42 protein-coding genes and 3 pseudogenes (2 of these 45 cut by a window edge) are annotated in these 57,671 nt (G+C 71.4%); 19 read left to right on the top strand and 26 right to left on the bottom strand.

Annotation, left to right across the window (positions count from 1 at the left end):
• The 3 genes from V1J52_RS12115 to V1J52_RS12105 form a co-directional block, all read left to right on the top strand.
• On the top strand, positions 1-1,321 hold the 3' portion of the coding sequence (locus tag V1J52_RS12115; RefSeq protein ID WP_330139723.1) for an anthranilate synthase family protein. It extends 572 nt beyond the left edge of the window; only the last 1,321 of its 1,893 coding nucleotides appear in the window; its start codon lies off the left edge, out of view; the stop codon is at positions 1,319-1,321.
• A 108-nt stretch (positions 1,322-1,429) separates the two neighbouring features.
• Positions 1,430-2,143, top strand: coding sequence for a phosphopantetheine-binding protein (locus V1J52_RS12110; protein ID WP_330139722.1), 714 nt, complete (start codon positions 1,430-1,432; stop codon positions 2,141-2,143).
• A gap of 13 nt (positions 2,144-2,156) precedes the next feature.
• Entirely contained in the window at positions 2,157-3,119 is a 963-nt protein-coding gene (locus V1J52_RS12105; RefSeq protein ID WP_330139721.1) for a 4'-phosphopantetheinyl transferase family protein, read from the top strand.
• A gap of 40 nt (positions 3,120-3,159) precedes the next feature.
• Here V1J52_RS12105 and V1J52_RS12100 read toward each other — a convergent pair whose 3' ends face one another.
• Entirely contained in the window at positions 3,160-3,780 is a 621-nt protein-coding gene (locus V1J52_RS12100; protein ID WP_330139720.1) for a ScbR family autoregulator-binding transcription factor, read from the bottom strand.
• Positions 3,781-3,935: 155 nt separating this feature from the next.
• Between V1J52_RS12100 and V1J52_RS12095 the strand changes: the two genes are divergently transcribed.
• Positions 3,936-4,934: a ScbA/BarX family gamma-butyrolactone biosynthesis protein gene (locus V1J52_RS12095; protein ID WP_330139719.1), complete on the top strand. Its 999-nt coding sequence runs from the start codon at positions 3,936-3,938 to the stop codon at positions 4,932-4,934.
• Positions 4,935-5,030: 96 nt separating this feature from the next.
• Here V1J52_RS12095 and V1J52_RS12090 read toward each other — a convergent pair whose 3' ends face one another.
• Both V1J52_RS12090 and V1J52_RS12085 read right to left on the bottom strand, forming a co-directional pair.
• Positions 5,031-5,804, bottom strand: coding sequence for an SDR family NAD(P)-dependent oxidoreductase (locus tag V1J52_RS12090; protein ID WP_330139718.1), 774 nt, complete (start codon positions 5,802-5,804; stop codon positions 5,031-5,033).
• A 304-nt stretch (positions 5,805-6,108) separates the two neighbouring features.
• Positions 6,109-6,744 carry a TetR family transcriptional regulator gene (locus tag V1J52_RS12085; RefSeq protein WP_330139717.1) on the bottom strand — a complete coding sequence of 212 codons (636 nt, stop codon included), beginning with the start codon at positions 6,742-6,744 and terminating at the stop codon, positions 6,109-6,111.
• Between the two features lie 187 nt (positions 6,745-6,931).
• On the opposite strand from V1J52_RS12085, the pseudogene V1J52_RS12080 reads away from it, so the two are divergent.
• From V1J52_RS12080 to V1J52_RS12055, 6 genes and pseudogenes are all read left to right on the top strand, one after another.
• A pseudogene (locus V1J52_RS12080) lies at positions 6,932-8,080 on the top strand (IS701 family transposase); the annotation flags it as partial.
• A 145-nt stretch (positions 8,081-8,225) separates the two neighbouring features.
• The gene (locus V1J52_RS12075) at positions 8,226-9,437 is read left to right on the top strand and encodes an IS701 family transposase (protein WP_330139715.1); all 1,212 of its coding nucleotides are present in this window, start codon (positions 8,226-8,228) and stop codon (positions 9,435-9,437) included.
• Between the two features lie 336 nt (positions 9,438-9,773).
• Entirely contained in the window at positions 9,774-11,891 is a 2,118-nt protein-coding gene (gene tkt, locus V1J52_RS12070) for a transketolase (RefSeq protein ID WP_330139714.1), read from the top strand.
• Entirely contained in the window at positions 11,888-13,171 is a 1,284-nt protein-coding gene (aroA, locus tag V1J52_RS12065; RefSeq protein WP_330139713.1) for a 3-phosphoshikimate 1-carboxyvinyltransferase, read from the top strand. Before tkt ends, aroA begins: the two co-directional genes overlap by 4 nt.
• Positions 13,172-13,208: 37 nt before the next feature.
• A complete protein-coding gene (gene aroC / locus V1J52_RS12060; RefSeq protein ID WP_330139712.1) occupies positions 13,209-14,393 on the top strand; it encodes a chorismate synthase in 1,185 nt (394 codons plus the stop codon).
• On the top strand, positions 14,390-14,917 hold the full coding sequence (locus tag V1J52_RS12055) for a shikimate kinase (protein WP_330139711.1): 528 nt from the start codon (positions 14,390-14,392) through the stop codon (positions 14,915-14,917). Before aroC ends, V1J52_RS12055 begins: the two co-directional genes overlap by 4 nt.
• Before the next feature lie 52 nt (positions 14,918-14,969).
• Here V1J52_RS12055 and V1J52_RS12050 read toward each other — a convergent pair whose 3' ends face one another.
• The gene (locus tag V1J52_RS12050) at positions 14,970-15,863 is read right to left on the bottom strand and encodes an NAD(P)H-binding protein (RefSeq protein ID WP_330139710.1); all 894 of its coding nucleotides are present in this window, start codon (positions 15,861-15,863) and stop codon (positions 14,970-14,972) included.
• A 151-nt stretch (positions 15,864-16,014) separates the two neighbouring features.
• Between V1J52_RS12050 and V1J52_RS12045 the strand changes: the two genes are divergently transcribed.
• Complete coding sequence (locus V1J52_RS12045; protein ID WP_330139709.1) at positions 16,015-17,514, top strand: MFS transporter; 1,500 nt, start codon at positions 16,015-16,017, stop codon at positions 17,512-17,514.
• A gap of 121 nt (positions 17,515-17,635) precedes the next feature.
• On the opposite strand, the gene V1J52_RS12040 is transcribed toward V1J52_RS12045, so the two are convergent.
• Positions 17,636-18,520: a helix-turn-helix transcriptional regulator gene (locus V1J52_RS12040; protein WP_330139708.1), complete on the bottom strand. Its 885-nt coding sequence runs from the start codon at positions 18,518-18,520 to the stop codon at positions 17,636-17,638.
• Between the two features lie 103 nt (positions 18,521-18,623).
• Here V1J52_RS12040 and V1J52_RS12035 point away from each other — a divergent pair, with 103 nt between their 5' ends.
• Positions 18,624-20,150, top strand: coding sequence for an MFS transporter (locus V1J52_RS12035; protein ID WP_330139707.1), 1,527 nt, complete (start codon positions 18,624-18,626; stop codon positions 20,148-20,150).
• Positions 20,151-20,401: 251 nt separating this feature from the next.
• Here V1J52_RS12035 and V1J52_RS12030 read toward each other — a convergent pair whose 3' ends face one another.
• From V1J52_RS12030 to V1J52_RS26145, 14 genes and pseudogenes are all read right to left on the bottom strand, one after another.
• Complete coding sequence (locus V1J52_RS12030) at positions 20,402-20,680, bottom strand: hypothetical protein (RefSeq protein WP_443075802.1); 279 nt, start codon at positions 20,678-20,680, stop codon at positions 20,402-20,404.
• A 219-nt stretch (positions 20,681-20,899) separates the two neighbouring features.
• A pseudogene (locus V1J52_RS12025) lies at positions 20,900-21,283 on the bottom strand (two-component sensor histidine kinase); the annotation flags it as partial.
• A 430-nt stretch (positions 21,284-21,713) separates the two neighbouring features.
• Complete coding sequence (locus V1J52_RS12020) at positions 21,714-22,577, bottom strand: alpha/beta hydrolase fold domain-containing protein (RefSeq protein ID WP_330139706.1); 864 nt, start codon at positions 22,575-22,577, stop codon at positions 21,714-21,716.
• 65 nt (positions 22,578-22,642) lie between these two features.
• Positions 22,643-24,184, bottom strand: a complete 1,542-nt coding sequence (locus V1J52_RS12015; protein WP_330139705.1) for a GMC family oxidoreductase — start codon at positions 24,182-24,184, stop codon at positions 22,643-22,645.
• Positions 24,185-24,314: 130 nt separating this feature from the next.
• Positions 24,315-25,865, bottom strand: a complete 1,551-nt coding sequence (locus V1J52_RS12010; protein ID WP_330139704.1) for an ABC1 kinase family protein — start codon at positions 25,863-25,865, stop codon at positions 24,315-24,317.
• A 366-nt stretch (positions 25,866-26,231) separates the two neighbouring features.
• Positions 26,232-27,659 (bottom strand): wax ester/triacylglycerol synthase domain-containing protein, encoded by a 1,428-nt coding sequence (locus tag V1J52_RS12005; RefSeq protein ID WP_330139703.1) that lies wholly within the window; start codon positions 27,657-27,659, stop codon positions 26,232-26,234.
• A gap of 4 nt (positions 27,660-27,663) precedes the next feature.
• The gene (locus V1J52_RS12000) at positions 27,664-27,975 is read right to left on the bottom strand and encodes a hypothetical protein (protein WP_330139702.1); all 312 of its coding nucleotides are present in this window, start codon (positions 27,973-27,975) and stop codon (positions 27,664-27,666) included.
• 5 nt (positions 27,976-27,980) lie between these two features.
• Positions 27,981-30,482, bottom strand: coding sequence for a KR domain-containing protein (locus V1J52_RS11995; protein WP_330139701.1), 2,502 nt, complete (start codon positions 30,480-30,482; stop codon positions 27,981-27,983).
• Positions 30,482-32,185: a beta-ketoacyl synthase N-terminal-like domain-containing protein gene (locus tag V1J52_RS11990; protein ID WP_330139700.1), complete on the bottom strand. Its 1,704-nt coding sequence runs from the start codon at positions 32,183-32,185 to the stop codon at positions 30,482-30,484. The genes V1J52_RS11995 and V1J52_RS11990 overlap by 1 nt, the downstream gene beginning before the upstream one ends.
• Positions 32,160-32,912, bottom strand: a complete 753-nt coding sequence (locus V1J52_RS11985; protein ID WP_330139699.1) for a beta-ketoacyl synthase N-terminal-like domain-containing protein — start codon at positions 32,910-32,912, stop codon at positions 32,160-32,162. The genes V1J52_RS11990 and V1J52_RS11985 overlap by 26 nt, the downstream gene beginning before the upstream one ends.
• The gene (locus V1J52_RS11980) at positions 32,909-33,157 is read right to left on the bottom strand and encodes an acyl carrier protein (RefSeq protein ID WP_330139698.1); all 249 of its coding nucleotides are present in this window, start codon (positions 33,155-33,157) and stop codon (positions 32,909-32,911) included. The genes V1J52_RS11985 and V1J52_RS11980 overlap by 4 nt, the downstream gene beginning before the upstream one ends.
• Positions 33,133-34,131: an ACP S-malonyltransferase gene (locus V1J52_RS11975; RefSeq protein WP_330139697.1), complete on the bottom strand. Its 999-nt coding sequence runs from the start codon at positions 34,129-34,131 to the stop codon at positions 33,133-33,135. The genes V1J52_RS11980 and V1J52_RS11975 overlap by 25 nt, the downstream gene beginning before the upstream one ends.
• Positions 34,128-35,240 carry an NAD(P)-dependent alcohol dehydrogenase gene (locus V1J52_RS11970; protein ID WP_330139696.1) on the bottom strand — a complete coding sequence of 371 codons (1,113 nt, stop codon included), beginning with the start codon at positions 35,238-35,240 and terminating at the stop codon, positions 34,128-34,130. Before V1J52_RS11970 ends, V1J52_RS11975 begins: the two co-directional genes overlap by 4 nt.
• A 514-nt stretch (positions 35,241-35,754) precedes the next feature.
• Positions 35,755-36,079: pseudogene (locus tag V1J52_RS26145) on the bottom strand (IS5/IS1182 family transposase); the annotation flags it as partial.
• Between the two features lie 1,704 nt (positions 36,080-37,783).
• On the opposite strand from V1J52_RS26145, the gene V1J52_RS11955 reads away from it, so the two are divergent.
• From V1J52_RS11955 to V1J52_RS11930, 6 genes are all read left to right on the top strand, one after another.
• Complete coding sequence (locus V1J52_RS11955; RefSeq protein ID WP_330139695.1) at positions 37,784-39,052, top strand: NAD(P)-binding protein; 1,269 nt, start codon at positions 37,784-37,786, stop codon at positions 39,050-39,052.
• A gap of 3 nt (positions 39,053-39,055) precedes the next feature.
• Positions 39,056-39,853: a HisA/HisF-related TIM barrel protein gene (locus V1J52_RS11950; protein ID WP_330139694.1), complete on the top strand. Its 798-nt coding sequence runs from the start codon at positions 39,056-39,058 to the stop codon at positions 39,851-39,853.
• 4 nt (positions 39,854-39,857) lie between these two features.
• Positions 39,858-40,868 carry a zinc-dependent alcohol dehydrogenase family protein gene (locus V1J52_RS11945; RefSeq protein ID WP_330139693.1) on the top strand — a complete coding sequence of 337 codons (1,011 nt, stop codon included), beginning with the start codon at positions 39,858-39,860 and terminating at the stop codon, positions 40,866-40,868.
• A 51-nt stretch (positions 40,869-40,919) separates the two neighbouring features.
• On the top strand, positions 40,920-44,045 hold the full coding sequence (locus V1J52_RS11940; protein ID WP_330139692.1) for an amino acid adenylation domain-containing protein: 3,126 nt from the start codon (positions 40,920-40,922) through the stop codon (positions 44,043-44,045).
• Positions 44,046-44,107: 62 nt separating this feature from the next.
• Positions 44,108-44,776, top strand: a complete 669-nt coding sequence (locus tag V1J52_RS11935) for a hypothetical protein (protein WP_330139691.1) — start codon at positions 44,108-44,110, stop codon at positions 44,774-44,776.
• 65 nt (positions 44,777-44,841) lie between these two features.
• Complete coding sequence (locus V1J52_RS11930; RefSeq protein ID WP_330139690.1) at positions 44,842-45,762, top strand: SAM-dependent methyltransferase; 921 nt, start codon at positions 44,842-44,844, stop codon at positions 45,760-45,762.
• A gap of 1,085 nt (positions 45,763-46,847) precedes the next feature.
• Here the strand turns inward: V1J52_RS11930 and V1J52_RS11925 are convergent.
• From V1J52_RS11925 to V1J52_RS11895, 7 genes are read right to left on the bottom strand one after another with little or no spacing between them, the layout of a single operon-like run.
• Positions 46,848-47,642, bottom strand: coding sequence for a 4'-phosphopantetheinyl transferase family protein (locus tag V1J52_RS11925; protein WP_330139689.1), 795 nt, complete (start codon positions 47,640-47,642; stop codon positions 46,848-46,850).
• A gap of 1 nt (position 47,643) precedes the next feature.
• Positions 47,644-49,254: an amino acid adenylation domain-containing protein gene (locus V1J52_RS11920; protein WP_330139688.1), complete on the bottom strand. Its 1,611-nt coding sequence runs from the start codon at positions 49,252-49,254 to the stop codon at positions 47,644-47,646.
• A gap of 12 nt (positions 49,255-49,266) precedes the next feature.
• The gene (locus V1J52_RS11915; protein ID WP_330139687.1) at positions 49,267-50,895 is read right to left on the bottom strand and encodes an aminotransferase class I/II-fold pyridoxal phosphate-dependent enzyme; all 1,629 of its coding nucleotides are present in this window, start codon (positions 50,893-50,895) and stop codon (positions 49,267-49,269) included.
• Positions 50,892-51,152: an acyl carrier protein gene (locus V1J52_RS11910; protein ID WP_330139686.1), complete on the bottom strand. Its 261-nt coding sequence runs from the start codon at positions 51,150-51,152 to the stop codon at positions 50,892-50,894. The genes V1J52_RS11915 and V1J52_RS11910 overlap by 4 nt, the downstream gene beginning before the upstream one ends.
• Entirely contained in the window at positions 51,149-51,511 is a 363-nt protein-coding gene (locus V1J52_RS11905; protein ID WP_330139685.1) for a RedY/HapK family protein, read from the bottom strand. Before V1J52_RS11905 ends, V1J52_RS11910 begins: the two co-directional genes overlap by 4 nt.
• 14 nt (positions 51,512-51,525) lie before the next feature.
• The gene (gene redW, locus V1J52_RS11900) at positions 51,526-52,686 is read right to left on the bottom strand and encodes an L-prolyl-[peptidyl-carrier protein] dehydrogenase (protein ID WP_330139684.1); all 1,161 of its coding nucleotides are present in this window, start codon (positions 52,684-52,686) and stop codon (positions 51,526-51,528) included.
• A complete protein-coding gene (locus V1J52_RS11895) occupies positions 52,686-55,535 on the bottom strand; it encodes a beta-ketoacyl [acyl carrier protein] synthase domain-containing protein (RefSeq protein WP_330139683.1) in 2,850 nt (949 codons plus the stop codon). Before V1J52_RS11895 ends, redW begins: the two co-directional genes overlap by 1 nt.
• Before the next feature lie 884 nt (positions 55,536-56,419).
• Between V1J52_RS11895 and V1J52_RS11890 the strand changes: the two genes are divergently transcribed.
• Positions 56,420-57,671 carry the 5' portion of a TolB-like translocation protein gene (locus V1J52_RS11890; RefSeq protein ID WP_330139682.1) on the top strand. 770 nt of this gene lie beyond the right edge of the window, so the window shows 1,252 of its 2,022 coding nt (coding positions 1-1,252); its start codon is at positions 56,420-56,422; the stop codon falls past the right edge of the window.

The raw sequence follows: 57,671 nt of genomic DNA, 5'->3' as shown, positions 1-57,671 counted from the left end.
GACGTTCGTCGGCGCCACGCCTGAGCGGCACATCAGCGTGCACGGCGGCGTGGCGGTCATGAACCCCATCAGCGGCACCTACCGCTACCCCGCCGACGGCCCGTCCCTGGACGGCGTCCTGGAATTCCTCGGCGACCGGAAGGAGACCGATGAGCTCTACATGGTCGTCGACGAGGAACTGAAGATGATGGGGCGGGTCTGCCCCTCGGGCGCCCGGCTGATCGGACCGCATCTCAAGGAGATGGCGCGCCTCGCCCACACCGAGTACTTCATCGAGGGCACGACCGACCGGGACGTGCGGGACATCCTCCGCGAGACGCTGTTCGCCCCGACCGTGACGGGATCCCCGCTGGAGAGCGCGGCCAGGGTGATCCACCGCTACGAGCCCGTCGGACGCGGCTACTACAGCGGGGTCGCCGCCCTCATCGGCCGCGACGCCGCCGGGGGCCGCACCCTCGATTCCTCGATTCTCATCCGCACCGCCGACATCGACGCGACGGGGCGGATGAGCATCGGGACGGGCGCGACCCTGGTGCGCCACTCGGACCCGCAGTCCGAGGTGCGCGAGACCCGGGCCAAGGCCGCGGGACTGCTCGCGGCGCTCGGCGAACCCGAGCCCGTCCGCTTCGGCGCCCACCCCGCCGTCCGCGCGGCGCTCGACCGGCGGAACGAGGGGATCGCCGACTTCTGGCTGCGCGAACCGGGCGGCCACTTCGGGCAGGAGCAGCCCCTGGCGGGGAAGAGGGTCCTGGTGGTGGACGCGGAGGACACCTTCACCGAGATGATCGCCCACCAGGTGCGTTCCCTCGGCTGCGAGGTGACGGTGCGGCGCTTCGACGAGCCCTACGACGTGAGCGCCCACGACCTGGTGATCCTGGGCCCCGGCCCGGGGGATCCCCGCGAGGCGGACCACCCCAAGATCGCCCATCTGCGGGGCGCCGTCACCGGACTGCTCGCGGAGCGCCGGCCCTTCCTGGCCGTCTGCCTGAGCCACCAGGTGCTCAGCACCGTCCTGGGACTGCCCCTGCACCGCAGGCCGGTTCCCAACCAGGGCGTGCAGCACGAGATCGACTGGTTCGGCGGGCGCGCGCGGGTGGGCTTCTACAACACCTTCGCCGCCCACGCCGGGGAGGACCGGTTCGATCACCCCGAGTACGGGCCCGTGCGGATCAGCCGCGACCCGCGGACCGGTGAGGTCCACGGTCTGCACGCCGCCGGCTTCGCCTCCATGCAGTTCCACGCCGAATCCGTGCTGACCCAGAACGGCCCCGGGGTCATCGCCGCCCTCCTGGAGGGTCTGGCGGCCGCACGCGTCGGCTGACCGGCCGCTCCCGGGTCCGGCGGCACGGCCGGGCCCGGGAGCCGCCGCTGTTCACGAGGCCTGCGCAGCAGGCCGCCGCACCCCGCACGGATACCTTGGAGCCCTCGTATGTCCCCAGAAGACCAGCCTCTCGCCGCGGCGTCCGACGCGGCACCGGCCGCGGTGGCGGCCGACCTCATACCCCTGCTCGCCGACGTGCTGAAGGTGCGGCCCGAGCAACTCGACGCCGGGCTGACGTTCCGCTCGATGGGCATCGGATCGGTAGCGACCCTGCAGTTCCTCTCCGTGGTCAACGCCCGTTACGGAACCAGCCTCCAGCCCACTTCCCTGTTCGCCCACCCGACGCTGCTGGCCTTCGCCGCACACGTGGTCCGCGAGACCGGGGCCGGACAGCGGGGGACGGCGTCCGCCCGGCCCGCCACGCCCGCCTCGCGGGAGATCCTCGGCTTCCTGCGGGAGCGCCTGGCCGGGGTCCTGGGCTGCGAACCGGCGGCCCTGGACCCCTCGGTCCCGTTCAACCTGCTGGGCGTCGACTCCATCCGCGGAGCGAAGCTCGTCGCCGCCATCAACGACGCGTACGGCCTGAACGAGCCCGCCGTCACCTTGCGTGACCACCCCGGACTCGCCGCGATGGCCGCCCATATCGCGCACGTCGTCCAGGCGGACGCGCCGCCGGCCGCCGACGAGCGGAGGACCGGCGACGAGCGGGGGACCGGCCAGCAACTGGCGGCCGACGAAGAACTGGGCGCGCTCCTCGATGCGGTGCGCGCGGACCGGCTTTCCGTGGACGAGGCGCTGACGCGGCTGCCTCGCCAGGCGTGAACGGGCGACGACGATGGATGAACGCGAGATACTCACCCGGTTCAAGGCCGGACTCCTGGAGCGCGAGCAGGCCGTGTGGCTCCTCGCGGAACGGCGCAAGGCACCCGGATCCGGAGCGGAAGGCGGCTACCCGCCGCCCGGTTCCCCGGCGTCCGGCTCCTTCGCCCCGGTGTTCCTGCCGCTGCCCGGTGGTGCCCATGAGCCCATCAAGCTCTGGTACTGCTCCAACCACGAGCTCGACTCCGCGCTGGCCGTCACCCTGGCCCGTTGCTGGCTCGACGACCAGGAGCAGGAGACCGCGAGCCGTTTCCTGTTCGAACAGGACCGGCGGCAGTACCTGGTCGCCCACGCCCTCGTACGGCGCGTCCTCGCGCTGGAGAGCGGTCTGCCCGAGGCGGAAGCCGTGATCTGGCGCTCCGCGCGGGGGCGGCCGTTCCTGCAGCGGCCTCCCGTCGGACTGCCGCGCGGCGGACAGGAGCTGGACTTCAACCTGTCCCATGCCGAGGGCCACAACCTGCTCGGCGTGGTGCGCAGTCACCGGATCGGGGTGGACGTGGAGCGGGTCGACCGGGGCGAGCAGGGCCTCGACGCGAACATCGAGACCTTCGCGCGGGACGAGCGCGACTGGGTGGCGCAGGCCGCGCCGGGCCGCACCCGGGACTGCCGGACCCTGCGGCTGTGGACGCTCAAGGAGGCGTACGCGAAGGCGCGCGGACTGGGTCTCGGGCTCCCCTTCGACAGCTTCTCCTTCACCCTGCACGAGGAGCGCGGGGTCCTGGCGTTCAGGCCGCCCGAGTCCGAAGGGGTCCTGCCGTGGCGGTTCCTGGAGCTCGAACCCGAGCCCGGAGTGCTGGCGGCCGTGGCGCTCCTCGCGGACGACGGCGTACCGTCCAGCCTCCAGCTGCACCGCGGCTTTCCCTGGAGCCGGGAGGCGCCGGAACTGCTGGACCTGCCGGAGCCGGTCGCCGGGCGCTGACGCGGCCGGGCGGTGGCGGGCCGCACGGTGGACGGCCGGCTCAGGACTTGTTGCGCTTCGGGCTGAGGTCGATACGGGGCAGGGTTCCCGGGGTGGCGATCCCCGGGAGCAGCAGCCGCCACATCTCCACCGTGCGCTCCGGCAGGTCCTTCCGGCCGTTCACCAGCTGCGCGTACAGCTGGACGCCGGTGCACGCGCTGACGACGAACTCCGCCACCCATCCCGGGTCGACCCCCGGCAGCAGTTCCCCGCTGTCCCGGGCGTCGCACAGGCACTGCTCCATGACGTCCCGCCACTGGAGGTAGGGGGTGATGTCGTGGACGCCGAAGCTGCCCTGCTCCACCGAGAGCCGTACACCAGCGCGCAGCAACGGATCCTCCAGGAGCTGGTGCGACCATACCCGGGTGATGTCCACGAGACGCTGCAGCCCCTGGGTGCCGAGGTGCGGCTCGATGCTCTCGGGCTGCGCCATCATGACCGCCCGGGCGATGCCCTCCTTCGACTCGAAGTGGAAGTACAGCGCGCCCACCGTCAGCCCGGCCCGCTTCGCTATCTTGTTGAGCCCCGTCCCCGCGTACCCGGAGGCGTCGAACTCCTCCGCCGCCGCACGCAGCAGCAACTCACGTGTGCGCACCGCACGATCCTGCATCTGACGTTCCATCTTCCGGCTCCGTTCCCAGTAAAGTCTGGACAAAAAAAAGAATCATACTTATGTTATCTCCCGAGGCCCCGGCCGTCCAGGCAGGTGCGCCCATCCAGTCTTCCGCGCGCTTTGTGCCCATACCTCTCATACCTCTCTACCGGGGGAGTATCCGTATGCTCAGGACCGCCAGCGCCACCGCCACTCTCGTCCCCTCCGTCCCGTCCGTCGCGTTCGTCGCGGGGGAGCTCGTCCACAAGGCCCGTCCCGGCTCGGTGCTCCTGACCGGTCTGCGGCCCGACGGGAACGACGGGTTCGTCGTCTCGGCCCACTGGCCCGAGGGGCACGAGTGCTACGCGACCGGGCGGTCCGCGCTCGACCCGCTGCTCCTCACCGAGACGGTGCGGCAGTCCTTCCCCCTGCTGTGCCACAGCGCCTACGACGTCCCCCTCGGCCATCACCTGCTCTGGGACACCTTCGGTTACGAGCTGTCCCCTGCGGCCCTGGCTCCGAGACACCACAGCGGCGCGGTCGAACTCCGTGTCACCTGCCTGGAGTCGACCCGGCGCGGCAGCCGGGCGGCGGCGCTGACCCTGCTCATATCCGTGGTCCAGGACGGGCTGTTACTCGCCGAGTGCAGAACGCGTCTGACCGTGCAGTCCCCGGCGGTCTACCAGCGCCTGCGGGCGGGGCGCGGCACCCCCGAAGCCGTCACCGCCCTGCCCGCCGCCCCCGTCGCGTCGATCGCGCCGTCCGCCCTGGCGCGTACCCGGCTCCGCGACATCGTCCTCAGCCCTGCGGTGGAATCCGGCCGGTGGCGGCTGCGGGTGGACACCACCCACCCCGTCTTCTTCGACCACCCCCTCGACCACGCACCGGGTCTGCTCCTTCTGGAGGCCGCGCGCCAGGCCGCGCTGATGCTTCCTGCCGGCCACTCGCAGTCCGTGACGGGTCTTGCGACCTCCTTCACCCGCTACGTCGAACTCGACGCTCCGTGTTGGATCGAGGTGCGCCCGCTGGACCCGGACCCGGAGGGCCGCGGCCGTACGGTCGTGTCGCTGTGGCAGAACGGCGTCGAGTGCTGCACCGCGACGATGCGGCTCGCCCGGAAGGCGGGGCCGGGGGGCTTTGCTCCCGTTCGGGCCGGTGGCGAGGTCATTCCGTTCCCGCGGTAGCCCCCGGATCCCGTCTTCCCGAAGTGAACCCGCACGGCGGCGGCCCGCCCCCCTGAGAAGGGGGCGGGCCGCCGCCGTGGGGCGAAGCACCGGGCGTCAGGCAGCGGTCCAGCCGCCGTCGACCGGCATCGCGACGCCCGTGACGAAGGAGGCCTGGTCGCTGCAGAGCCAGGCGGCGTTGCGCGCGATCTCCTCCGGTTCGGCCATCCGGCGCTGGATGGAGCGCCCGACGAAATCCTCCTCCAGCGAGGGGGTCTCCTTCAGCACCTGGTCCATCATCTCGGTGCGCGTGCTGCCCACCACCAGGGCGTTCACGCGGACCCCGCGCCGTCCGTACTCGGCCGCGGCCGCCCGTGTCAGCCCCAGGACCGCGTGCTTGGCCGCCACATAGGCGGAGGAGGCGCCCGTGGCCAGCACTCCGGCCACACTGGAGGTGTTCACGATCGCCGCGGGACGGTCGGAGTGGAGCATGGCGGGGATCTGGTGGCGCATGCAGTTCCACACGCCCCGGACGTTCACGGCCATGATCTGCTCGAAGGCCGCGCCGTCCGTCTCGTGCAGCAGGCTGCCCGACATCGTGTAGCCGGCGTTGTTGAAGGCCCCGTCCAGCCGGCCGAAGCGCGACACCGCCTCGGTGACGACCCGCTCGACCTCACCCTCCCGGGTCACGTCCCCCACGGCCGCCATCGCGCGGCCCCCGGTGGCGGCGATCCGGTCGGCCAGTTCGTACAGCCGCTCTTCGCGCCGTGCCATGAGCACCACGGTTGCGCCCTCGGCGGCGAACACGCGTCCGGCCGCCTCCCCGATCCCGCTGGACGCTCCCGTGATCATGATGACTCTGTCCCGCAGTAAGCCTGTGTCCTTCGTCATGCCGAGCTCCCACTCCCCATGGACTGCTTCTGACCCCCCAAGGGCCACCCGCGAGGGCGGCCCCCTGGAACAAGAAAAGAATAATGGTCTTTATGTATTTTTACCAGTGGCGCGTCGGAACCGGGGAGTCCGAACCGTTGTTCGACAGTGAACGCTGTTCCGTACCTCGGCGCGGGGGTGGCCGGGGTCCCGTCGGGGGGGTCAGATTATCCCGTTCCGGTCTGGCTTGTGGCCTCCAGCCAGGCGTGGCCTGGTCCGGGGGTACCGGCTCCGCCGGGGGTTCACGGCGGCGACGGGACGGCCGTCAGGGGGTGTGGTCCGCCTCCGGGGGCCGGATGGCCGAGATGCCGTACAGGAGCAGGTCGCAGAACTGGGCGAAGTGCACCCCGGCGACCTCGGACTTCGGGTCGCTGTCCCGGGCGCGCACCTCCGTCCCGGCGGCCAGGCGCAGGGCCATCTCCGTCACCGCCTCAGGGGTGACGCCTGCCCGCAGCTTGCCGTCCTCGCCCGCGCTCCGGAGCAGCTGCCGCACCGCCTGGAGCCAGGAGTCCGACCAGTCCCCGTCCCCCGGAAGCTCTCCGGAGAGCCGTACGGCCGCGCGTGCCACGACGTCGCGGTGCAGCAGTTCGAGCAGGGCGAGCAGCAGGAGGTGGGCTCGGCGCAAGGGCGGTGCCGGCAGCTCGACCACCTCGCTCACCCGCTCCTCGATCCGGGCGAGCCCGAGTTCCTTGAGCTCGGCGAAGAGCTGCCCCTTGGTGGGGAAGTGGAAGGTCAGCGCGCCTGTCGTGACGCCGGCCTCGCGGGCGATGCGGTGCATGGCGATGCTGCCGTGGCCGTGCCGGTCGATCTTCCGTGCGGTGGCGTCCAGCAGGGCACCGCGCGTCAGCAGGGACCTCTCCTGCTGTTTCGCCGGCCTTCTTCCTGCTCCGTCTGGTGCCACCGTGACCTCCCGCTCCCTGTTCGCTGACTGAGTCCCTACGCTCCATGGGCCGTCCGCCGTTCACAACGCCGAGTTGACGAACTTGCGCCCAGAGGGCATCCTCACTCTTCAAAAGAATCACAATCATGGTTATGTTTCTAGTGGCGCTGGCAACCACCGCCGGCCGGGAGCCTTCAAGGAGCCAGTCATGTCTGCACGGGCCACAGCGACCCTCGGTGCACCAAAGAGCGCGCGGCGCGGAGGGCCGGAGAGTCTGACCGCCTACGGGGAGCGGGTCTTCGGGTATCTGCCCCGCAGCGACCAGCGCCGCTGGGCGGACGCCTATCTCAGGGGACTGCTGGCCACGCCCGGGCGCAAGACCGTGCGGCGGATGGCCCGGACGCTGGACCTGCCCGACAGCGCACCGCAGGCGCTCCAGCAGTTCATCAGCGCCAGCCCCTGGGAATGGACGCCCGCGCGGGTGGAGCTGGCCCGGATCGCCGCGGAACTGCTGCCCGACGCCGTCTGGACGGCCAGGCCCGTGCTGCTGCGCAAGCGGGGAAGCCACTCGGTGGGGTTGCGCGCGGGTGTCCTCCCGGGCACCGGCCGCCGGGTGAACTGCCAGGTGGGCATCGGGCTGTTCCTCTCCGGAGGCCGGCACAGCATCCCGGTCGGCTGGCGTCTCCTCCTCGACGACGCCTGGTGCGAGGACCCCGAGCGCCGCCGCCGTGCGCGGATTCCGGACGCGGTGACGCCCAGGCCCGCCTGGGCCCTCGTACTGGAGATGGTGGAGCAGTTCGCCGCCGCGGGGGTGGCCGACTCCGCGCCCGTGGTGCTCGGCCGTGACTTCGCTCCGGGCGTCCGCCAGCTGGTCTCGCAACTGGGCCGTCAGGGGCGTGACTTCGTGCTGGAGGTGCCGCCCGGGCAGCCGCTCGTACCGGTCCCGCCCCACCGGGCCGCCCCGTCCCCGGCCACCGCGTCCTTCGGCGACGCGGCGTCCCTCGTCGCGGCGCACTCCCAGCGGACGACCTCTGCGCTGCCCGGGCGGGCGCAGATGTTCTCAGCCGCGGTACGCCTCCTCCCGCCGCGCTCCCCGGCGCCGGCCGTGCACCAGCCCCACCGGCTCGTGGCGGAGATCGCCGCCGTGCCGAAACGGCCCTCCCGGTTCTGGATCACCTCGCTCCGCGACGCCCCCCTCACCACCGTGCGCGGGCTCGCCCACCGCAACGTCCTGACCGATGCGGCCGTCCGGGACGTGCAGACCGAGCTGGGTCTCCTGGACTTCGAGGGCCGTTCCTTCCCGGGCTGGCACCACCACATGACGCTGGCCTCCGCCGCCTACCTCTACCGTCAGCTGCCCGCGGGGCACGAGCACCCCGCGGAGGCGACCTGTCGCTGTCCGGGGCCTCGCGCAGCCGAGGTGTCGCTCAGCCGGACACCGTGCGGTCCTGCCGTCGATCCCGCCGGGGGCTCAGCCCCCGGGCAACAGTGAGGGGAAGCCCATGATTGACCACTACCCGGCCGCTGTCCGCACCGGTCAGGCCCTGCCGACTCCGACTCCGTCTCCTTCCGCTTCCCGGGACCTGCTCCTCGCCGAGCTGTCCTCCAGGATCCTCGCCTCGCTGCCCCGCAGCGACCAGCGCCGCAAGGGCCTCCAGTACCTGAACGGTCTGCTGACCGTCCAGGGACGCAAGTCGATCCGCAACATCGCGAAGCTGCTCGGAACCCAGGCTTCCGAGCAGAACCTGCACCACTTCATCAGCGACTCCACCTGGGACTGGGTGCCCATCCGCCGGGCCCTGGCCGAAGCCGTGGACGACGCCCTGCCGACCCGGGCCTGGGTGGTGAGACCCATGACCATTCCCAAGGCCGGACAGAACTCCGTGGGTGTGGGCCGGCACTTCTCCCCGGCGCTCGGGCAGACCCTGAACGCGCAGCGCGCCGTCGGCGTCTGGGCGGCGTCGGAGTCCGCGAGCGTACCGGTCAACTGGCGCCTGCACCTTCCCTCCCAGCGGTACACCGACGACGCCCGGCGCGGTCAGGCGGCGGTCCCGGAGGGGGCGAGCGCGGAGAGCCTGCACGCCTGCGCGGTCGACGCGTCCCGGGAGACCCAGCTGGGCTGGGGGCTGCCGGTGCGGCCCGTCGTCTTCGACCTCGACGAGGCGCCCGAACCGCTTCTGGAGACGCTCGCCACCACGCACGCGCCGCTCATGGCGAGGGTGGGCGAGGACGCCCCGCTCACCGTCACCGACCGGGTCATGGGCGGGCGGGAGCAGAGCACGCTCCCCGCGCACCAGATCATGGCCATGGCCGGGAACATGCGGCGTCCGGTGCCGGGCAGGCGCCCGCTGCCGGGCGTGGTGAAGGGCACGCCCCTCGCCGCCGCCGTCCGCGTCGAACTCCCCGCGTCCTTACGGGGTGCCGAGCACCGGCAGCTGGTGCTCCTGGGCATGGGCGACTACGGCAGCCGGTGGCCGGCCGAACTGTGGCTGTCCAACCTCACCGCGGTCCCCATGGAGTACCTGGCCAGACTGGGGCAGCTCACGGCCCGGGCGGCCCGGGACGCCGCGGTGGTGGCCGACCGGGTGGGCATCCGGGACTTCACCGGGCGCTCCTTCAACGGCTGGCACCGGCACGTCACGCTCGCCTCGGCAGCCCACGCCGTCACCATGCTGGGCCATCCCGCCCCACATCTCTCCCACATGGCCCGCTAGTTAGTGAGATCCGGCTTGGGAGCCCACCCGCGGCCCCATACGGTGGAACGGCAGCCGAGGAACGGCCCGGCCCCGCCGCGGGCCGCCCCGCCGCCGGACTCGTCCGGCGCACGGCACGCCGGCGTCCCCCCACAGCGAGGGTCCGGCCAAGGACAGGGAACCACCCCCGAAACCGCCTCCCACGCGCCTGCTTCCTTGCCCCGCACGTCCGCACGTCTGCATGCCCGCACGCCCGCACGCCCGCACGCCCGCACGCCCTGACCGAGCTGCCCCGAGCAGCGCCTCACGACAGCCCCGCGGTCCTCCCGGACCGCCGAACTCCGTAGGGACGACCCCATGCAGTCACCGCCGCAGACCGCACCGGATCAGCCGACGCAGCGCCCCGAGGGCTGGAACGCCCAGGAGTGGAGCGCGCTCGACGAGCGGGCCGTCCGCACCGCCCGCGCCCTGGCCATGGACGCCGTGCAGCACGCCGGGCACGGACACCCCGGAACCGCGATGAGCCTCGCCCCGGCCGCGTACGTCCTCTTCCAGAAGGTCATGCGCCACGACCCCGCCGACCCCGGCTGGGAGGGGCGGGACCGCTTCGTCCTCTCGGCCGGGCACGCCAGCCTGCTGCTGTACGTCCAGCTGATGCTGGCGGGCTACCCGCTGACCCTCGACGACCTCAAGGCCTTCCGCCGGCACGGCAGCCTCACCCCCGGCCACCCCGAACACGGGCACACCCCCGGAGTGGAGACCACCACCGGGCCACTGGGGCAGGGCATCGCCAACGCGGTGGGCATGGCCATGGCCGCCCGCTACGAGCGGGGCCTCTACGACCCCGGGGCCGCCACCGGCACCTCCCCCTTCGACCACACGGTCTGGGTCATCGCGGGTGACGGCGACCTCCAGGAAGGCGTGTGCGCCGAGGCATCGTCGCTGGCCGGCCACCAGAAGCTGGGCAACCTCGTCGTGCTCTACGACGACAACCACATCTCGATCGAGGGGGACACCAGCACCGCGTTCTCCGAGGACGTCCTGCGGCGGTACGCCTCCTACGGCTGGCACGTGCAGCGCGTGGAGCCGAAGCCCGACGGCGACCTGGACCCGCGCGCCCTGCGCGAGGCGTTCCTCGCCGCCAAGGAGGTACGCGACCGCCCCACCCTGATCGCGGCGCGTTCGGTCATCGCCTGGCCCGCCCCCCACGCCAAGGGCACCGCCGCCGCGCACGGTGCCGCGCTGGGCGCGGCGGAGGTCGCGGCCACCAAGGACATCCTCGGCCTCGACCCCGCCCGCTCCTTCCACGTGCCGGACGAGGTGCTCGCGCACACCCGGGCGGCCGTCGGCCGCGGCCGCGCCGCCCACACCGCCTGGGCCGGGAAGCTGGCGCAGTGGCGCGACGCCCACCCCCGCCGGGCCGCGGAGCACGAACGGATCACCCAGGGGCAGCCGCCGACCGGGTGGGAGAACAAGCTCCCCGTCTTCGAACCCGGCACCTCCGTGGCCACCCGCAAGGCGTCGGGCACCGTACTCGCCGCGCTGGGACCGCTGCTGCCCGAACTGTGGGGCGGCTCCGCCGACCTGGCCGGGTCCAACAACACCACGATCGACGGCAGCTCCTCCTTCCTTCCCCCGGGCAACGCCCTCCCGCAGGCCGACCCGTACGGGCGCACCGTGCACTTCGGGATCCGCGAACACGCCATGGCGTCCGTGATGAACGGGGTGGCGCTGCACGGGGCGACCCGCATCTACGGCGGTACCTTCCTGGTCTTCTCCGACTACATGCGCCCCGCCGTACGGCTCGCCGCGCTGATGCGGTTACCGGTCACCTACGTGTGGACCCACGACTCGATCGGACTCGGTGAGGACGGGCCCACCCACCAGCCGGTCGAACAGCTCGCCTCCCTGCGGGCCATCCCCGGACTGAACGTCGTACGCCCCGCCGACGCCAACGAGACGGCGGCGGCCTGGGCGGAGATCGTGCGCCGGCACAGCGCCGCCCCGGCCCCGCACGGCATCGTGCTCTCCCGGCAGAACCTGCCCGTCTACCCGCCCAACGAGCTGGTCCGGCGCGGTGGTTACGTCTTCCGCGAGGCCGGGGGCGGGATTCCGCGGGCGCTGCTCGTGGCCACCGGTTCCGAGGTGTCCTTGGCGGTCGCCGCCCAGGAGCTGCTGGAGCGGCGCGGCATCGCGGCCCGGGTGGTGTCGATGCCCTGCCTGGAATGGTTCATGGAGCAGGACCGGTCCTACCGGGACCGGGTGCTGCCCCCCGACGTACGCGTGCGGGTGACGGTCGAGGCCGGTGTGGGCCTCGGCTGGGACCGCATCGCGGGTGAGGCGGGGCGCGTGATGTCCCTGGAGCGGTTCGGGGCCTCGGCCGACGGCGCGCTGCTCTTCCGCGAGTTCGGCTTCACCCCCGAGGCGATCGCCGCCGAGGTGGAGACCGCCATGGAGAAGGCGGCCCGCCGATGACGCCGCAGGTCTCCCGGCTGCGCCCGCTGTCCGCGCGCATCCCCGGCTCCAAGAGCATCACCACCCGGGCCCTGTTGCTGGCCGCCGCCGCGAAGGGCACCAGCACCCTGTGGGCCCCGCTGGTCAGCCACGACACCCTCGCCTTCAAGGCGGCCCTCGAAAACCTCGGGACACGCGTCGAGACCAGACCCGGCGACCAGTTCTGGGACGTCACCGGCAACGGCCGCGGCCCCGTCGGCACGGGCGATGTGTGGTGCGCGGACGCCGGTACGGCGGCCCGCTTCCTGCCCCCGTTCAGCGCGGCGGGCGAGGGCACCTTCACCTTCGACGGCTCCGAACAGCTCCGGGCCCGGCCGTTGAGCCCGCTGACGAAGGCCATGACCGCGCTCGGCGCCGAGCTGGAGACCCCGGTGGCGGGACGCTTCCCGCTGACCGTACGGGCCACCGGGCTGGAGGGCGGCGAACTGCGGGTGGACTCCTCCATGAGCAGCCAGTTCCTCAGCGGCCTGCTGATGACCGCCCCCCTGATGCGGGGCCCGGTCCGGGCCGACCTGAGCGGTTCCGTCAGCCGCCCCTACCTGGACATGACGCTGTCCCTGATGCGGCGCTTCGGCGCGGATGTCCAGGAATCCGGTAACGGTGTGGTCGAAGTGCGGCCGGGCGGTTACCGGCCCGCCGCCCTCGTCATCGAACCGGACGCCTCCACCGCCTCGTACGTCTTCGCCGCGGCCGCGGTGACGGGGCACCGGGTGACCGTGCCCGGCCTGTGCGGGCGCAGCCTCCAGGGCGACCTGCGGTTCGTGGACACCCTGCGGCAACTGGGCGCCCAGGTGGAGGTGGCGGACCGGGACGTCACCGTGACGGGCACCGGGAGGCTGCGCGGCGGGCTCACCCTCGACATGGGCGACATCTCCGACACCTTCATGACCCTCGCCGCCGTCGCTCCGCTCGCGGACGCGCCCCTGACTCTCGGCGGCGTGCGGCACGCCCGGTACAAGGAGTCGGACCGCGTCGCGGCGGTGACGCAGAACCTGCGCGCCTGCGGCGTCCGGGTGGACGAGACGGAGGACTCGGTCACCGTCCACCCCGGCCCGCTGCGCCCGGCCCGCGTCGCCTGCCACCGCGACCACCGGATCGCCATGGCCTTCTCGGTCCTGGGGCTGGCCGCACAGGTGCCGCTGGTCCTCGACGACCCGTCCTGCGTGACGAAGACCTTTCCCGGGTTCCACCAGGAGATGGCCCGGCTGTTCCCGCTCTACGAAGTGCCCAGGTACCGCTGATGACCACCTACGCGCGCAAGAGGAAAGCAGGGAAGGGATGAGCAGGTTGCGCTGGCTGACCGCGGGGGAGTCGCACGGCCCCGCACTCGTCGCGACGCTGGAGGGCATCCCCGCGGGGGTGCCGATCACCACGGGGATGGTGGGGGAGGAGCTGACGCGGCGGCGCCTGGGATACGGGCGCGGCGCGCGGATGACGTTCGAACGCGACGAGGTGACCTTCCTCGGTGGCGTGCGGCACGGCCGCACGCTGGGCTCCCCGGTCGCGGTCATGGTGGGCAACAGCGAGTGGCCCAGGTGGGAGCGGGTGATGGCGGCCGACCCGGTCGGCCCCGCCGAGCTGGCGGGCCTGGCCCGCAACGCCCCTCTGACCCGTCCGCGTCCGGGCCACGCCGATCTGGCGGGCATGCAGAAGTACGGCTTCGACGAGGCGCGCCCCGTGCTGGAACGCGCCAGTGCCCGGGAGACCGCGGCCCGGGTGGCCCTCGGCGCGGTGGCCCGCTCGTATCTGAGGGAGACGACCGGGACCGAGATCGTCAGCCATGTCGTGGAGCTGGGAGCCGCGCGGGCCCCGTACGGGGTGGTGCCCGCACCCGGCGACGTGGAGCGGCTCGACGCGGACCCGGTGCGCTGCCTGGACGCGGACGCGAGCAAGGCGATGGCCGCCGGGATCGACCGGGCCCGCCGGGACGGCGACACCCTGGGCGGCGTCGTCGAGGTCGTCGCCCACGGGGTGCCGGTCGGCCTCGGCTCCCACGTGCACTGGGACCGCAGGCTGGACGCGCGGCTGGCCGGTGCGCTGATGGGCATCCAGGCGATCAAGGGAGTTGAGGTGGGCGACGGCTTCGGCCTGGCGCGCGTGCCCGGCTCGCTGGCCCACGACGAGATCGTGCCCACCGCTGACGGCATCCGGCGCTCCTCCGGCCGCTCCGGCGGCACCGAGGGCGGCCTGACCACCGGTGAACTCCTGCGGGTGCGGGCCGCGATGAAGCCGATCGCGACGGTTCCGCACGCCCTGGCCACCGTGGACGTCAGCACCGGCGAGGCGGCCGTCGCGCACCACCAGCGCTCGGACGTCTGCGCGGTGCCGGCCGCCGGGATCGTGGCGGAGGCGATGGTGGCCCTGGTCCTGGCCGACGCGGTGGCGGAGAAGTTCGGCGGCGACAGCGTGGCCGAGACCCGCCGCAACGTCTCCGGCTTCCTCGCCCACCTGGAGATCGCATGACCGCCCCCCTGGCCGTGCTCGTCGGCCCGCCCGGCGTGGGCAAGTCCTCGGTCGCCCGCGTCCTCGCGGCGCGTACGGGCACGGCGGCACGCGACACCGACCAGGACATCGAGCGGCTGACCGGCCGGACCGTCAGCCAGGTCTTCGCCGAACGGGGCGAGCCGCACTTCCGCGCCATCGAACACGAGGCGGTCCGCGCGGCGCTGCACGAGCACGCCGGGGTGCTCGCCCTGGGCGGCGGGGCGGTCGTGCACGCGGGGACGCGCGCGGCGCTGCGCGGACTTCCCGTGGTCTTCCTGGACGCCACCCTCGCGGACGTCCGGGAACGCCTGGGGGAGGACGACTCCCGTCCGCTGCTGCGGGACGACTTCGCCGGCCGGTGGCTCGGCCTGATGTCCCAGCGGCGCCCGCTGTACCTGTCCGTGGCCCGGGCCGTGGTGTCCACTCACGGGCGCACGGCGGCGCAGGTCGCCTCGGCGGTGCAGTCCGAGCTGACCGGAGCGTCGGTGGGGGCTCCGTCATGACCGCCGTCCGCGTCCCCGTCGCCGGAAGCGCCGGCAGCGAGCCGGACACCGGCTACGCCGGGGGCCGCTCCTCCACGGGCTCCTCCGCCGCCTCCTGCGCACGGAAGGCGGCGCCATGACGCCGCGCCCACGCCCGGAACGTACCGGGCTCCTGGCCGGTCGCTTCCCGCACCCCGTGCTCCACGGCGCTCTTGGCCCCCCGGGCCTGCCGGTCCGCGCTCTCGAGGAGCGCCGCCGCCAGGGCGTCGGGGTAGCGGGCGCGCCACGCGGCCAGGGCCTCCGCCTCGGTCAGCTCCTCGTGGCGTACCGGACGGCCGAGCACCTCCCCGAGCTGCGCGGCCTGCTGCCGGGCCGTCAGGGGGGCCGGGCCGGTCAGCGCGTACGCCCGCCCCGCGCACTCCGGGGAGGTCAGGGCGCGGGCCGCCGCCCCGGCCACGTCCCGGGGGTCGACACAGGAGTTCGCGGAGGAGCCGTGCAGCGTGCGCACGACGCCTTCCTCGCGCACGGACCGCGTCCAGCCCAGGCAGTTGGACATGAAGGAGCGGGGACGCAGCAGCGTCCAGGACAGCCCGGACGCCCGGACGCGCTCCTCGCACGCCCGCTGCCACCGGGTGATCGTGTCCTGCGCCCGGGGGTCGGTGACCGCGAGGGCCGAGACCTTCACCACGTGCCGGACCCCGGCCCGGCGTGCGGCGGTGAGGAGGTGCTCGTCGTGGACGTCCCGCAGGGGGTCGAACGTCACCGCCAGGAGCGCGTCCGCCCCGTCCAGCGCCCGGGACAGCGAGGCGGTGTCGTCCAGGTCCGCCTCGACGGCCAGGTGCGGCCCCAGCAGGCGGGCCGCCCGTTCCGGAGAGCGGGTCAGGCAGCGCAGGTCGTACCTCGGGGCGAGGAGGCGTGCCACCTGGCCCCCCACCGTCCCCGTCGCCCCCGTCAGTGCAATACGCACAGCCTTCTCCTCTCCCCGGCCCCATGACTATCACCGGATCTGACCCAGGAGTGACCACGAGGAAATATAAGAATCCACACTATGTTTTTGTCGGGTGGTCGTTCCCCCCGGCGCTCCGCGGCCCGGCCGCACTCACTCTGGAGGAAGTACGTTGACCACACACAGCACAACACCCCGCCGGGCCTGGTTCGGCTTCGCCCTGGTGCTCAGCCTGGTCGGGCTGGTGGCCATGGACAACTCGGTGCTCTACCTCGCGATGCCGAGCATCAACGAGGCGATCTCGCCCAGCGCGGGCCAGTCCCTGTGGATCGTCGACATCTACGGCTTCGTGGTGGCCTCGCTGCTCATCGCGTTCGGCAACCTCGGCGACCGGCACGGCCGGCTGAAGTTCCTGCTCGGCGGCGCGGCGCTCTTCGGCATCGGATCGGCGGGCGCCACGTTCGCCACCAGCCCGGAACTCCTCATCGCCTCCCGCGGACTGATGGGACTCGGCGGCGCGACGCTGCTGCCCTCCGGTCTGGCGATCGTCAGCAACCTCTTCCCCGACGCCAGGGAGCGGGCCCGGGCGATCGGTATCTTCGCGGCCACCTTCGCGGCGGGCTTCGCGGTCGGTCCGGTCGCGGGCGGTCTGCTCCTCAACCACTTCTGGTGGGGTTCGGTGTTCCTCATCAACCTTCCGGTCGTGGCGGTCTTCCTGGCCTTCGCCCCGAAGCTCCTGAAGGAGGTCCGGGAGGCCCGGCCCGGCCGGGTGGACGCGCTGAGCGTGGTGCAGTCCGCGGTCGGCATCCTGCTCGCCGTCTACTCCGTCAAGGCCGCCGCGGCGGAGGGGCTCTCCGCCGAGCAGCTGGCCATCGGCGCGCTGGGCGTCGCCATCCTGGTGTGGTTCGTGCGCCGGCAGTTCACGCTGGAGGAGCCGCTGCTCGACCTCAGCCTCTTCCGTGACCGGGTCTTCACCGTCGCCGTACTGACCGGGCTCCTCTCCCTGGTGGCCTGGGCCGCGGCCGGTTACCTCAGCGGCGTCTACCTCCAGTCGGTGCTCGGCTTCACCGTGCTCGCCGCGGCGTTCCTCGCCCTGCCCGGCGCGGCGGTGCTCACCGTGGCCTGCATCGGCACGGCGGGTGTGGTCGAGCGGATCGGCAAGCGGGCCGCGCTGATCGCCTCGCACTTCTTCATCGGCACCGGGCTCCTGCTGCTGGTGTTCACCGGCACCAGCCACGGTGCGGCGCTGTACATCGCCTCCACCGTCATCGCGGGCGTCGGCTACGGGTTCTCCTTCAGCCTGGTCGCGGAGACCGCCGTCGCGGCGGTGCCCACGGAACGGGCCGGCTCGGCCGGGGCGATCGCGGAGATGAGCAACGAGCTGGGCGGCGCGCTCGGCATCTCCCTCCTCGGCTCGCTCGCCGCGTTCTTCTTCCGGCTCCTCGGCCCCGGCACGGCGGGCACGCTCGACACCACCCTGTCCACACCGGGCTTGGCCGAGGAGACGGCCGCGCAGGCCAAGGACGCCTTCGTCACCGGACTGCACGCGGCGATCGGCGTCGCGGCCGCCCTCACACTCGCACTCGGCGTCCTCGCGGTGCGCTGGCTGCCGCGCGAGGAGCAGGACACGACGGCCGAGGTCCCGGAACGCCAGGAGCAGACCGTGTCCTGAGGACACGGAACCCGCACGCCCTGAGCACGCGGGCCCCCCACCGCGTACAGCCGCCCCGCTCCTCCCGTCCGGACGCCCCCGCCCCCGTCGCGGGCGTCCCCCGGGAGGAGCGCGGGCGGCTTCACCGCTGCCCGGCCCGTACGGCCACCGCCTCCGGCTCGTCACCCCGGCCGCTTTGCTGGTTCAGCACGCGCAACGCGTCCGCGGAGGTCCCGTCGTTGGGCGTGTAGATCTCGACGCGGTGGTCGGGGCTGTCGGGCTGGAGCCACACCTGGTAGTCCACGCTCACCGCCCCGACGGTGGGGTGCTGCAGATGCATGGCCCCCGTCGTGCAGTCGGAGACGTCCCCCGTCGCCCACATCGTGCCGAAGTCCGCGCTGCTCATGGTGAGTTCGCCGATCAGCCCAGCGAGCCTGGCGTCCGTGGGATAGCGGCCCGCGGTGAGGCGCAGATAGGCGACGTGGACCTTGGCGAGATCAGGCCAGTTGCGGTACATGTCGCGGGTGTGCGGATCGAGGAAGAACATCCTGGGGACCGACGGACGCCCCTCCGGATTCCGTGGCGCCTCGAAGGGAATGTGCTCGGCGACCAGCGCGTGCCCGGTGCGGTTCCACGCGAGGACGTCGCCGCGCCTGCCGAGCACCACCGCGGGCGTGGCCTCGCCGAGCGACTCCAGCAGGGTCAGGACCCGCGGGTGGGGCTCCTCGCGGGGCGGTTCGCCCAGACCGGGCTTCACCGACTGCCGGGCGAGGTTGTGCAGGTGCACGGTCTCCACCTGGTCGAGCCGGAGCACCCGGGCGAGCGCGTCGAGCACCTGCTCGGAGGCGGTCTCGGCCTGCCCCTGCTCCAGGCGTGTGTAGTACCCCGCGCTCACCCCGGCGAGCTGGGCGAGCTCTTCCCGTCTGAGGCCGGGGACCCGGCGGGAGGTGCCGTAGGTCAGCAGACCGATCTCAGCCGGAGTGACCCGGTCACGACGGCTCTTCAGGAACGTTCCGAGGCTCTCCATGCATACGAGCGTAGGGCGCCCGACCGCTCCGTGGGTGTACCTGTCGGGTGTACCCACACCACGGGGATGGCTGCCGGCCACGCCGTGCCCGAGTGTCGGCACCATGACGCAACAGCACGCGAACAACGCACCCGGACTGCGGGCCTGGCTCGGGCTCGCGGTGGTCCTCGGCCCGGTCCTCCTGGTCTCCATGGACGGATCGATCCTGTTCCTGGCGATGCCACGGATCAGCCAGGCCCTCTCGCCCACCGCCGACCAGGCGCTGTGGATGCTGGACATCTACGGCTTCGCCGTCGGCTCCCTGCTGGTCGCCTTCGGCAGCATCGGTGACCGCTACGGCCGGCTGAAGCTCTTGATGATCGGCGCGACGGTGTTCGGAATCGGCTCCGCCGGGGCCGCGTTCGCACCCACCCCCGAACTGCTCATCGCCTGCCGGGCGCTCATGGGCGTGGCCGGTGCGACCCTGCTGCCCTCGGCGCTGGCCGTACTGAGCGAACTGTTCCCCGACCCCCGGCGCCGGGCCCAGGCCATCGGCATCTTCGCCGCGGCCTTCGCGGCCGGTTTCGCCATCGGCCCGGTCGTCGGCGGCGCGCTCCTCGGCCAGTTCTGGTGGGGCTCGGTCTTCCTCGTCAACCTTCCCGTCATCGTCGTCTTCCTGGTGTTCGCGCCGGTCCTCCTCCGCGAGGTCCGGTCCGGCTCGACCGGCCGCGTCGACCCGCTCAGCGTCGTGACCTCCGCGGGCGGTCTGCTGCTCACGATCTACGGGATCAAGCACCTGGCCGCGGACGGGATCTCGGCCCTCCCGATCACCACGATGATCGTCGGCATCGCCGTACTGACCTTCTTCGGCCTGCGCCAGCGGCACCTCGACAACCCGCTGATCGACTTCTCCCTCTTCCGCGACCGCGTCTTCACCATCGCCGTCATCACGGGCCTGCTGCCCCTGGCGGCATGGTCCGCGGCGGCGTACCTGTCCGGCATCTACCTCCAGTCCGTACTGGGCCTGAGCGTCCTGCACGCGGCGCTCCTGGCCCTCCCGGGTGCGGCGGCCCTCACCATCACCTGCATCGTCACACCGGCCGTCGTCGAACGCATCGGCAAGCGGACCGCGCTCCTCGTCTGCCACTTCTCCATCGCGGGCGGCCTGTTGCTGCTGCTGCCCACCACGGTCACCGGCGGGGTCGGCTGGTACATCGCCTCGACCGTGATCGCCGGACTGGGGTACGGCATCTCCTTCGCCGTCGTCGCGGACACCGCGGTCGGCGCGGTCCCCGCGGAGCGGGCGGGTTCGGCCGGCGCGATCGCCGAGACCAGCAACGAGATCGGCAACGCCCTCGGCATCGCGATCCTCGGCTCGCTCGCCGCGCTCCTCTTCCGTCTCCAGGGCCCGGACCTCGCCCCCACCCTCGACGAGACCCTCCAGCTGCCCTCCCTGCTCCCGTCCGTGGTCCATGACGCGAAGTCGGCGTTCGTCACCGGCCTGCACGTCGTCGTGGTCGCGGCGAGCCTCCTGCACGCCGCGCTCGGAACGGCCGCCCTGCGCTGGCTCCCCAAGCCGGCGCGGGAGGAGCCGACCACCGGGGTCCAGGAGGAGCCCGCGGCGGAGGAGCACATGGCGGGCAAGCCGTAGCCGGACGGGACTGACGGGCGGGGCCGCGTCGCCCCCTCCGCCCGATGGGCGCAGCGCTGCCGCACCACGCGGCGGCAGCGCGGTGTCCGTGACCGCCTGCCGCGCTGCCCGTCGCCTCTCTGCACACTTCCCCGCGTTGCGCCCGGAGCCCCGGCTGAGCCGCTGACACGGCCGCCGGGGCCCCGGCGTCCCCGTTGACGGGTGACCCGCCGGCCGGGCACCGTCAATCAGGCCGTGTGCTGGTACGCCGGTCAGGTGATGTACCCGGCGTCACCGCCCTGGTGGAAGGTGTTCTCGTCGGCGGGTGCGAGGGGCAGGCCCGAGCGCGGGCGTTCGACCAGGTCGGGGTTGGCGAGGAAGCCGCGGCCGAAGGCGATCAGGTCGGCAGCCAGGCCCAGCCAGTGGTCGGCTTCCGCCATCCCGGTCCGCTTCGGGCCGCCGGGCAGGGTGAGGCTGACGATCATGGTGCCGGGCCAGGTCCTGCGCAGTCGGAGGAGGGCGTCCTCGTCAGCGGTGGCCGCCAGGTGCACGTAGGCGAGGTCGAGGCGGGCCAGCTCCGTCAGCAGGGCGGCGTTCAGCTCGGCCGCGTCGTCTTCGGCCCCCCCCAGATACCGCCGCCGGGGGACCGTGCGGTGAGCCAGAACGCCACGCCGCTCCCGTCTGGAGCCGCCTCCGTGCGAGCCGCCACGGCGGCAGAGCCCCCGTCCCGGGTTTGCTCGCCTTCACCCTGACCGCCGAGCCGGAAGAGGGGCGGGCGACAGCGCCACATACGCCACCGAGAACAGCAGTGCGGCCACGCGGCGGCCCCGTTCCAGATGACATCCCGCACTCAGCAGCGCGGTACCCGCGACCAGGTGGTAACCGCGCCGCTGATCGACGGCGAAGCCGAGCGACACGAGGGCGAGGCAGAGGACCGGCCACCGACGGCGCATGGCGAGCGGAAGGCACTCGAGGACGAGGGCCACAGCGGCCACCGCGTCGAAGGACCGGGGCGGCACGTCACCGAACTGCGTCCCTTGGTCGTCGAACGCCGGCAGGAGTGACAGCAGGACGAAGAACAACCCGAGCGGGAGGTCCCGGACCGTGACGTCGAACCGGCTGCGCAGCACCCGGACTTCCCGGAGGCTGATCACCGAGCGAGTGCAGTTGTCACGGCAGCCCGGCCCGGGCCCGCCGGGCGGTACGAGACGGCCCGGAGACGGCCACGCCTTCCACATCCACAGCGACCCGGCGGCCGGGCCCTGTACGACCCGCGCCCCGGCGACCCGGAACGCTGGGACTGGTCCGGCGACATCCCTGTCCGGTTACAGCGGCCGGCGGGTGATCCCCGCGCCCCTGCTGGCCGCTGGCCCCTCGTGAGGGGACCTCGTGTGACGCCGTCGCCGTGTGGGGCGCCTGGCGGCACGCAGGCCCACGCCGTGTTCGACGGCACCGTCACGTGTTCGGTCTACGAGATTGGCACAGCCCTGACGGGCTGGGGCCACGGAGCCCTGTCCACAGGCCAGCGTTCACCGGCGGCCTCGCGTCCAGGGCGCGGTGCTGCGGACGTGAGCCGGGCAGTCCTCACCCGTCGCGCCGTCCGTGGAGCAGCGTGGTGACGTCGTGGGCGAGGGCTGCGAGACCTGCCGCGGCTGTGGCCGACACCGAGGCGAACGCGTGGAACACGTGCCACATGCCGGGGAAAGCGCGGAAGATCACCCGTGTTCCGCTGTGGCGCGCGCGTTCCGCTAGCCGCACGGCGTCGCCGTGGAGGATCTCCTCCGTGCCGCAGTGGACGAGGAGCGGTGGCAGTCCGCTCAGGTCCGCCAGGGCCGGGGAGGCGCTGGGCCGGCCGCGCAGGCGGGGCGGGCAGTAGAGGTCGGCGGAGTAGGCCAGCGAGCGCCGGGGCAGTACCGGGTCGTCGACCCGGTACTGCCCCGGCGGTCCGGAGAAGGTGAGGTCGGCCATGGGGGAGAGCGCCATCACGGCGGCCGGTGGCCGCCGCCCGCTGTCGCGCACCCGCAGCGCCACGGCCAGGGCGAGCGCCGCCCCGGCGGAGCTCCCGGACAGCAGCACGTGCTCTGGACGGTGCCCCTGCGCCAGGAGCGCCGCGTAGGCGTCGGCGGCGTCGTCCACCGCGGCCGGGAAGGGGTGTTCCGGAGCCAGGCGGTAGGCGGGCAGGTAACAGGGCGTCGACAGGGAGGACGCCAGGTGCACGGCGAGTGCGGCGTCCGACTGCGGGGAGCCGGCGCAGTAGCCACCGCCGTGCAGGTGCAGCACCACGCGGTCGTCCGCGCGCACCGGTGGGGTGACGACGGCGGCTGGGATGCGGCCGAGGCGGAGGGTGCCGCGGCGGGTCCCCGGCGGCCGGGGGATCAGGCGTCCTGTCAGCTCCAGGTGGCAGCGCTGTACCGGCAGGGGCACCCGTGGGTGGAGGAAGGGCTTCATCGCGAACCTGAGCAGGTGGGGGATCGCCTGGTGTGACGTGGGGGTCTTCCCCAGGAGACCGGGCGTCACCGGAAGGTCCCGGCGAGGTGCTCGGCGGCCATGATCACGGTGAGGTTGGTGGGGGCGGAGGGCACATCGGGGAAGATCGAGGCATCGATGACCCGTAACCCCCGGGTGCCCCGGACCCGGCCGGAGGCGTCCACCACGGCGGCCGGGTCCTCGTCGGCGCCCATGGGAGCGCTGGACGTCGGGTGGTGGAACGTCCGCACCGCCGCCTCCAGTGCTCTCCCGCCTGCGGCACCCGGGACGAGCGCCGGGGGAAGCACGCGGGGGCCGAGCAGGTCGGCCAGTGGATGCGTACGGGTGAGGCGGCACGCGAGCGTGACCCCTTCCCGGAACCGGCGTTGGTCGCGTTCGTCGGACAGGTGGCGTGGGCGGATGCGGGGTGCCAGGGCCGGGTCGCGGCTGGCAAGCTCGATCACGCCGCGGGAGTGCGGCCGGGTCAGTCCCACGATCAGCGCCAGTCCGGGGACGAGGGGCGGGAACACCGGCTGCATGACGCCGACATGCAGGTCGAGTTCGCCCTCGGTGGCTTCCGCCCCGGCCGTCCACAGTGCCGCACCGGCCACTGATCGCGGTCGTCCGAGCCGGTGGGGCCAGCCGGTATGGACCAGGTAGAGCAGGGGGTGGTCCTGGTAGGCCGTGCCCACGGGCAGGTCCGCCACGACGGGAATGCCGAGCGCACGCATCCGGTCCGCGGGCCCGACGCCGGAGCGCAGCAGCACGGCGGCACTGCCGTAGGTTCCGCAGCACAGGACGATGTCGCGGGCGGGCAGGACTCTGCCGTCGGCCAGGCGCACGGCAGCGGCCCGGTCCCCGTCGAACATGACGCGGTCGGCCAGGGCGTGTTCCTCGATGCGCAGTCCGGGGCGTGCCCTGACCTCTTCGGTGAGGTAGGCCATGGCCGTGTTGATGCGGACGCCCTCGGCGGCGGTGACGGGGTAGGGCGATGCGCCGCGGGGCCGGGCGCTGTTGAAATCGGTGCGGGGGTGACCGAGGGCTGCGGCGGCCTCCAGAAGGCCGGCCTGCGCCCGGCTCAGCTCGTGGTCCTCCAGCCGGTGGACCGGTACGGGCCCCGCGCGGCCGCGCAGGGCGTCGCTGCCGTGGTCGGCCCGTTCGAGGCGGCGGTAGGAGGGCAGCACCTCGGCGAAGGTCCACCCGCGTAGGCCGTTCGCGCTCCAGCGGGCGAAGTCGGAGGGGAGGGCCCGCATGGCGACCGTCGCGTTCACGGCGGAACTGCCCCCCAGCACCTTGCCGCGCGGCAGTCGCGCGCCGCCCGGTGAGGCGGTGTATCCCCAGTCGTGGCCGGTGGCCGTGCCGATGACCGCGCTGGAAGCCAGCCGGTAGGGCAGCCGGGCCGGCCGGTGGACGGGGCCCGCTTCCAGGAGCGTCACCTGGCGGCTCGGCTTCTCGCTGAGCCGGGCCGCCAGGACGGCACCGGCCGTGCCGCCGCCGACGATGACGATGTCGGCGTCCCGGGCGGGCGGTCCGTGCCCGGGACGCCGGGCGGCGGACCGGTGACGGGCGGGTCGGGCGGGGAGCCTCATAAGACAGCACCTTCTTCTCCAGGTGCCGTCCGCAGCGCGGCGGACGACGGGGTCGTGTTCCCGTCCGGTGCAGCGGACGGGAACGTGGGGGCGGGCCCGGCTGTGTACCGGGTCTGCCGCGAGGCGCGGGTCATCCGGCGGTCCGGGGCGGGGCCGCACGGTGCGCGCGGGCGGCGTACCAGCACAGCGCGGCGAGCACCGCGGCCCGCAGCGCACGCCGGGTGCGGGCGTCGGTCCGGTCGTCGGCGGGGGAGAAGCCCTGCTTGGCCACGGTGGCGACCTGCACGGTCAGGTCCTGGTTGGCCAGGTCGCGCAGGAGTCCGCGCATCTCCCCGGGAGCGGACAGGCCGCTGAGCAGGAGTTCCATCGCGGTGCGCGCGGCCTGCTGTTCGGAAAGGGCGTCCCGGGCGTAGGCGAAGAGGATGTCGCGCATCTGTTCGCGGAACACCTCGGTCACCGACAACTCCGGCGCCAGGTAGCGCACTGACCCCTCCGCGTTGGCGAAGGACTTTCCCAGGATCGACACCATGGGGCTGGTCTGGATGCCGCGCCGGGTTGAGTGCGCCAGCACGGTGGTCAGCGTGGCACCGAAGTTCAGTTCGCCCAGGGATGCTGAGGTGATCCTGGGAACGAGGGCGGCCATGTCCTGCGCGAAAGCGGAGACGTCCGCCCACGGGGTGACCGTGCCCATCTCGACCCATGCCCGCGCCAGTGCGCGCCCGTCGTTCTGCGACAGGCTGAGCAGGCCCAGCATCAGGGACATGCTGGCGCGGCGGTCGATGACGCCGACCATGCCCCAGTCGATGAGGGTGGCCGGGCCGCCCGGTACGACGAACACGTTGCCCGGGTGCGGGTCGGCGTGGAAGGTCATGTCGGTGAAGTAGCCGCGGTACATGAACGCCAGGAGGGAGCGGCCGATGTCGGCGCGCTCCTCCTCTTTGAACGCGGTGGGATCGGCGTCGCGGATGCTCGTGCCGTCGGCGAGGCGCTGGACGAGGACGCGCGGCGCCGCTTCGATGACGTCGGGCACCGCCACGCGGTCGAAGTCCCGCGCCGCCCGCGCGGCCCGTTCCATGTTGCGCGCCTCCAGGGTGAAGTCGAGCTCGGGCCGCATCGCGTCGAAGACCACGCCGAGCATGGCGTCGACGTCGATGGTGGCGTTGACAGCGGCGGGAGCGCGCGCGGCGAAGAACCGAGCGGCCCGGCGCAGCATCCGCATGTCCTCCTCGACCGTCGGGCGGATACCGGGACGCTGGACCTTGACGGCGACAGGGGTGCCGTCGGCGAGCGTGGCCGAGTAGACCTGGGCGAGCGAGGCCGTGCCGAGGGGGCTGGTGGCGTCGAAGTGGCGGAAGCCACCGCGCCAGCGCCGGCCGAGGGCCTCCCCCAGCACGGGTTCCATGGCGTCGAAGGGGACCACGGAGGCGCGGTCGTGCAGGTGCTCCAGCTCCCGCGCGATGGCGGCGGGCACGATGTCGGGCCGCGTGGAGAGGATCTGCCCCACCTTGACGTACAGCGGGCCCAGGCTTTCGAACGCCTCCCGTACGGCCGTCGCGCGCCGCTGCGCGGAGCCGGGCGGCTCCTGCGCGGACCCGCTGCGGAGCGGGCCCGCGGTCGCGGCCGTCTCCCGCACCAGACGGCACGCGACGCGGCCCAGGAGGCGGGCACGGGCCGCGCTCACGGGCCGGCCCTTCGGCCGCGGCGCCCTCCCGGCGCGGTACGTCTTCCCGGTGGGGGCCCGCCAGAGCCGGGCGGTCGGCGCGGGACTGCGGTCGGGCCGCCGTGCGCGGCGGCCCCGGGCGGACACGGCAGGCCGGGGAGGAGGCCTGCGAGGTCGCCGTCCAGCACGGTGGCGAGGAGACCGGCGAGCGTGGTGAGGGTCCGGTCATCCCCCGTCCCCTCCTGAAGCACCCGGAAGGTACCGCCGGTCCGGACCATCCGGATGAGCGAGTCGGGGCCGACGGGCTGGGCGGGGCTGCCGGGCTCGTAGAAGTCACCGGAGGCCGTCCGCCAGAGGATCAGCGGCGCCCGTCCGGGACCGTTCCCGTCACCGCTCATGGCCACCCGCCGGCTGGTGTGGCCGCCCCGACTCCGCCGTCATCTCCTCCAGCGCACGGCAGATGTGCCGTCCGATCTCCTCGGAGTCGGCGATGACCGTGGGGTCCACGTTGACCGTCACGTGGCATCTGCCCCGGTAGGACACCAGCGTGACGGTGACCGCCGAGCCCAGGGTGGGGGCTATGGCGTACACGGCCTCAGCGCGCAGGCCGCAGACACTCAGCGGCGTCGTGGGCCCCGGCATGTTGCTGACGACGAAGTCGTGGGTGGCGCACAGCCGCAGGAAGGCCGCGTCGAACCAGCGCCGTGGCACCACGGGACAGACACGGGCCAGACCTTCCATCCAGTCGGCTGAGTCGCGGTGGTAGGCCGCGCGGACCGCCCGCCGGACCGCCCGGATGCGGGCCGACGTGTCCGGAAGCCCGGTGCGGACCGCGAAGCGGACGATGAACCAGTGGTTCCCCGCACGCCGCGGATGGTGCCCCGCCGTCCAGGGCGGCCGACCGTAGGGGGAGAACACCCGGATGTGCCGCCGACGCACCCCGTGCGCCTCGTCGTAGCGGTGGCACCCCTCCATGGCGGCAGCGACCAAGGCGTCGTGCACGGTGCCACCGGACGCGGCGGCGGTCTCTTTCATCGCGGACAGCGGCACCACGGTGGTGAAGAAGTGCCGGGAGAAGTGCGCGCCGGCCGGGGGCACCGGGTGCGGCAGGTCGAGCATGTCCGCGGCGGCCCGGCCGAGGAAGCGGGCGGCCCACGCCAACTGCCTGGGACGCGAGCGGGTATCGCGCCGATGCCCGTCTTCCTGCGGGGCACCGTCCGGTCCCATCGGGCTGACCACCGCCCACGGGCCGTCCTCCTGCGGCCCCTGCGGGCTGGGAGGGGCCGTGCCGCCCGGCGGAGCGGGGGGCGCCGCCTCGGACTGCCGCAGGAACAGTTCCCGCAGACGGATGCCGTCGGCGATGCTGTGTGAGATCTTCAGAACGTAGGCGGACCGTCCTCCTTCCACCCCGTCCAGCAGGTAGCCGTTCCACGGGGACCGGCCGGGCTGGAAGGGAATCTCCGCCAGGGTCTCGGCGGTGGAGAAGACGTCTTTCACGGTCCCCTGCCCGCCGACCGTGACACGCTGGAGGTGGCGGCTCAGTGTGAAGTCCGCGTCGGGCTGCCAGAAGGAGGGGCGCAGCGGGCCGCGCCCCTCGGCCACCTTCGCCCGCATGCGGGGCATGCTCACGGACAGCTGGTCGTGCCAGGCGAGGAAGTCCTCCCAGCGCCACCGCCCTTCCAGGACGAGGACGGCCAGGATGAGCGGTCGTGCCCTGCCTCCGGTCTCGACGCGCCACACCATGCGGTCCTTCGGGCTCAACTGGTCCCGTTCCGGGGATGGGCGCGGTGGTTCCTGTGCGGTGCTGGTGCGCATGGGATCAGTCGCTCCGTTCCCGTTCGCGGTGTCCACCGTGGTCGTGGTGTTCGCAGCACCGGTCGTGTCCGGCCTCGCGGCATTCGGCGTGACGCCGGTCGTCGTACCGTGCCCGCCGTCCGTCGCGGCGCCGGGACCGGCGGCGCCTGCCCTTCCCGGGCGTGCGGCCGTCGTCATCGACGAGGCGGGTCAGGCCCCGCCGCAGATCCCGTTCGGCGTCCGAGGCGCGGTCGAGCGTCTCGTCGACCAGGTCGTGCGCGCTGGTGACGACATCGTCGATGAACCTGGTGAGTCCGGTGCGTCGCGTGGGGCGCATCTCGGTCACTCCCTTCTCTGGTCGGTCGGTGTGCGGGCCGTCCGCGTTCCGGCCGTGGTGCCGTGGTGGCCGGGCGGATGGCGGTCTTCGCGGCGGGCGTCCGTCCTGGCGTACGCCAGACGCAGTCCCGCCAGGTACAGCAGTTCCGTGTCCCCGCTGCGGCAGTCGGCCGTGGCGCGGGCCCAGCTGCCGGCGGCCGAGGCGGTGAGGGTGATGCGGGCGGCGGGGTCGCAGGTCAGCTGCCGGTCGGTGCGGCAGCCGACCGGGAACGTGATGGCGGCGACGTGGCTGGGGGTGGCGAGGCGGCCGGGGGAGAGGAACGCCGCTGTCTGGAAGGCGGCGTCGAGGAGCAGCCAGGGCGTCCGCATGCGGCCGAAGTGTTCGCCGTCCTCGTCGCGCAGGTCGACGCTCCAGACCGCCCGGGTGCCGTGGGCGGTGCGGCGGATGTCGTGGACACCACCGAAGAGGCCGGTGAGACCGGGGGAGACGCGCGCGAATGCGGGCGTGTCCGGCGGATCCGGGGCGGAAGGCGGCGACGGGGAGCCGTCGGTACGGACGGTGGCACGGACGTCGGCGTGGAAGTGCAGACTGGGACGCGGCCGGGGTGGTGTTCCCGGCGGGGCGTGGCCGCGGATCTCGACGTGCACCACGTCCGTTCCCGCCTCGTCGCGGCGGCGCACGGCGTGCAGCACGTAGGCGGTGTCCCGGGGTTCCAGGACCACGGGGGCGCGGAATCGCACGTCCGTCACGGCTGCCACAGGCCGCCCGCCGGTCAGGTGGCCGGCGGCTTCCGCGGCGAGTTCGACGGCGAGCGCGCCCGGCAGCACGGCCACAGCGTTCCGCCGGTGGCCGTGGAGGTAGGCGTGTCCGCGCAGGTCCACGGGCCAGGACGCGCTGACCTCTGTGTCGTCCGGCGGGGTGGGGGGCCCGGGGAGGAGCGGGTGCGCGGTCGAGGTGGTGTCGAGCGCGGGGAACCGTGCTCCGAGGGAACGTTTCTCCGGAGGGCCGAGGTAGACGGGTACCGCGGTCTGGGGCCCGCGGGGGGCGGCCAGTTCCGCGGCGAGGAGCCGTTGGCCCTCGGCGTCGCCGAGCAGGCTGAGCCGCCCCGTCCTCCTCGTGTGGTCGGTGAAGCCGGACCGCGGGCCCAGCCCGGACTCGCCCCACATCGTCCAGCCGATGGCACACTCCGAGCGGTCCCGCACCGCGACCTCGTAGCGTGCGGCGGCGTCGAGCAGGTCGTTGGCGGGGCCGTAGTCGCTTTCTCCCGGCAGCCCGGCTACTCCGGCGATCGAGCTGAAACTGCACCACAGGTCGGGGGGCGGGTCGTCGAAGGCGGCCTTGAGATGGTGGTAGCCGTCGACCTTGACGCCGCGCACCCGCCGGTAGTCGTCCAGGCGCTTGCCGCGCAGTGCCCGCGCCTGCCCTACACCGGCCGCGTTGAGCAGCAGGTGCACGCGCCCGCTGACTCGGCCGATGTCCGCCGCCGCCGCGTGGACGGCCGCCGGGTCGGTCACGTCGCACGTCAGGTAGCGGACCCGGCCGCTGCCGCACCGTGCCCGCAGACCGGCGAGAGTGCGCAGCGCCTCCTGCGTGGCGCGCAGCCGTTCCCAGTGCGCCACGGCCTCGGGGACGGAGGCTTCCGGCGCCGCCCGCAGTATCCCGCGCAGATACGCGGCCCGGCCCGTCGTGCCCAGTGCGCGGGCCTGGGCGGCGAGGCGGTGCACGGGCGTACTGCCCAGCAGCCACAGCGTCGGCGCGGCCTGGCGGACGAGGCCGGCCAGGGCCGTGGCGGTGATGCCGCGGGCCCCGCCGACGGCGACGACGACGCTGTCGTCGGTGAGTTCCGTACCCCCGCGGTCGGGCAGAGGCGCGGGCGCCAGAGACTCCTCGTAGCGCTCCCCGCCGCGGTGGTAGGCGACGGGCAGACCGCGCCGTGCGGCGGACTCCCGTGTCAGCTGGCGCAGGGCGGCTCCCAGATCAGGAGCGTCGGTCACCACCCCGTACACCTGCGAGTCTGGAACCTCCCAGGCAGCGCACTTCAGGAATCCGGTCAGCAGCGCGGAGTGCGGGTGGGGCAGGCCCGCGCGCAAGGGGTCGCACACGAGCACGGCCACCGAGGAGCCGGGCACGTCCTCCAAGGCGAGGCGCCTGGTCGCCAGGAACAGCAGTTCCTGCAGCGCGGTGAGGTGGGCGCCGGGCGGTGCGGGCCATGGAGCGCCGCGCAGATCGGTGAGCACCCGGATGTGACGGAGCGGACGGTCCCTCAGCGGTGGCTCGGTCATCACCGTTTCCTGCACGGCTTCCATCACCGTGACGCCGGGTGCGCCACCTGTTGCCAGCGGGCGGGTGCACACGACGGTCGTCCCGTGGTCACCGTGGGCGCGCGCCACTCGAGCCGCGATGTCCGGGATGTCCGTGAGGACGAGCGATCCGGGCGGCAGGGCCGGAACGGGCTGCTGTGACGCGGGGCCGGGCCGGGCGAGGAGCACCGCGACGTGTCGTTCCATCACCGGCCCTCCGCCCCACCCGTGACGCGGGGACCGGCAAGGGGGACTGCGGGGCACACGGTCACCGCGGGGCCCGGCGGAGCGCCGACAGTCCGGGGACCTGATGCGCCGCCGAGGGCCGTCCCGAGCACGGTGACTACACCGTCGGCCGCCCCGAAGGCGGGGCCACGGGCACCTGCGGGCCCGGCCGTCGTCGGCGTTCCGGCCGGGGCGCGCAGGGCGGAGTGGAGCCGTGCGTGCACCGGCCACCGCCGCGACCGGGCGATGTCCTGCCTGGCCAGCACCACGAGGAAGGCGCCCTCGGCGGTGTCGGGGGCGGCGGGGCTCGGCGGTTGTGCCGGGAGGACGGTATGGAAGCCCAGGACGAGAGCGAGGTCCAGGACACCGCAGCGCAGATGCACCAGCGCTGCGTGGAGGGCCGCCAGCCCCGAGGACGGGCCGGTGTCCAGCAGCATCGTGGGGCCGTGGAGGTTGTGACGGTTGGCGATCCAGCCGAGTGCCACACAGGGCATGCGGCCGGCCAGGGTGTACGGGCCGATGGGGTCGGTGCGCCGTGCGTGCGCGGTGAGGAAGGACGCGCAGGCGGCGTGGTCCCTCTCGTCGCCAGGGCCGGCCAGCCGCCGGGCCGCCTGCCGGCCGAAGCTGCGGACCGTGGAGTCGACGGCCAGCCGGGTGGGCCCGTGATGTGCTCCGAAAACGCCGGTGCGCTCCTCCAGCCCGTCCCAGAGGGTTCCGTGGCGCTCCGCGTACGCGTGGACGAGGGAGAGCCCGAGCAACTGCACACGGTCGATCCGGGTGGCGACTCCCGGGGCCACGCGGGTGTGCTGGAACGGCGGCACCGGGTACGCGTCGCCGAAGAGCCGGTGGCTGCCGGGGTAGCGTCCGCCGGTCAGCCAGTCCCGCACCGGTTCCTCCTCGGGCGAGCCCGGCAGCAGGGCGCTCCATCCGACGAGCGCCACGTCGGAGTCCTGGCGCGGCGGTGCGGACACCATCCCGGCGTTCGGGCGGTCGGGGTGCTGAAGGAGGAGGTGCGCGTTGATGCCGCCGAGGCCGCACGCGAACACGCCCGCCAAGCGGTCGCGCCCCCCAGCCGTACCGTCCTCCGCGCCCGGTTCTCTTCCCGGCTCCGCGCCCCGCCCCGCTGTGCCGTTCCGGGCACCGCCGGCCTCCGTCAGCGGGACGTCGCGGGGGGACACCCGGACGGGCAGGGCGACGCTGTGTCCGGGCAGCTGGGTGAAGCGCCGCTGGGCGGGGACTGCCCTCCGGCGCAGGCCGTTGAGTGCCTGGATGACCGACACTACGCCGCAGGCCATTCCCGTGTGCCCGACGACGGCCTTGTCCGAGGTGACGTGGACCCCGCCGGGATAGGCGGTGGCCAGTGAGCGCAGCTCCGTCGCGTCTCCCGTCCTGGTCGCTGTGCCATGTCCGACGACCCAGGCCACGTCGGCTGGATCGACACCGTTGACGGCCTGCGCGCGGCGCATGGCCCTGACCTGGCCCTCGGAGCGGGGTGCGAAGATGGCCTTGCCGCTGCCGTCGGCGGCGCCGCCGAAGCCGACCAGCACTCCGAGTACCGGGTCGCCGTCGCGCCGGGCGTCGGCAAGGCGTTTGAGCGCGACCACGGCGGCGCCGTCGGAGAACATCGTCCCGTCGGCCGCCGAGTCGAAGGCCCGTACGTCACCGGACGGCGACAGAGCGCCCATCTTGGCGAAGTACACCTGGCGCAGCGGCCCGTGCGAACTCGTCCCCCCCGCACAGGGCGAGGTCCGTCTCGTCGTCCAGCAGGTGCCGCACCCCCAGGTCGATGGCGTAAAGCCCGGCGGGGCAGATGTTGTCCACCACGATGAGCGGGGTGTCCGCGGGGACGACGCCGCCGAGGGCCCGGCTCACCAGCGGGTGCGGCAGGACGCTCTCGTGGGACCGTGCGGCCCGTTGTCCACCGTCCGCCAGACGCTCCCGCAGGCGGGTGGCTGTGCGGACGGGGTCGCCGGGCAGGTGGCGAGCCGTCCCGGCGGCGACGAAGTCAGCGGCGACGGCGGCGTCGAGTTCATGACTGGCCTCCGTGCTCGCGGCGACGAAGGCACCGCTGCGGACTCCTTCGGCCACCCGGACACCGTCGAGCGCCTGGAGGGCGCTGTGCCGCAGCCACGCGGCCTGCCGGTCGGGCGGGGCCGGGTCGGCCCACCGCGGCTCGAGCCGGGGGTGGGGACGGAATCCGGTCAGCTCCCCGAACGCGCGACCGTAGGTGCGGTCCTGCGCCTGCGGATCGTCGGAGTAGAAGTCGGCGAGATCGAACCGCGCGGGTTCTGCGAAGACGGGGTCGCCCCGCCGGGTGCGGTTCCACAGCTGCTCCGGGCTGCTCGCACCGGGTACGGCTAGGCCGGCACCGACGACAGCGACCAGCGGGCGCGGTGGAGCCGGTGCGGTCACGAGGCGTCCAGGAGGAAGCCGGCGACGGACCGAGGCGTCAGGGGTGTCGGCGTCCGGCTTTCCGGGGGCAGCCGCAGGCCCCAGTGTTCGGCGGCGCGGGCGAGCACGAGCTGGTGCTGGAGGGAGTCCGCGCCCAGCTCAGCCTCCAGGTCGATGTCGGCGGTGACCATCTCGGACGGGTACTCCAGGACCTCGGCGTACATCGCCTTGAGGTACCCGATCAGCTCATCGCGGTCGGGGACCATGTTTCCTCCTCGGCTGGCCTCTCGGTACCGATGAGGCCGCTGTGTAGTCGGTTTCGCGTCACGCGTGTCCGGAACGGGGCGAGGGCGAGGGCCTGCGGGGCGGCGGATTCGACGAGACCGGACAGGGTGCGGCGCGGCCCGCACTCGACGAAGACCCCCACCCCGTCGTCGCACAGGTCTACGAGGGCTTCCAGGAAATGCACGGGAAGGACCATCTGGAGGGCCAGGGCCTGGGCGAGATCGTCACAGGGCAGATAGGAGCGTCCGAGGACGGGTGAGTGCACCCGGTGCCGCAGAGCCCATGCCGGTGTGCGGCGCACGGCGGCCGCATGGTGCCGGTAGGCGTCGGTCAGCAGCGGGTGGTGATGGGGCGTCGGCCCGGTGCGCAGCCGCGTGGCCGTGCGACCGCGCGCGGCCAGTAACTGGTGCAGGCGGTCGAGGGACGCGGAGGGCCCGGAGAGCACGACTTGACGCGTGCCGTTGACCGCGGCGATCACCGTGGTGGGTTCCTCGCGCGTGAGACGGCGCGCCTCCCGGGGGCTCAGCCGGACCGCCAGCATCCCGCCCTCGGGGACACGGTGCTGGCGCAGCGTACGGATGCGCTCGCACAGGAGGCGAACCCCTTCGGGCAGGGAGAGGCCCTCTGCCGCCACCAGGGCGGCATATTCCCCAAGGCTGTGGCCGCACAGGACATCGGGCGTGATTCCCGCCTGTTCCCGCAGTAACCGGTAACACGTGATCTCCGCCGCGAAGATCTCCAGTGCCCGCACGTCGGAATCGGGCGGAAAGGCAGCACCTGGAGATCGGTCCTCCGCCTGGAGGAGGGACGGCGCTACCTGCGGTAAATCGTAGGACGCAGCTATCGTGTCAACTTCCGCTGCAACGCTCTCAGCGACGTCACGCGCCAGCGGCCACCCAGCGAAGGGAGCAGCATAATAGGCACCGAAACCGGGAAAGAGGAACGCGGTCCTCACGCGGCCTCCTCGAACGTCAGAACCGGCTTGACGCATTTTCCCGTAGCGGCATCATGCGCCGCCTCGTTGATCCGGTGGAACGGATAGCGGGCGATCATCCTGTCGAAGGGCAGCCGGCCCCCGCGGTAAAGCTCGGCCAGAACCGGGATGGTGCACTGCGGCACGCTGTCGCCCTCGACGATGCCGCGCACCTGCCGTCCGAACATCAGACCCGACATCTCCAGGGCGGCCTCGGTTCCGGGCGCGGCGGCGCCCACCAGGCCGCACACTCCCCGCGTGTGCAGAGCGTCCACCGCCATGCGCAGCACGTGCGGCACACCGGTGGCCTCGATGCTGTAGTCGACGCCGGTGCCGCCCGTCAGGTCCCGCAGCGACGCCACCGGATCCGGCGTACTCCGCAGGTCGATGACGTGGGTGGCGCCCAGCTCCCCGGCCAGCCGCAGACGAGCCGGATTACGCCCGAGCGCCACGATGGTGGTGCAGCCGGCTACGACGGCCCCCAACACCGCGCTGCACCCCACCGAGCCCGCCCCGAAGACGGCGATGCTGCTGCCGGCCCCGCACCGCAGGGCGTGCAGGACGCTGCCCACCCCCGTCTGTACCGCGCAGCCCAGCGGGCCGAGCAGGTGGAGAGGAAGGTCGGCGGGGACCTTGGTGACGCTGGCCAGTCGGGCGAGGGCGTACGTGGCGAAGGACGACTGTCCGAAAAACAGGCCGTGGACCGGACCCTCCGCCGATCTCAGCGTCGTCGAGCCGTCGGGGCGGGTGCCGGCGAAGTTGCGGGGGATGAAGTCCGCACAGTACGCCGGTGCGCCCGTGACGCAGTGGCGGCAGGTGCCGCAGAATCCGTAGCTGAGAACGACGTGGTCCCCCACGGCCACACGCGACACCCCTTCGCCGACCGCTTCCACGACGCCGGCACCCTCGTGTCCGAGCACCACCGGAAGGGGAACCGGGTACCACTGGTCGCGCACGATGAGGTCGCTGTGGCAGACACCCGAACCGGCCATGCGGACCAGCACCTCGCCCGGCCCGGGTGTGTCAATCTCCACCTGGGCCAGCTCGAATGGCCCCCCGGGGCGGTATACCACTGCTGCCGTGATCAGCATGGACGGACCCTTTCCTAGCCGTACATGTCGACGCCACGGGCCCGGTAAGCGCCTTTCGCTGGAACCGGTCAACGTCGGCTGAGCGGCCTCACATCGCGGGAAAATACGAAGGCGTGAGGCGTTTTCCACCCCGTTGGGAGATCACTGAGGATGAGTCACATGGCCGCCTGGCCCGCGGAATGCATGGAGGAATGCGGCGCGCTCGGTGTATCCACTCACAGTGGAACACCATGCTGCCGGAGTGTCAACCAAACGTATCCGCGTGGCCAACGTATGGGAACACTCCGTCTATCGCCCTTTGGCCTGCGGTTATGCGGAATGACCACCGCTGCAGAGTGTGAACAATGTGACCAAGGGGATCCAATTTTTTTCGATTCCTATTCGGCAGCCGACCCAAGAGACCCACCGCCCCCAGGAACGCACTCGAGCCGGGTGGAGCTGCACGAGGCCCACCAGGACCACCTCCGGACATCACCCTCGCCGCCGTGCACTGCGTGCGCGTTGAGGCCGTGTCCTATGTGGTGAGGCGGGGGAGGCGTTTGTCGCAGTAGAGGGTTGTGGCGTGACTGAGGAAGGCCAGGTATCTGCGGGGGAGGCGTTCGTAGCGGTGTTGAGCCGGCGGTAGCCGGTCAGCCAGGACATGGTTCGCTCGATGACCCGCCTGCGGGGTCCTAGCCGTTCGCTGGAGTCGATGCCTTGCGGGCGATGCGGACGCCGATGTGCTTGCCCCACAACCATTGGCGCAGGTGGGGGACGTCGCAGACTTCGTCCGCGTGCAGGCGCTGGGGTTTGGGGCAGCGGCCGCGGTGGCGGTCGTGTCCCGTTTGGTGACCGGCGACGTCTGCTGACCGTCCTCAAGCTCAGGCCGGCCTCCTTGGCGAGCTTGGTCAGGATCATGACTCTGTACACGGCCAGGCCACGGGAACGCCGTAGCTCCAGCCAACGCTACGGATACAGGACCACGGCCACCCCGTTTCTGCGCCCTCGGCCAACATGCGGAGGGTGCCATCCCGACGGCAGCACGTCAGGAGCTCTGCACGTTCACCCGTACGCGGCCACGCACGTTCGCGTGTACCCCGGCAAGCGGCGATGAACTGCAGGTTCCGGCGAAGCGCCGTCCCTTACCGGAGTATCACAGGTCGTTGCCCCGCCTCAGTGGTACCGGTTACGCGATTACAGGCGATGAGTGTGCCGTCCAGGTCTTCACGGCGCAGGGCCTGCTCATGGCGGTGCTCCAGCATTTGGTGCAAGTCCGGGGCACGCTTGGCCAGGACGTCGATGTCCTCGTGCAGGCAGCGGTAAACGGTGGCCTGGGAAGTTCAGGTGTCGCGGCCGGCAGTGCACGCAGGCGCGGGAACCAACGCAGTATCAGGACTGCTTGATGGAACGGGCCCCGGGCCCGTGATCCGCGTGGTCTGCCGATCTTCTGCCGACGGGCGGCCAAGAGGCGGGCGAGGAAAGCCACCACCGGGCGGGGGCTTACATAGCAACATAGAGAAACAGCGTGGAGCCTCTGGTGCCGTAGGACGATCTTCTGAGAGAGAACCGTCCTGTCAGGGGTTTGGGTTTGCCTACCGCCGGGGCGGAGCTGCCCGACTCGTCCAGACACCAGGTCCTCACCCGGCTCCACGTGAATCATTTCGCTGAGAAAATTCACTGTGCCGATGTGGCGCAATCACGATGAACGGAGTCGGTGAATCATTACGGCGGCAGGAGCAGATGGGTGACCAAAGGACTTGGTACCGTACCAAAGGTACCTAATTCCTTGCTGTTTCCGGGCTCGAGGGCCTGGGCAATCGTGGCTACATGGGACGGGGAAAGCGACAACGCTGGAGAGGAAATTCATGCATGCGGGTCCTGTGTCTGCTTTCGCCCAGTCACTCGTTGAGCAAGAGCAGAACATCAGGCAGCGTGATGACACACTGCTGCAAGCAGCCCGAGGCGGTCAGGTGGGCCGGCAGAACCTACGTCGCATGGTGCAGGACGACCAGCTCTGCCCGAAGTCCGGGACCGAGACCTATCCGCTACCTCTCGGCCGGTACCCAAGCGGGTCGGCAGCTGGTCCCTTCGCCGGGCTGAATTCTGCCCTGCGCCCACTCAGGCCGAGCTTCGACCGGTGCGCGGAGGCTTTGGGCCCACTCCCGCCTCCGCTCTCGACCCGTCTGAGGCCGTCAACGCGTCCGCTTTCCCCATGGCGGTTTCCCGGATGTGCCTGCACGCCGGGCTCGCTGCCGCCGCACTGGCGCTGCGGTCGGACTTCGCGGCCTACGCGGTGGGAGGGAACTCGTGCGGACGCTGACTGACGCGGGCCTCGGCGAGCCCGAGGCCTTCCGTGACCACCACAACATGCCGGCAGCCTCGAAGCTGCTCGACCTGGCCGCCACTGTCGTGGAGGACGGCGTCCGCGAGCGTGACACGGTCGACCACGCCGCGTCTGTCGTCACGATCCCGCTGGCTGGCCTCGGCGGCTTCTTGCGGTGCGCCGCTAGGGTGGCGCGAGCTCCGTCTGCAGTCGCTGCGGGCCCGCGAAGCCGGCAAGGGCGATGGCCGTGCGCGTGGGAATAGCGGGCGGCGGGGTCGCGGGTCTAACGCTGGCCTGGTTGCTCGACGAGAGCCACGAAGTGCTTCTGCTGGAGGAGCGGCCGAGGCTCGGTGGGAACGCGGAATCCGTCCAGACGACCGCCCACGGCGGTACTTGTGTTATCGATCTAGGTGTCAGGGAGACGCCCGTCGAGGTGTCTCCGATCTGGCGGCACATCGCGGCGTCGGTGGGTGTTCCGGCTGAGGACCTCGTTCCGGCCACGGCCTCTCGCGTGGTTTTCCGGAAGCACGAGCGCTCGCCCCTGTGGGTCTCCGCCGCCGAACCCACCGACACGGTACGACCCGTCACGACCGGGGGACCGGCGTACCGGGCCATGGTCCGTTTCGCCGAGGAATCTGCGTGGTGGGAGACGGAGGGGATGTCCTGGGACGTCACGATCGACGATGTCCTGAACGCGTGGTCGCTGCCCTCGTCCTCGGTGGAGCACCTTTTGTGCGCGCTGCCGGCTTCGCTCCACGGCTGCACGCTGGACGAGGTGCGAACCCTGTCCGCTCGGGCGGTCGGCGCGGCCTTCACCCCGCCGGACACGGTCCCCCGAACGACCTACCTGCGATCGGGGGCCACATCCCTCGTCCAGGGACTCGCCGCCGGCTCACGATCGGCCAGGCTGCGAACAGGTACTGGCCTGCGGGCGGTGTACCAGGCGGGAGAGGGCTTCGAACTCGTGGACGCAGCGGGGGCTGTCCACCCAGTGGACGCGGTGGCCCTGGCCCTTCCGGCGGACCATGCCCTGGCAGCACTCTCCGGTCTGGCCGCCACGGGCGCCTGGCAAGCCGCACTGAGTTCCATCGAATACCGGGATGTGACCTACGTCCTGCACCGAGACCCGTACGGAATGCCAGAGGATCGGCGCGTGTGGTCCGCCGGCAACACCACCGTGGATGAGGACCGGAGCGAGACGACGACCTGGTACGGCCCCTCACTGGGCGTCGACCTGTTCGTCAGTCAGGTCGGTCACCGCTCCGGGCAGCCCCGCGAGGAGATCGCCCGCTCCTCATTCCGGGCGACGCTCCCCACCCCGGCAGCGTGCCGGGCGCGGCAGCGGCTGGCCGAGATCGAAGCGGGGCAGCGCCTGCTCTTCCTCGGACACTGCACGACCCCGGTGGAAACACAGGAAGCGGCCATGGCATCGGCTCTGGCCGTGGCACATCACCTCGCACCCCGCGGCTCACGGCCGCGGAGGCTGCGCAACTACCTCGAAGGCGGATGACCGATGCGAAACGGAAGCAGTACCACGTACTCCCGCGCTCAGGTGGCCCGGCAGGTGATCCCTTGCATCGACGTGCGCGACGGCGTGGCGACCGACCCGTCCGGGATCCCGGGTCTCGCCGACCCCCTCGACGTCGTCGGCATTGCCGCCGGTTACGCACACGACGGTGCCGGCCAGTTGTTCCTGGACGTCGTTGACCCCTGGACCGCTGCCGGCTACCTGCCGGACCTGCTGCGCGAGCTGCACAGGACCGGTCTGGAACTGCTCGTCTCCGTGCAGCACGGAGTCCTGCCGTCGCCCGCGGAGTGTGCGGAGGTGCTGTCCGCGGGCGCGGACGCGCTCTCGGTCAGCACCAGCTTGGTCGAGGAACCCGACCGGGTGACGGACGCGGCCCGCCTGCTCGGAGGCCGACGGCTCATCGGCGTCGTCAACTGCTCGGGGGACCGGCAGCGAGGATGGCGGGTCCTCATCCACGGCGGCGCCACCCGCACCACCGTGGACGCTCTCACGGTGGCCCGGCGGTTCGGTGAGCTGCACGTGCGCTCACTGCTCGCCAACAACGTGGACCGTGAGGGCACGGGCATCGGTTACGACCTGGAACTGACCCGGGCCGCCGCGCGCGTATCCCTTCTTCCGGTCATCGCCTCCGGGGGCGCGGGCTCGGCGGGACAACTGGCCGACGCGCTGCACGGCGGCAACGCCACCCACGTACTTGTCAACAAAGTCGTCCACAGCGGCCGGGAGACGGTCGGTTCGCTGAGCGAGAGTCTGTACCGGCATCTTCACGGGGAAGCGGGCTGATCGTGTGCGGGCCTTGGCCTTCCAGGGATACGGCGACCCTTCCCGTGTACTCCGCCTCACGGACCTTCCCCGGCCCGAACCGGGCCCGGGTCAGGTACGGGTACGGCTGTCCGCCCGTCCGATCAACCCCTCGGACCTCCTGTTCGTCCAAGGATCCTACGGTCGCGAGGCACGTTTCACCCCGCGGCCGGACGGTGGCGCCCGGGGGAGTGGCTGGGCTGTCGCCGGGTTCGAGGGGGCAGGTACTGTGGACGCCCTGGGCCCCGGAACGAAGGGTCCTGCGCCAGGCACCCGGGTGGCGGTCTCCGCCACGGGGACGTGGCAGGAATACGTCTGCGTCCCCGGCACCTCGGTGATCCCGGTTGCGCACGGCGTCTCCACCGAGGCGGCCTGCCAGCTCACCGTGAACCCGTTTACGGCCCACCTGCTCGTGCGTGACCTCGTCCTCGATCCGGGCGACACGCTGCTCCTTACCGCGGGTGCCTCCGCCGTGAGCCGCATGGTGATCCACCTGGCGAGCGAGCGCGGTGTCCGGTGCCTGCCCGTGGTCAGGCACCGCGAACAAGCACGCGCGCTGACGCGCCCGGGCACATGGCCCCTGACGGTCAGCTCCGCCGACGCCCTCACCGAGGCGGTGCGCGACACCGTGGAGCACAGTCAAGTTGGCGCGGTGCTGGACGCAGTGGGCGGGTCTCTCGGCGACGCGGCACTGCGCTGCCTCCGTCCCACCGGACGTTTCGTCTCCTACGGCATGCTGTCCGGTCGCCCCCTCTCGATGCGCCCTGACGACCTGGTCTTCCGGCAGGTGAGCGTATGCGGCTTCTGGCTTCCGGCCCGTATGGAGCGCCTGGACGGACAGGAGCTGTGCGCCCTCACCCGGGAGGTCCAGGAGGCCGTCGTACGTGGCCTGCCCGGCCTGGAGATCGCGGAGCGCCACGACCTCGCCGACTTCCGGTCCGCGCTCGAACGCACGGCGCGGCCCGGACGCGACGGAAAGGTCCTGCTCACCGGCTGACCGCGGCCGGTCCCGCTCCTGCCGGCCAGCCGACTCACGAAAGGTCCGATCATGCCATCGACAGCGCCCACGCCGAACGGTCGCGCTCCCGGGCACGCCCGCGCGTGCGGGGACACCCGTACCGGCTATCCCCGCGACGCCCTGCTCCCTGACCTGTTCGCCCGGCAGGCACGGCAGTCCCCGGACAGCGAGGCACTGGTGTGGAGCGGCGGCCGCTGGACGTTCCGGGAACTGCGCGACAGGGTGCACCACGCCGCCGCACAGCTGCAGGCCCGCGGCGTGAGCGACGGTGACATCGTCGCCGTGCTCTTGGACCGCTCCCCGCAGTCGGTGGTGGCCGCACTCGCCGTCCTGGAAGCAGGTGCCGTCCACCTCCCCCTCGACCCCTGCACCCCCGGCAGGCGGCTCGCCGTGATGATCCGGGATGCGGCGGCCAAGTGTCTGGTGACCCTGCCCGGCGCAGCCGTCCCCCTGCCCCTCCCGCTAGGCCGTGTTACGACCCGCGAGCTGGCAGGAGCGCGGACACCGCGTCGGGAACCGCGCAGGCCCGCAGGGCGGGTGGCGACGGACGCCGCGTACCTCGTCTACACCTCCGGTTCGACCGGTGCCCCCAAGGGCGTGCTGTGCCACCATCGGGGCCTGGTCCGCTTTGTGACCGCCGACCACCCCGCGGTTCCCGGGCCCGGCGACCGCCTGCTCGCCACGACTAACCCGACGTTTGACGTCTCCTACTACGAGATCTTCTGCACCTTGCTCAACGGTGCCTGCCTGGTTCTTCCGGAACCCGACGTCCTGCTCGATCCCGAGGCCCTGGCGCAGTCCCTGCGCCGCCACCGCATCACCACCCTGTGGCTGGCCGCCGGAGTGTTCCACGTGCACGCACGGTCCGCGCCCGGCATGTTCTCCGGACTGCGATGTCTGATGGTGGGCGGCGACTCGGTCAGCCCCGCTGCCGTCCGCGCCGTACTGAGTCATGGCGCGCCGGCCACCTTGGTCAATGGCTACGGGCCGACGGAGAACGGCGTCATCACCACGTCGTACACGGTCCGCGACCTACCCGACCGCGCGGAACTGGTCCCCATCGGCAGTCCGGTGCCCGCCACCACCGTCCACGTGGTCCGGCGCGACGGCAGCCTGGCCGAGGCCGGGGAGGCGGGGGAACTGTGGGCGGGCGGGGACGGCGTGGCGATCGGCTACCTCAACGACCCTGAACGGACCGAGGAGCGCTTCGTCCCCGACCGCTTCGGTGCCGATCCACAGGGCCGCCTCTACCGTACGGGTGACATCGTGCGCCTTCGGGACGACGGCGTGCTGGAATTCCTGGGGCGTAGGGACAGGCAGGTGAAACTGCGGGGCTTCCGGATCGAACTGGACGAGGTCGAGGCCGTGCTGTCCGCCCATCCGGATGTCCGGGAGGCCGCCGTCGATGTACTGGGCGAAGGGCCCGGGCAGCACCTCGGTGCGGCCGTGGTCAGCGTCCTGGGTGTTGATTCCAACACTCTGGCCGCACGCCTGTACGACCACGTTCGGGACCGGCTGCCGGCCCACATGGTGCCCAGCAGGCTCGTCTGCGTCCCGGACCTGCCCTTGACGACGAGCGGCAAGGCAGATCACGCCCGCCTCTTGGCCCGGATCACCCGGCCGGCAGCCGGTCGACGCGAGGGCGGAGCGCCGGAAGACGCGGACGAGAGGGCCGTCGAGCGGATCTGGAGCGAGGCCCTGGGCACGGAGACCCTAAGGCGGGAGGACGACTTCTTCGCTCTGGGCGGCACCTCGTTGATGGCGACGCACGTCGCCACAGCCACCCGCCGCCACTTCGGCATCGACCCGGGAAACGGCAGCACCCTCGTCCGCGAGTTGCTGAGCAATCCGACCCTCGGGGCCTTCACAGCGCGAGCGCGGCGACTCGCCAGGCAAGGGACGGCGCGGGCGTCACACGCGAAGCCGGACTTCCACGCCGAGGCGCGACTCCACCGGGCGATACCGGTCGCCGGACCGCTGCCCGGACACGGTCGGCCGGGACGGGTGTTCGTCTCCGGTGGCACCGGATTCCTCGGTGTCCACCTTGTCGATCGGCTCCTGCGGGCCGGCGCGGAACGCCTCCACTGCCTCCTTCGCACACGGGACGAATCACACGGCGTCGCGCGCATGGCTGCCCGAATGCGACGCTACGACCTGGACCCGCAACACCTGGACGGCCGGGTCACGGTGGTTCCGGGCGACCTGTCCGCCGAACGGTTCGGACTCGACAGCACCACCTGGGAGCGGCTGGCGCGGGACAGTGACCTCATCGTGCACTGCGGCGCACAGGTCAACTTCGCCTACCCCTACGAAGCACTGGCTCCGGCCAACGTCGGCGGCACGCGCACCATCATCGAATTGGCCACTGCGCACCGGCTCAAACCCGTACACCACATCTCCACCGTCGGTGTGCTCGCCAGCCTCGGCCTCACAGGCGTCCGGCACGCGACGGAGCACACGCCGCTCGCCCGTCCCGACCTCCTCCCGGGCGGGTACATGCAGACCAAATGGGTCGCTGAGAAGCTGGTGGCGGAAGCCGCGCGTCAAGGGCTTCCCGCGTCCATCCACCGCCCCGGCGAGGTCACGGGCACCGGTGACCGGGGTGTGTGGAACACCGACACCCTGATGTGCGCGCTGTTCCGCACGATAGCGCAGGCCGGCGTAGCCCCCGACGTGCCGTTGCCGCTCGACTTCGTTCCCGTGGACCACACGTCCGACGTGATCACCCGGGTGATCACCCACGAGAAGCCCGACGGCCGCGTCTACCACATCACCAATCCCGACGAGGCACGCCTGCCCCTCCTCGTCGACCGTCTGCGTGCCATGTCCTACCGGGTGCGCACGGTCGGATACCAGGAATGGGTGGCCGGAATCGTCCGGGCAGCGGATGCGGACCCCCGGCACCCGATGACGCCGTACCTCCCCCTGTTCGTCGAGCCCGCGACCGGCCCGGACCTCTCCGTCGAGCAAACGTACTTCACGAGCGTGTTCCCCCGCCTCAGCCGCAGCAACGCCGACCGTGTGGCGGCGGACGCCGGCCTGACCTGCCCGCCGGTCGACGCCCGGCTGATCGACCTCTACCTCGGCCGCCTCCAGGAGAGCGGGTACCTCCCGCCACCGGAGGCCACCGGAGGCCACCGGTGGCCCCTCGCCTGAGCCGTTCAGCACCCGCACCGACGACGGTCACCCGTCGCCGACCCCAACCGAAGGGAACCCACATGACCGCCCGAAGCCATATCGACGCCAAGGCCCTGGCCGACGACGTCCGGCAGCGTCTCACCGGCGAAGCCCCCGGCAGTCCGCTCACCCTGGCACCGGTCACGGGCGCCGGCGTCCTGGAACCGCTGCGCCGCCTGGTCGCGGTCGAGTACCGGGCACACGCGGTAGAACTCGTGGCCTACGGCACGTTGCTGGCCCGGTTCCCGCACCGGCCCGCGGCCGGACTCTGGATCACCCTGGCACGCATCGTCCACGAGGCCACTCCCAAGCTGCGAGAGGTGGCCCGGGCCCTCGGAATGGCCGAGACCGACCTGGTGGGCCGGCCGGCGGACGGCGGCCCCTACTCCTTCCATGGCGCCATGTCCTGGATCGCCACATCCGGGAGCCAGACCGCGGCAGCCCTGGCCACCCACACCGACATGCAGGTTTACTACTCCGGCGCCAGCGCCGTCGCACGACGCCTGCGGGAGACGGAAGCCCCGGTGCCGCGGGAGTTCCTCGACTACTACGACGACCCCGGCGATGACGCCCTGGAGGAACTCGCCCTGGCCGTCGCCCAGGAAGGCCTCGACCGCGGCGACGACCCCCAGGAAGCGCTCTTCCACGCCCATCGCATTGCGGACGCGCTGCTGGACGTCTGGAAGACGACGGCGGCTGACACGGTCTGATCCCGTGACGTGATGTGACGTGACGGTGCCGGGGCTCCGACACCGCTAACCGAAAGGAAGCAGCGTTGAACGGCATTGACGAACCGACGTACGAGGTACTGCCGAGCCACCACAGCGATCCGTTCCGTGACCACGTGGTCCGGGCCTACGAGGACTCCGCTGGCGACTGGCAGAAGGTCCTCGGCGAGCAACTGCACTTCCAGTGGGGCGTCTTCGGCCACCCGGACGCGCCTCGCCCTGTCTCCCTCGATGAGGCAGGGCTCAGGCACCTGGAACGTCAACTCACCCTCGCCACGGGTATGGGACCCGGACACACCACCCCGCGGCGCATCCTGGACGTGGGGTGCGGATGGGGAGCGACGCTGAGGCACCTCGCGCAGGTCTTCCCCGACTGCCCGCGCCTGGACGGCGTGAACATCAGCGCCGAGCAACTGGCTCACTGCGCAGACCTCGTGCGCGACGTACTCCGACCGGGCCGCGTCCACCTGTATCTGTGCGACGCCGCCGATATCGCCGAGCTGCCCGACCCGGAACAGCCGTACGACCTGGTGGTCGCCCGGGGAGTCATCACACACCTTCCCCCACAGGTGTACGAGACCGCGACTGAGGCGATGGCTCGGCGCATGCGGCCCGGATCCCTGCTCGTCGTCTCCGAGACGCTGTACAGCGAGGAGTTCCTGGCCCGCGAGCCGCGTCCGCCCGCGGACGCGGACCACCTGGCGCTGGGACACCGCAAGTCGCTGCGCTACATCACCGACGTTATGCGGGACAGTGGATTCCGGGTCCGGGACGAGCGAGTGCTCCCCTGCCCGGAAGACGCCGCCCGGTGGGTGCTGGAGCTGAAGAGCAACATCGATGTCCACTTCCCCGAGGAGGCGAGCCCGCCCCTGGAGGCGATCCGACGCATGGCCACGGACCTCGCGGTCGCCCTACTCCGGCAGGAAGCGTCGGTTCACAGCATTGTCGCCGAAAAGGGCCCCGCGTAGGGCACCCGGTACCGGCGTTCCCTCGCGCGGCACCCCGCGGTCCGCCCGGACGGCGGAGCGTGACATCCGTTGGCACGGCGACGCCGCACACTCCGTCAGCCTCCCGGCTGACCAGACCCGGTTCACGCAGCACACCGGAGCGCCGGTGGCCGTCGTCGACCGCTGGTGCGCCCCAGCGGTGAGCAGCAGCCCGAAGAGCACCGGTACCCGGGAGGTGCCGTCACGCTGGGGCGCACCCACTCCTTCGACCAGGAGCCCGTCAAGCTATCTGGGCCACCTGCTGGGAGACAGTGGGCACTGGACGACTCCAGGTGTCCGGGGCTGGCCCGGGGACGGTGCGGCTCCCAGGGTGGCGGCCCCGGGCGCACCCAGCGCGAAAAGGAAGTTCACGGCCCTGGCCGCGCTCCGCCAGGACGGCGGGCGCCACCGCGGCCTCGCTGCCCATCTGCACGGACGCGGAGCAGCCGAGGTGAGGGATGTAGGCAACGTATTGCGTTGGCGGTGTTGACGCAGCACCGGATGGCCACCACCGAACCACCGCACTCGTCACCGGCACCGGATGTGCGGATCGAGTAGACCCGGCGGACGGTCGGCAAGCCGCAGAAAGAGGGTCTGGTGGAGCGGGTCGCGCTGCCGCAGACTGGACGGCTGCGTCGCATGGCAGCTGATGCTGTCCCAATCGAGGACTTCTTATGCGCTGAGGTGGGCACGGCCAGTGTGTTCGACACGGACTAAGCGGTAAGAACCGGCCGTGCGGCTGTACTGCCCACCGTAGTGGTGACGGGTGGTGGTGGCGCGACCTGCCCAGGTCTCGAGTGCGCCACCACCCCGGCGTGCTTCCCGCAGCGCCCGAACCTCCGCTACGTCGTCCAGCCGTGAGTTCTGCTACCCGGCCCGCTGCCACTGATGTCCGCCAGATGCCGCCTGATCTCGCTGCTCCAGGTTCGCGCTCAGGCCCGCCGCAACCTCATGTCCCAGTCTTCAGGCGTCCACGATCCGGGGGAACTCCTTGCCCGGTGAATACCCCGGACGGAAGACCATCCGCCCACCCGTCACGACACCACGAGCCCATCCCAGTACGTGCGTCACCACTCGTACTCCCGACGCCACACCAGCGCCAGACAGTAGCCGTCCAGGTCGCCGTAGACCCAGCTCTCCACCTCATTTCCAAGCCGGGGTGTGTAGGCCGCCAGTAGTGGACCGGGAGTCCAGGTGAAGCGGTGGTCGGGCCGCCAGTCGGTGAGCCGTACCTCGCGCGTGTCGAACCGGAGGCCGAAACCGAAGTACTTGAGGACGGCCTCTTTGCATGCCCAGCGCAGGGGCAACGGCATGGACCACAGGCGGTGGCCCGGAACCCCTCCCTGCACGCCGCCCTCGAAGGTGAGGAGAGAGGCAAGATACGGGCCCATGGGGCGCTTCCGCTCAAGGTCCACGCCGATGGCACCGGGGCCGCAGGCGGCCACGGCGAAGTCCCCGGAGTGCGAAAGGCCGATGCCCACCGGCAGGTTGACGAAGGGCTTTCCGCTCCGCAGCCCGCCGCAGGCCGTGTCAACCCGGATATCCCGCACGCCCACGTGCCGGCGGGCGTTCCTGGCATGCCAGGCTTGGACAGCGAGCTCGAGCGCGAGACGTCCCGCGATCCATTCCAGTCGGCGCGCGGACGCGCGCGGACCGCCAAAGCGGGCGGACCTGACCGTTCCTGGATGACGTGCGCACAGGGCGTCGAACGCGTAGGGGCCGAGTGCCCGCAGCCAGGTGAGGGACACCGAAGTCAGGGCGAGCCGCCCTGCGATGACCGTTTGCGGGGGGCAGGCACGGCGCAGGGACAGGCTCCGGGCCACAACCGCTGCGGGGTCTTCGGTTCGTTCGCCTTCCCTCATCTCACGGCCACCTCTGCACGCCGCGCGCTTCGATGCCCATGTCGCCCAGCTGCTGGTAGTCGGTCTTCCCGTTGGCGTTGCGGGGCAGGGCCGCCAGGCACGTGGCTGCTTCGGGCAGCATGTACGCGGGCAGATGCCGTGCGCAGTGCCGTTTGATCTCCAGTAGGTTCGGTTTCCGGGCACCGGCGCGCAGGGTGTAGAAGAGGACGAGCCGGGCGGTGGTGCCCTCTCCCTCCACGACGACGGCCGCCTCAGCCAGGGCGGCGTGCCGGAGGGCGGTGTGCTCGACTTCACCGAGTTCGACCCGATACCCGGCGAGCTTGACCATCCGATCCCTGCGCCCCCGGTAGACGAGTAACCCGTTCTCGCGGGCGACGACGTCTCCGGTGGCGTGGCGGCCCTGGCGGTGCAGTACGGCGGCCGGTTCAGAGTCCCCGCCCCAGTAGCCAGGGGTAACGCAATCGCCTTCGACGATCAGCTCCCCGAAGGCATCTGGACCCTCGACCTCCCGACCCTCCTCGTCGACGACCGACAGCCGGACGCCGCTGATCGGTCCGCCGATGGGCACAGGGACATCACGCGCCAGGTCCTCGGGCCGGACCCGATGATGGGCGCACACATTGGTCTCGGTCGGCCCGTACAGGTTGTACAGCGCCGTGTGACTGGGGAGTCGCTCCGTGAGCGCGCGTAGCTGCTGCGGGGGGAAGAGTTCCCCGGCGAAGAGGACGTAACGCAGGCTGGCGGTGGTCGCCGAGGTGAGGGCGCCCGAAGCTGTCAGGAGGTGCAGGATCGAGGGCACCGAGTACCAGACGGTGACGTGATGCTCCCGTAGGCCGGCGGCCAGGGCCGCGACGTCTCGTGCCTCCTCATCGCCGATGATCCAGACGGCCGCGCCGACCGACAGCGCGACGAACAGGTCAAAGGTGCTGAGGTCGAAGGAGAAGGAGGCATGGTTGGCGAAGACATCACTAACGCCGACATCGAACTCCTCTCGTGCCCAGGCGACGAAGCTGGCCAGGTTCTGGTGGGAGATTCGGACACCCTTGGGGACACCGGTCGACCCGGAGGTGTACAGCAGCGCGGCGATGTCGGGGGATTCCGGCTCTGACAAGGCCGCCCACCGGTCGGAAGCAGGTGCGTCAAGGGTTCCCCAGACGTGAACCCGGGCCGCTCCGAGGGTGGACACACTGGCCTGGTCCGAGTCTGTGATGACCACGGCCTCCACGGAAGAGGGCAGAGTCTGCTCGGACAGGATCGCCAGATGACGGCGGTCAGTGAGCAGCACCAGTGGTTCAGCGTCCGCTAGGATGGTCCTGATTCGTGCTTGCGGCTGTCGACCGTCCAGGGGGACGTACACACAACTGGCGTGCAGGGCGGCGAGAATTCCCTCGGCGTATGCGGGCTGCTTGTCCATCCAGATCGCGATGCGAGTGCCCCGGCGGGCGCCCAGATCGCGCAAACGGCAGGCCAGTGCGCAAACCCTCTCGGCGAGTTCCCCGTACGAGACGGCGCGCGCGCCCACCAGAGCCGGCTGCGAAGCTTGGCCGGCGGGCAGGGTACGCAGAGGACGGATCAGAGGGGACAGGGCAGTGTTCTCGCTTCTCGGCTCCATCTCGAGCTCCCCTCAGCCCGCAGGAGGCAGAACGCCGGTCTCGCGGCCAGCCTCCGTGAAGACGCCGACTGCTTCGGCCAAGTCCTCGGGCGTGTGCTCCGACGTCACGCTGATGCGCAACCTGGCGTCACCGAGCGGAACGCCGGGGAAGACGACCGTTTGGCAGAACAGGCCGCGGGCGCGCACGGCACGGCCCATCGCCATGGTCCTGCGCTCATCGCCTATGACGATGGGGAGGATGGCGCTCTCGGTATTCTCCAGGTCGAAGCCCGCCTCCGCGAGCATGGAGCGCAGAGCGTGGATGTTCAGCCACAGCCGCTCGACGCGCCCCGGCTCCGACTCGATGACATCGAGGGAGGCGATGAGGCCGGCTGCGACCCCGGCGGGGATGTTCGCCGCGAAGACATAGGAGTTCGAGTAGAAGCGCAGGTACTCGATCACGTCCTCCTCGCCGACGACGAATCCGCCCATGCCCGCCAGCGCCTTGCTCATCGTGCCCAGTTCAAGGTCGACTTGCCCCTTCAGCCCGAAGTGCTCCGCCGTTCCCGCGCCGCGGCTCCCCAGCACGCCCGTGGCATGGGCGTCGTCAAGCAGGATTCTGGCCCCGTACTTCCGGGCGAGGGGCACGATCCGGGGCAGGTCGCAGATGTCGCCGTGCATGCTGAACACGCCGTCCACCACGATGAGCTTGCCCGCTGCCTCCTGAGCGCATCGCTCCAGCACACGTTCCAGGTCGGCCATGTCGTTGTGCTGGTAGATCCGACGGGCGGCCCCGGACAGTTTGCAGCCGTCGACGATGCTCATGTGGTTCAGCTTGTCGACGACGACTGCGTCATAGGGCTTCGCCAGCGCGGATATGGCTCCGAGGTTGGCTGAGTACCCGCCGGGGTACACGATGCAGGCAGGGCGCTGTTTGAAGGCCGCGAGACGTGCCTCCAATTCTTTGTGGAGACGGTTGGTTCCTCCGATGATGCGCGAGCCGGTGTGAGTGGACCCGTAGGTGCGGGTGGCGTCGCAGACGGCGTCGAGTACCTTGGGGTGGGTGGCCAGGCCGAGGTAGTTGTTCGAGGCGAACATGAGAAACTCGCGTTTGCGGCCCGTGGTTTCGTCGAAGATGACGGTGCGACTGCCGGAGCGCGAGTGGGCGGGCATGCCGTACCAGTAGAGCTGCTCCTCTTGCCGCTTGCGCAGGTGCACGGCGAAGTCGCGGGCCTTGGCGAACAGGTCGGAGTCCCGCTTCTCCCGGAAGTCCTTCATGGAGAGGCCGTCCCGGCCGTCGGCGGCCGCCTCCCACCGGGGCAGCCCGGCGGCGGCTGGGGCGTGGCGGTCCACGGCACGGTCAGGCGGGGTATCCGGCGTGTACGGCACGGTGTCCGGTGACCGTGGTGCGGCGTCCACCGCTGCGTCGAGCAGCTCCTGAACGGTCGCCAGGGCCGACGGCAGGTCCGACATTAGGTTCAGCCGCTCCTTGACGGAGACGAGGATCTCCTCCCGCATGAGCGAGTCGATGCCGAGGTCGCCTTCCAGCGTGCTCTCCGGCGTGATCCGGGACCTGTCGTAGAGTGTGATGGAGGCGATGATGTCAATAACTTGTCGACGCAGGTGAGGCATGTCCTCCCAAGCCTTAGAAATCTCTGTCATAACTGGTCCTTTCCCTTTTGTTGCAGGCGTACGACCAGGGCGGCGATCGCTTTGACGTTCTGGAAGTTGTCCGGTGACACCTCGCGGAGAGGTACAGTGATCCGGTATTCGTCCTGTAGGTGGTGCACCAGTTCGAACATTCCCGATGAGTCGATGATGTTGAGTTCGATAAGCGGGGTCTTCTCGTCGAGCCCGTCTGGATCTCCTTCCAGCCAGGTGTCGGCGACGTAGGAGATCAGATGTTTTTCGATGGTCATTGCTTCCTCTGGATCGTTTGCTTGCCGCAGACGACACGGTCGGCTGTATACCCGGGTTCGATCCGCTCTCCGGCCCACTCTTCGACCACTTCGGCCATGACGTCGAAATCGTCGGCCAGGCGGCGGAACGTCTCGGTTTCCATGTCCCGGCTGAAGTCCGACCTGCTGGTTACCGCGATAACCTCGAAGTAGTGCACACCGGATCCTTCATCGGCGCTTTCTGCCATCCTCTGCACGCTGAAGGAGATAACGCCGGGCAGGTGCTGGCAGGCTTCGTAATCGGTTTCCCTCACCCACTCCTCGAATTCATCCGAATCGGAGCCTCCTCGAAGTCTGATGCGGTGGACGATTATTTCCACTTTCCCCTCGCTGATCAGGCGCGGCTGCGGGGGGACCTTCCCCCGAGTCCCAGGGCGCGCGCGATGTTGTTCTTCTGGATCTCGTTGGTGCCGGAGAAGATCCGGGCCGGAAGCGCGTCTCGGAGCGCGGTCTCCGCTTGGCCGTGGAGGACGCCGAGTCCGCCTTGGATCTGCACAGCGTCCAACCCCGCCTGCACTGCCGCCTCGCTGACTGCGAGCTTGGCCAGGGCCGGCGCGACCTCATCCGTGCTGCCCCGGTCCAGGCCCCATGCGGCCCGGTAGAGCATCAGGCGCGCCGTCTCCAACCGAACAGCCATGTCGACGATCCGGTGGCTCACCGCCTGGAAACCACCGATCGCGGTACCGAACTGCTGTCGCTCGTTGGCGTAGGCGATGGATGTCTCCAGAACTCGCCGCATGGTACCGAGGTACAGGGCGAACAGGCACGTGCGTTCCCAGGCCATCGAGGTCCTGAAGACCCCGAACCCGCCTCCCTCCGGACCGAGCATCTGACTTGCCGGTACCGTGCAGTCGTCAAAATGCACGTCCGCCGTGGGCGAACCATCCAGCCCCACCTTCTCGTAGCGCTTGCCCACTGTGAGCCCTGGTGTGCCGGCCTCGACGACGAACGAGGTCAGTCCGAAGCAGCCACCGCCGGGACGGGTCGCCGTCTGTACGATGAAGACGTCGGCCACGGGCGAGTTGGTCGTGAAGGACTTGTCCCCGTTGAGCACGTAGGCATCCCCACGGCGTTCGGCGCGCGTTCGCATGCTCAGGGCGTCCGAGCCGGCCTCCGGTTCGGTGATGCAGTGAGCTGCTATGCGCTTGCCGGAGCACAGCAGGGGGAGCCATCGCTGTTTCTGCTCCTCGGTGCCAAATTCGACGATCGGCGTGAGGCAGGCGAACACATGCGCCCCCAACGAGAAGACGAATCCCGTGTCCATGCAGCCGTATCCGAGCGCCTCCATGATCGCCGCCGCGGTGACGGCTCCCTGGCCAAGTCCACCGTATGCGCTGGGAACCACGGTTCCCAGGGCTCCCTGTTCGCCCACCAGGCGCCAGCGCCGCCGGAATCCATCAGGCTCGAAGGCATCGGGTCCCGCCAACCTGTTCCGCGCGAAATCCGCGATCGTCGCGCACATCTGGTCCGTCTGTGCGTCGAATTCGAAATTCATCAGGAGTCATCCCGGTGTTCATCGATGAGTAGGTGGTAGTTGATGCCTCCGGTGCCGAAAGAGCTCACCGCAGCGCGTCGCGGTCGTTCGGGCACGGCGGGCCACGGTAACGACTCGGTTGAGACGACGGCCGGAATCGCGGCGAGGTCGAGCGCTGGATTGACGACCCGCAAGCCGGTGTTCGGCGGCAGTGTTCCGGCGCGCAGGGCCTGCAGGACGCGCAGTAACCCGGCTCCACCAGCTGCGGCGAAGGTGTGTCCGAAGAAGGATTTAGCGGAGCCGATCGACAACGGGCGTCGCCTTAAGGGGGCGTAGACCTGGGACACCGCCGCGATCTCGGCGCGATCGCCTACCTTGGTCCCGGTCCCGTGAGCCTCCAGGTAGTCGATCGTCTCTGGGGCGAAGTCGACCTGCTCGAACGCCCGCCGCATGGCCTTGGCCTGGCCCTCGACATCCGGCGCGATCAGGGACCGGGCGTCGCTGGAAGCCCCGACGCCCCTGATCACGCCCAGGATCGGATCGCCCGCACGGCGCGCATCCACGTACCGCTTGAGGAGGAACAGCGCACAACCATCCCCTGGTGTGAACCCGTCGGCGGCCGCGTCAAAAGGCCTGATCCGGTCGTGCGACAGCAGCCGCAAGGAGGAGCACAGAACGAGATCGAGGACGTTGCACGGCAGCTCGACCCCACCGGCCACCGCGTAGTCGACGGTGCCGCCACGCAGGGCGCCGATCGCAACATCCAGCGCGGCCAGTGAGGAGGCACAGGCCGCTTCGACCGCCACGGGGACCGCGTTCAAGCCGTACTCGTTCGCCACGAGCGCCGCACTGCCGCTCGCCAGACAGCTGTCGATCAGCGTCGGGGACCACAAACCGCTCAGCCCGGCGAAGTCAGTGCGCGCCTTCTCCCGCAGCGCCTTCTCCTCGTCCTGGGAAAGTCCCTGGGGAAGGGCGAGTGCGGCGACGGCCGACTCCAGATCTTCCACCGCCAACGCACTGTTGGCCTGGCGCTCCCGCAGCAGGCTGAGGTTACTGCCCATGGCGACCAGTCCCGGGCCTTTGAGTGCGGAAGCGTCGTAACGGGAAAACACTTCGTTTGCAACAGCCAGGACGGTGCGCTGCGCCCCGTCCAGCTCCGCGTACCGGCGGGGGTCGATGCCCAGGCCGTGAGGCGGCGTGACGGGGACCTCCACTGGGGCGACCTGGTCCGAGTAGGTTTGCAGAAGACTGAGCTCTCCGGCCGAGTAGTACAATCTCCTATTCAGCAGGGCCTCGGGAGCGGACTGCATTCCGTCACGGCCGGAAAGGGTCGCGCGCCAGAATGCGTCGGCGTCCGGAGCACCCGCGAAATACCCGCCGTGCGCGAGGACCGCGATCGGCTCCGCACCGCTCGCCCGCCGCCTTGGCTGGGCCGGAGCAGGAGGAAGAGGGATCGGACCTGTGGCGTTCCGGGGGTGCTCCTCCATCACCAGGTGACACAGCACGCCAGTTACGGAGGCGCCGTTGACGGCTGCGCGGCGCGGAACGCCGCAGGAGTCCGGGCCCCAGCCCTCCGCGTGGCGGGGAATGCGGAATGCGGCCCCGAAAGGGCCGGTTCCTGGCGCGCGTTCATCGTCCAGGGAGGGAGGAATCGTACGGTGGTACAGGGACAGCGCCACCTTGGAGACACTCGCCAGACCGGCGTTGGCCAGAGTGTGTCCGAGCCGGTCCCGCACGCTTCCGACCGCCACGGCGCCGCCCGCTCCGCGTCCGAGCACTTCGGCGGCCCCGGCCGTCTCGGCCTTCGTCTCGTACGCCGCGCCGGAGCCGACGCTTTCCAGATACCGGACGGAGCCGGCGGGGACGGCCGCGGCCCGATACGCCGCGCGGAGGGTGTCCTCCCAGAGCTTCGCCGACGTCGTTCGGCGGAAAGGCCCCGGGCGCGCGTCCTGCCGTACGGCGCAGCTGCGGATCGTGGCGTAGACCCGGTCCCCGGCCTGCACGGCGCTGGACAGGCGTTTCAGCAGCAGCGCGCCGACGCCCTCGCCCAGGGTCGTGCAGCACCCACGCGTCGAGAGGGGGTCGGAGCACGGTTCGAGGAGCCCTTTCGTCCGCAGCGCGTGCGCCAGCAACCCGCTCTCCCGGACCTGCCCGGTCACCACCAGGGCGGCGTCCGCACCGCCGCCCCTCAGACAGGCGAGGGCATGCGCCAGCGCGAGGAACGACGTGGCGTCGGCGGCCTCACACACAACGGCACGCCCATGGAGCCCGAAGGCCGTCGCGATACGGGCCGGGATGGTGCTGACCATCTCGCCCACCCGGTCGTAGGCCGATCCCCCGAAGCTCCGCAGCAGCGACTGCCGCGCCTCCACCACTATCGGCTCGACGAGTTCCTGTCCGCTCGGGGCGCACCCCCGCACCAGTCCGTCGATGTAGCGGACGCCCTCAATCCGGAGCGCGTTGGCGTAATGGCGGTCGGTCCCGAGGCAGGCGCCGACGACGACGTCGGTCCGTTCGCCGGGCAACGCCCGTTCTGTGCCACCGGTGGCGTCCTCCACGCACCGCCCCGCCGCTTCCAGCATGAGGATCTGCAGACGGGCCATGGACCTGGCCTGGGCGGGCGGGATCCCGAAGCGCGCGGGGTCGATGTCGAGATCGTCGAGACCGATCCCGGCCGCCCAACCGGGGTCCCATGACGGGTCGTCCCGGGGATCGCAGCTTCTGTCCGAACGTGGCGGTGAGCTCGCACTGATGAGGCTCCAGTAGTCCTCGAGGCTCCGCGCCGTGGGATAGAGGGCAGACATGCCCACGATAGCGACGGGCTCCGCCTTCTCGGGACTGCAGTGGATATCATGCGTTTGCAATATCACTATGCGGTGGTTCCTCCCGTGTGACCCCGCCCGCTCGGGTGTTCGCCGACGATGCTGCAGCGTTCTCAGGTCGACTGCGCCCCATCTGCTCCTCGGCTTCCGGTCCACGAAAACCGAAATCGCGCAGGGGGGATCGGCCAAGACGTTCGGTCGCCCAGAACAGCCGTCGTTAGGTGCTGGGATCCTCTAGCGTGGTCAGCGGAGATACGTCCGGCAAGAGCGTCACGGCGCCACGCCCCTGACTTTCCCACAGCACTACATGAAACTCTTCCCTTCCATGAGTTGCTCTGCGGACGCCTCCGAACCCTGTCGGATCACGACACCGAAGTTCGCCGGAAAGCCGCTCCTTCATGTATGCCCGAGGCAGCCGCGCGACACCACCGCTTCCCGCCCGGGAACTGTCAATTTGAGGAGTGATCTTGACGAGGACACGGCCGCGCCCGTCCGGCGCCGAGCGGGCGATGCCTCAACTGGCGGGCAGGTACTCCGAGAACGGCCTTGGGACTGTTGGGCTAGCATGTTGGGGTGCCGCGTATGCAGAATCGGGCACGGAGGTCCATCCCTCTGCGTCGACCACGAACGCGGTCCTGAATCCGTGGAAGGCGACGGTGGCATGATCCGGTCGGGTTCCCGCCACCCAACCATGACCGACCCTCCAGACTCGACGTCTCACCACCCCTACCTGGCACGGACTTGTGAGTTCACCGTCATTACCGCCGGGCACTTGCGAACACCGCCAAGCGGATCTCTTCCAGGAGTGAAAAAAGAAAGCGGGCACTGGGGAGTGACACGGCGTCCGTTGTGCGCTACACCGAGAGCCAGGCACCGGTATTGACGCGGGCGGTCTCCGTCGGGGCTCAGCGGCGTCCACCAAGGAGGCGGGCATGGAATTGTCGATCGGGCCGGGGAGCCGGGCTTACACGCGCCGCCGGAGCCGCTCACGACTTCCAACGGTGCTACTTCTCACGATGGTGCTCTTGTGCGTTGCCTCCGTCCCGGACACGGTGGTCGCGGACGACGCCGTTCCGGTGGCGGGGGTGCCGCCCTTCTACGCGGTGCAGCGCGACGCCGTGGCGGTGCCCGACGGGGTGATGCCGTGGGGGCCCACATGGTTCCCGGACGGTCGGCACATCCTGTTCCAGGACTACAACGGCGGCCGGGAGTGGATCGCGGACAGGGACGGATCGAACGTGCGCTGCCTGACCTGCTCCATGCCCGACCATCCCGGCATCATCGGTGGGTTCGCCTACGTGTTCCCCGGTGACGACCGCATGTTCCTGGCCAACGAGCTGGGTGACAGGGTGCAGGTGCTCGAGTGCGCCCCCAGCCTGCTCGACTGCCGCAGCCACCAGTGGCTGCCGGTCGACCTGACCGCCGACGTCACTCCCGGCCAGACCAATCTGGGGCGGCGCACCTATCATCTGGCACCCGACGGGGTGCACCTGGGATACTCGATCACGCGCCCGGACGGGCTGGTGATGATCGTCGGAGCCCTGGTGCGCGGCCCGTCGGGTTACCGCCTGAGCGAACCGCGCGTGATCAATCCTCCCGGCCCCACCGACCCGACCGATACCGACCCCGACGGGTGGGCGAACGGCGGATCGCTCCAGGAGCTCAAGTCGTTCGCGGACGGCGGGCGATCAGTCATCGTGCTGGCCGCCCAGCCGGGAGGCATTCCGCAGCAGCAGAAGATCGACCTGCGCACCGGCCGGGTGACGCGGCTGACCGGGTACCCGGACTGGAACGAGGACGGAGCTCTCTCCCCCGACAACAATTCCCTGCTGACGGCGTCGTGGCGCACGCAGAATCGTATGACAGCACTGGGCCTGATGCCGCTGCCCAGGCCGTTCATCAACCTGTCCCAGGCCATCGTGGCGATCTACTACGTCTCCAGCCGCCCCGGCTTCGCCTGCGATCTGAGCCCGTGGCTGCTGCCAGCCCGAGGGGACAGGAACGGGCGCCTGGTGGGCCAGCCGCTCAATCCCTACGGCGGTGGCACAGACATTCCCGCCAACAACCTCTCGGGCCAACAGGTCTGGAGCCCGGACTCGACCCGGGTCCTGCTGCAGGGACGGTCCCTGATTCCTCCGGCCGCCGATGCCAACAGCTACGTACTGCAGAAGGGAACCGCTCCCA

Source organism: Streptomyces solitudinis (assembly GCF_036323765.1).
Classification (GTDB): Bacteria; Actinomycetota; Actinomycetes; order Streptomycetales; family Streptomycetaceae; genus Streptomyces.
Note: the sequence above shows the minus strand (reverse complement) of the source record. Positions and strands in the feature narration are given on the sequence as shown.

Coding starts and splice junctions, on each gene's coding strand:
- V1J52_RS11970 (WP_330139696.1), bottom strand. CDS start 35,240: ATGCTGATCACGGCAGCAGTGGTATACCGCCCCGGGGGGCCATTCGAG.
- V1J52_RS11920 (WP_330139688.1), bottom strand. CDS start 49,254: ATGGAGCCGAGAAGCGAGAACACTGCCCTGTCCCCTCTGATCCGTCCT.
- V1J52_RS11995 (WP_330139701.1), bottom strand. CDS start 30,482: ATGGAACGACACGTCGCGGTGCTCCTCGCCCGGCCCGGCCCCGCGTCA.
- V1J52_RS11940 (WP_330139692.1), top strand. CDS start 40,920: ATGCCATCGACAGCGCCCACGCCGAACGGTCGCGCTCCCGGGCACGCC.
- V1J52_RS11950 (WP_330139694.1), top strand. CDS start 39,056: ATGCGAAACGGAAGCAGTACCACGTACTCCCGCGCTCAGGTGGCCCGG.
- V1J52_RS12095 (WP_330139719.1), top strand. CDS start 3,936: ATGCTCAGGACCGCCAGCGCCACCGCCACTCTCGTCCCCTCCGTCCCG.
- V1J52_RS12110 (WP_330139722.1), top strand. CDS start 1,430: ATGTCCCCAGAAGACCAGCCTCTCGCCGCGGCGTCCGACGCGGCACCG.
- V1J52_RS12000 (WP_330139702.1), bottom strand. CDS start 27,975: ATGCGCCCCACGCGACGCACCGGACTCACCAGGTTCATCGACGATGTC.
- V1J52_RS12105 (WP_330139721.1), top strand. CDS start 2,157: ATGGATGAACGCGAGATACTCACCCGGTTCAAGGCCGGACTCCTGGAG.
- V1J52_RS12040 (WP_330139708.1), bottom strand. CDS start 18,520: ATGGAGAGCCTCGGAACGTTCCTGAAGAGCCGTCGTGACCGGGTCACT.
- V1J52_RS12090 (WP_330139718.1), bottom strand. CDS start 5,804: ATGACGAAGGACACAGGCTTACTGCGGGACAGAGTCATCATGATCACG.
- V1J52_RS11915 (WP_330139687.1), bottom strand. CDS start 50,895: ATGACAGAGATTTCTAAGGCTTGGGAGGACATGCCTCACCTGCGTCGA.
- aroA (WP_330139713.1), top strand. CDS start 11,888: ATGACGCCGCAGGTCTCCCGGCTGCGCCCGCTGTCCGCGCGCATCCCC.
- V1J52_RS12020 (WP_330139706.1), bottom strand. CDS start 22,577: ATGAAGCCCTTCCTCCACCCACGGGTGCCCCTGCCGGTACAGCGCTGC.
- V1J52_RS12035 (WP_330139707.1), top strand. CDS start 18,624: ATGACGCAACAGCACGCGAACAACGCACCCGGACTGCGGGCCTGGCTC.
- V1J52_RS11955 (WP_330139695.1), top strand. CDS start 37,784: ATGGCCGTGCGCGTGGGAATAGCGGGCGGCGGGGTCGCGGGTCTAACG.
- V1J52_RS12005 (WP_330139703.1), bottom strand. CDS start 27,659: ATGCGCACCAGCACCGCACAGGAACCACCGCGCCCATCCCCGGAACGG.
- V1J52_RS11925 (WP_330139689.1), bottom strand. CDS start 47,642: ATGAGGGAAGGCGAACGAACCGAAGACCCCGCAGCGGTTGTGGCCCGG.
- V1J52_RS12055 (WP_330139711.1), top strand. CDS start 14,390: ATGACCGCCCCCCTGGCCGTGCTCGTCGGCCCGCCCGGCGTGGGCAAG.
- V1J52_RS12100 (WP_330139720.1), bottom strand. CDS start 3,780: ATGGAACGTCAGATGCAGGATCGTGCGGTGCGCACACGTGAGTTGCTG.
- aroC (WP_330139712.1), top strand. CDS start 13,209: ATGAGCAGGTTGCGCTGGCTGACCGCGGGGGAGTCGCACGGCCCCGCA.
- redW (WP_330139684.1), bottom strand. CDS start 52,686: ATGAATTTCGAATTCGACGCACAGACGGACCAGATGTGCGCGACGATC.
- V1J52_RS11910 (WP_330139686.1), bottom strand. CDS start 51,152: ATGACCATCGAAAAACATCTGATCTCCTACGTCGCCGACACCTGGCTG.
- V1J52_RS11935 (WP_330139691.1), top strand. CDS start 44,108: ATGACCGCCCGAAGCCATATCGACGCCAAGGCCCTGGCCGACGACGTC.
- V1J52_RS11990 (WP_330139700.1), bottom strand. CDS start 32,185: ATGGGCGCTCTGTCGCCGTCCGGTGACGTACGGGCCTTCGACTCGGCG.
- V1J52_RS11980 (WP_330139698.1), bottom strand. CDS start 33,157: ATGGTCCCCGACCGCGATGAGCTGATCGGGTACCTCAAGGCGATGTAC.
- tkt (WP_330139714.1), top strand. CDS start 9,774: ATGCAGTCACCGCCGCAGACCGCACCGGATCAGCCGACGCAGCGCCCC.
- V1J52_RS12015 (WP_330139705.1), bottom strand. CDS start 24,184: ATGAGGCTCCCCGCCCGACCCGCCCGTCACCGGTCCGCCGCCCGGCGT.
- V1J52_RS12075 (WP_330139715.1), top strand. CDS start 8,226: ATGATTGACCACTACCCGGCCGCTGTCCGCACCGGTCAGGCCCTGCCG.